A 56,747-nucleotide genomic window follows, 5' to 3' on the forward strand; every position below is an offset into this window, starting at 1 on the left:
ACCCGGATCGCGCTTCCCTCCGGCGTAAAATCAAGCGCGCTGGCTGGGACAACGCATTCCTCTTGGCCACCCTCAGCCATATGCGATAGCCCTGCGCTTGCGGGGGAGGGTTGGGGAGGGGGTGTCTCCACAATCGAGGACTCCCAAGAGGAGAGAGCCCCCACCCGGCACTTGGTGCCGACCTCCCCCGCAAGCGGGAGAGGTTGCACCGAGCTTGGTGCTTGATCATTCAACTCAAGCGACGCCACCTCACTCCACCGCCGCGTAAACCAGATCCCGCACCAGCGTTCGCGTGTAGTCGCGCTGTCCCGGCCCCTGGCTCATGAACACCGCGAACAGATCCTCCTTCGGATCGATCCAGAAGAACGTCCCCGCGATGCCGCTCCAGAAATATTGGCCGACGCTGCCGGGGAACGGCGCGATGCCGGCCTCGCGGCGCACGGCGAAGCCGAGGCCGAAACCGTGGCCGGGCGAGAGCAGGGTTCCGTTGGTCTGAACCTGCGGCCCGAGATGATCGGACGCCATCAGCTCCAGCGTCTTGCGGCCGATGATCCTGGCGCCGTCGAGCGTGCCGCCGTTGCGCAGCATCAGGCAGAAGCGAGCATAGTCCATCGTGGTCGAGACCAGGCCGCCGCCGCCGGACTCCATCGCCGGTGCTTCGTGCATGTTGAACAGCGCGACCTTGTCGCCGGTCCACGGATCGGCCGCGAATGGCTCGGCGAGCCTGCCCGCATTGGCCTCCGAGGTCGAGAAGCCGGTCTCGGCCATCTGCAGCGGGGCGAGCACGCGTTCGGTGAGGAACGTGCCGAGCGACTTGCCGCTGACGACCTCGATGATGCGGCCGAGGATGTCGGTGGAGCGGCTGTAGTTGAATTCCGCGCCGGGCTGGCAGACCAGCGGGAAGCTCGCCACCAGGGCGGCGTGCTCGGCGTTGGTGATCTTGCGGCTGCGGACGCGGGACTCCTGGTAGAGCCTGTGCACGGGGCCGGCGCCCTGGTGCTCGTAGGTCAGGCCCGAGGTGTGGCGAAGCAGGTCCTGCACGGTCATCGGCCGCGCCGGCGGCACCAGCTCCAGCTTGCCGTCCTTGACGATGCCGACCTGCTGGCTAGCAAATTCCGGGATGAACTTTGCGACGGCGTCGCTGAGCAGGAGGTGGCCGTCCTCGACCAGGGCCATGATGGCGACCGAGACGATCGGCTTGGTCATCGAGAAGATCCGGAAGATCGAATCCCGCGTCATCGGCGCCGCGGCCGCCGGGCTCTGCCGGCCGAGCGCCTCGAACCAGCCAACCTGGCCGCCCCTCGCCACCAGCACGGTGATCCCGGGAACGGTTCCCTTGTCGATCTCGCGCTTGAAGGCGTCCGACATGGCCTGCAGGCGCAGCCGCGACAGCCCGAGCGTCTCCGGCCTTGCCTCGGGCAAAGGCGGGGTGGAGGCTGCGATCGTGGCCTGTGAGGCGGCTGGAGCGGTCGCTGTGGCGGTCATGGGCACTCCCAGTTTGTTTTTGATTATCGGCAACGGACTGTGGCCCAGAAACCCCGGTACAAACAAGCGAAGCGGGCGCGGTTCACCCTTGCAAACCGGCCGTCGCCTGTGCTTGAAAGCGGCCCTGATCCTGGGGCGACCCGAGGTCTGTAGGAGTGTAGCTCAATTGGTAGAGCACCGGTCTCCAAAACCGGGGGTCGCAGGTTCGAGCCCTGCCACTCCTGCCAGTCAAATCAATCACTTAAGTCAGGTACTGGCAGGATAGGGACAAGGCGTCCCGCGGGCGAATCGCCACGCGCGAGTCCATCTCACCAGGCCTGAGCCCATCCGCTTGATGTCCGGGGTTGGCAGGCCAGGCGGCGCCTAGCGCGCCGGGGCCCGCTCCGCGTCGTCAGGAATCTGGCTGAGATCGACGTCCCGGATGGGAACGCGGCGCAGCAGCGAGACGATGGTGCCGCCGAGCTCGAAATAGGTACGCAGGCGCAGCGCACGGGACGAGCCCTTCAGCTCTGCGTTCAGGCTCACGGGCACCTGGACGTAGGTGAGGCCGAGCTGGAGCAGCGAGATCAACGCGCAGATCTGATAGCCGTAGCCGTCGGCCTTGACCGCGATCTGGCGCAGCCATTTCACGGGGTAGACGATCATGCTGTGATAGTCGGACAGCCAGAAGCCGAACAGGCAGTTCAGGATGAACCGAAGCGAATGCGACTGCAGCGAGCGGTTGACGGAGCGGTCCGACTGGTTGTCGCGATAGGTGATGACGAGGTCGGCGGCGCCCGCCGCCTTGAACATCCGGGCAACACCCTCGTTCTGAAAGGCGTGATCGCCGGGAATGAGCGTAATGGCATCGAATTTCGCGCGTGACAGGGCGTATTCGAAGCCGGCACCGACGCCTCGCGGCTGGGCGTTATGTTGCACGATGATGCGCGGCTCGCCGGCTGCGAACTCGTCCATGATCGCGCCGGTGGCGTCGGTGCTGCCGTCGTCGATCAGGAAGATCTCGAAATCGTCGAGCAGCTCGCGGGCGAGCGGCAGCACGCCGTCAATGGTGTCGGCGATCTTGTCCTGCTCGTTCAGTGCAGGGATGACGATCGTAAGCCGTTTTGCCGCCCTGGAAGGTGTCATCTCATGCCGCCCGTTGCCGGCCACTCATTACTGGTGGAACCCTGGCGCAACTCTAGGTCATCTGAACCAGGCGAACAATAAGGGGCCCGCAGATATGCCCTGCACAATCGGCACGAAACCGGCGATGTGTGTGATCCCGGCAACTATTCGGAAAAATCATAGAGGCTGGTATCGCCGATACCGAAGGCGCGGCGCAGCTGTCCGACGCGGCCTGCCATAGTCCGGCCCGCCGCCGTCGCTGCAAAATGTGAATCCACCGGTTCGACCAGGCCGCCGTCGACCAAGTTCCCAATTCGTCCCTGGAACAAATCTGGAACCTGCCGTTCGATGATCTCCGAAAGTGGAGCCCTCCGCCCGGGCCGGTCCAGGAGGCTGAGCAGAATGTCCAGGGAAACCGATTTGTACACTGCGCCAAACGCGAAGACGTAACCCATCACGCAAAAACCGAAAATCGACGCGGCGTCCCAATACTGAAATTGCGGGACGACGAGGATTCCAAGCATCACGCCGAGACCATGGGTGAGGATCGCGGCGATCGCAAGCAGGGTCACGGCGCCAAGCGACCATCCGCGAGCGCGGGCCATGAGCTGCAAGGCAGGCGCCAACAAGGCGAAGGTCACTGCGGCGAGAAATCCGACAACGAAGGACATCGTGGCCGCTCACCCAAGGCCCGTCGACAGACGAACGAGTTTGACGAGACGCGCGACCGCCACCCCCTTGGCCGTCGGAGCCAGCCTGCCGTCGGCCGTGATCACCATCCCCGCGCCGACCAGGAGCTTCAGGCGGTTGTGCGTGAAGGTGCCGAGATCTCCGCCCTGCATGTAGGCTACGGCCCATTGCTCCAGGGTGAGGGGACGCCCGGCTTTAACGAGTGCCGTGAGCAGCGTCAGCGTAAAGCCCCAGGCCAGCAGGCTGAACAGGATGTAGAAAAACATCATCGCGGTCGCGAGCAGGAACAGGCCGCCAAGCACGTCGTCATAACGGCGCTGACCGGGAAGCGCGAGACAGGCGATCGCGTAAAGGGCCAAGACGGTGATGCAGCCTAGCCGGAAGCGGCGGCCGGATCCGCCGGTGGCGGCGATGCGCGCGTAGCACAGCAACAGCAGCGGCAGCGCGACACTGAGACCAATCGCAGCGGCTTGCGCCGGGCCCGGGAGCATGTTCATTGCGGAAAATCGTCCCGGACGCCTCTCAGGCCCAGCCAGAGCGAAAGTCTATAAAAGGTCGCATTTTGCCGGTCAAGGGAGCCCATCATCCCGCCTTGCGGACGTCACGTGGGCGTGCGAATCCTGCCGGCGATGCCGTTCCTCCGTCCGAGATGTCCCCATTGCTGCGTGCGATAGTCGTCCTCCTCGTCGTGCTATTGGCTGCGCATGCGCCGATGCTCCTCAACGACGGTCTCTTCATGGACGACTGGCTGGTGCTCAAGCCGCGTCCCGACTATTTCATCAACATCGATTTCCTGCTGAACGGCGCCGGTCATCCGATCTTTTACAGCTACGACACGTTCGCGAACTGGACGGGCGCCCCCGTTGTCGTGATGGTCTCGCTGGCGATTGCTGGAATTGTCTTCGGCGCAATATCGCTCGCCCTGACCGCAACGCGTCTCGGTCTGCTCGACCGCTCCGAGGCGGTTGGGTTCGCGCTGATCGTCTGGACATATCCCGGCTATCAGCTGTGGGCGGGCAAGGCGAACGCGGTCTACGTCTTCAGCTTCGGACTGCTGTTCATCGGCGCATGGCTGTTGACGCTGGCCTTCAGCGCCCGCGGCCTGCGGCGCGTGCTGCTTCGCGTGGCCTGTGCGCTCGTGTTCCTGCTGGGCTTCGCACTCAACTCGACGATCGTGCTCTATGCCTTCGTGATGCTTGGTCTGTTCGTTGCAATATGGCGGGGCGGGAAGCCGACGGGCGGCTTGGTTCGCCGCACATGGCTCGCATCCTGGCGCTGCGCCCTGGGTTATCCGGAATTGATCCTGCTTCCTTTGATCTACTGGGGCACGCTCAATATCTGGTTCAAGCGGATCGGCGTGTACGCGCAGCACTATGATGCCCATTTCCCGACGCTCGGCGAGTTGGTGAAGGGATGGTTGGCATTCTTCATCACCGGCTACAGGGACGTCCTGGCCCACACGTTGCGCGCGGCGATCGCCGTCCCGGGGCTGTTCATTTTGGCGGCGGTGCTCGTCGGCATCGTCTTGCTGCTGCTGCGCGCCGACACGAAGCCGACCACGTCCAGACTTGCGATCGCCTTGCCGCTCGTGCTCGCCGTGGTCTTGTTCCTCGCATTGTCGTCGCCCTATCTGATCGCCGGCCTGCGGCCGTCGTCCACGCATTTCTACGAGAGCCGACATCTGCTGATGTTCGGTGTGCCTGCGGCGCTGGGGTTTCTCGCATTCAAGCGGCTGGCCGAACGTTGGACCAGTCCCAGCACCGCCTTTGCAGCCATATTTGGATCGGGCCTGATCATGTCGATCGGCATGCTGTGGAGCGACTACGTCTTCATGCAGGCGAGAACGCTGAAGCAGGAGGCCCTGACGCGCAACCTTGCCGGCCGCGACCAGCCCGCGGCGACGGTCTATGCGCTCGATGACGGCTTTTTCGACTACCCCTCACGGCATGTGCCGTTCGGCCTCGCCGAGGTCACCGGCATGCTGCGCCTTGCCTGGGGCAATCAGCCGTTCTTCGGATTTGCACTGCGGGCCGAACGACCCGACATCCTGCGGGGAATGGACGAGGCGCGGACGGCTCCCGGAAGCGCATTCCATCATTTCGATCCGACGGGGCCGCAGGCGACGATCTCGTTCCAGCCGGGCCCGGGGGCCGCACCGAACCAGACTTTGGTGCGGAAGTACTATGCGTGCCGGTTCCTTGCGCGCTGCGATGTTGGGGAGTTCCTGGCTCAACTTGCGCAGGTGACGATCAAGCTCGGGCCCATCGCGGGTGTCCTGCCGCTCGAGGGCGCAAGCAAGGATGCCGCGCCTAACCGCTAGCCCGCTGTTTCCAAACCGTCTCCGCAAGCGCGATGTCGGTCACTGAGTCCGCGCCGGAGGCCAAGGGGACGCCTCGCGCGGCGACGTCGGAAACGAAGGCGTCCGCCTGGCGCCGAAATGCCCAGCTCTTGTCGCCCGTCAGCCGCGTGCTCTGACCATCGTGATCGACGATGACCTCCGCCTCTTGCTCGGCGAAAGGTGGCGGCAATTCCAGGGTCACTGCGCCGCGCTCGAAATCGATCGTCAGCCCCTCGCGCCAGCTGCCCTCGGAGCCGTTCACGAGATCCAGCGTGCAGGCGATGCCGTCGAAGTCGAGCGTGATGCGCGCGGCACCCGAAATCTCGATCGCGCTTTCGGCGACCGTCGGCGACGATCCGAGCAGGTAGCGCGCAAGATTGATGATATGGCTGAAGACGTTCAGAAAATTATCGTAGCCGGGACGCATCGCGCGCGGCATCCAGTCGGGACCATCCTGCCAGAGTTCGATCCCGTCCGGTCGCGCTTCGCCGGTCATCACGAAATTGTCGTGCGACCGGCCCGTGTCGCCGCCGAAGCACCAGCCTTTTGCCAGGACGATGCGTCCGAGCGAGCGGTCTTCGCGCAAGCGCGTCAGCACCCGCAGCGCCCGTGCCACACCGGCATCGTGACGTTTCATGTAGCCGACGCTGTAGACGAGGTTTTGCTGCCGCGCGGCTTCGACCAGCGAAATGGCCTGGGCCGTCGTGTAGGCCATCGGCTTTTCCGACAGTACGTGCCGCCCGCTGTTCAACGCGTCCAGGACGATCGGGCCGGTGGCACGACGCTTCGTCACGACGACGACGGCGGACACCGCACTGTCCGCGAGCAGCTCCCGGTGCGTGCCGTAAACTTGGGGGATGCCAAACTTCTGCGCCGCGGCGGCAGCGAGGTCCGGCCGGAGATCGGCGATCGCGACGACGCGGCAGGCAGGATTGGCAGCGAAATTGGCGAGGTGGCACATCTGGCCGACCATGCCCGTTCCGATGATGCCAATGCCTGGCTTCACTGGCTAAGATCCTTTAGCGCTTCCGGATCACGAGGAAATGCGCCGGCTGTCCCCACGTGTTGATGAAGGCCGGATCCGCCTGGGTGAGGGCGGTAACTGCGGACACGTCCCGTCGCCCGATCGCGCCAAAGATGCGATGGAAGCTGTCGAGCGTCGCGATGATGGCTTCGATGTCGGCGGCATCGTCGGCGAGAACGTCTGTAGTCCGGATTGTCTCGCGCAGCGACGCAAGGCCCGCGATCACGCGCGGCAGGCTCGCGCCGAAGGGATCGTCGATCATGCGATCGACGTCGAGAACCAGCGCCTCGATCGATGCCGAGATCGCCTGCACGGCATCGGCCTTGCCGACCAGATAGAGCTTTCGTCCGCCGAGGAAGCTCAGGCGGCTGCGGTCGAGATGGCGCGTCGCGCGGTGCAGCTTCTCATCGCCGGACAGGACTTTCTTGTGCCAGTAGATGTCGAGGCTGTCGCGGTAGGCCGGCCATGCCGAATGAACGTCGAACCCCTGTTGATGCGCCGCCGCGCACAAGGTGGCCGCGTCGAGAAAGTAGCGATGCCGGACGAACGGATTTTCCAGCACGTCCATCAGCCAGGATTCGAAGCTGCGGGTGTGCGGAATGCTGTCCCACTTCGCCTCGAACAGCAGCTTCGCGGTTTCGAGCGGGGCGCGACCGGTCAATGCCTTGCCGGCCGCATGGATCGCCTTGAGCGCGAGCTCGAAGAAGCCGCCATAGCGCTCGTAATAGGATACGACGGCATAACCGTCCGGATTGAGCAGCCGATGGAAGATGCCGAGCCATTTTTCGCTCGGCTGCACCGTGTAGATGAAGCCCTCGGCATCGATCATGTCGAAGCGGCGATCGCTGCTGAAGCCCTCGACGTCGGCCAGTGCGAGCTCGCGGAGACGCTGGGTCAGGCCGAAATGTGCGAAGTAGGCCTGGATTTTCGGGTGTGCATGCCGGTTCGGCTCGGCGAGCGTCATGTTCGCGCCCCAACCGGCAAACACCAGCGCGTTCTCGCCGGAATCGGGACCGAATTCGAGCACATCGGCATCGCGGAACAGCCGCGGCGGCAGCACCAGCTTGTCCGAAAACAGCTCGCGCCGCTGGCTGGCGTAGGCCTCGAGCTCGGTGGACGACTTGAAATTCCCGAACGTCGGCAGAACATCCTGACGTTCGTAATAGTTGAAGAGCTTGTCCTCAGCCATGCCGCGACCCTGCGGCCGCCTCGAAACGGTCGAGCTCGCTCCAGATGTCGTTCGGCGCGAAGATCGAAACCATCTGCAGCGGACGCTTCACGCTCTCGCGCAGCCGGCTGCTGACCTTGGCCTCGTTCTCCTCGTTCACGGCCAGGAGACAGACGAGCGGACCCGGCTTGCCGGCGAGATCCTCGGGCGAGCGGATCGGAATGCCGGTGCCGGGCAGGAACAGCCCCTGACGCTCCTTCTGGTCGTCGACCGAGAGATCGACGAGATCCGCCAGCTCGTGGGCGTTGGTGAAGGTGCAGGCGCGGCAGCCAGCGCCGTAGATGGCAATCTCGGCGCCGTTGGCGCGGGCCTTCGCGAGAATCGGGCGGAGACGCGCGCCATACTCGCGTGCGCGCTGACCGAATTTCTCGCCGACGCCGGACGGCGCGGGCGGCGGCGTCACGGTGCCCTTGGCACGGCGGGCCGCGATCGCGAGGCTGCCGCCGCTGAAATTGTATTTCTTGACGGACACCGCCTCGAAGCCGTGACGCGCCAGCAGCGCGAGCAGGGTCGGTTCGGTGAAATAGCTGACATGCTCCTCCCAGAGAACGGAGAGGTCGCCCACTGCCGAGCCGGGTGCGAAATCCGGCACGTCGATGAACAGCAGGCCGTCGTCGCTGAGCGCGATCTTGACGCAGTCGAAGAAGTTCTCGAAATCGACCATGTGCTCCAGCACCTGGCGCGATATGACGAGGTCGAACTTGCCGGACTGAGCGACAGCATCGTGGGCCATCTCCGGGCTGAGCATGTCGGCATAGACCTTGATGCCGCGCTCGCGGGCGATCTTGCCCGACACCGGATTGGGCTCGACGCCGACCATGACCTTGGTGCCGCGCTCGCGCAGCTTGTCCATGAACAGGCCGTCGTTGCATCCGATCTCGAACACGGACTGGTGCTTGGAGAATTTCGCGATGGTGTCGAGCTCGTCCGCCTGATGCGGCTCCGGCTTCCAGCTGCTGAAATTGTAGTTGAACTGGCGGTACAGAATGTCGGGATCGATCGGCTTGACGATCTGGGGCAGGCCGCAATCGCCGCAAGCCAGCACCTCGAACGGATATCGTTCATCTTGCTCGTTTCGGCTATGCCGAAGCCGATGCGCAATCGGCATCAGTCCGAGGTCGATGACCGGACGCAGGTTGGTCGAATGGCAAAGGCGGCAATGGTCGGTCACGGGCTGTTCTCGCGTGTGGACAGATCTGACGAGGCGATTTTCACTGAAACCGAGGCGGCCGGCAATGACCTGTTCCAGCGCCGGATACGTTTGATAACCGGTGGGCCCCCTCCGGCCGCCGCCTCCTTAGTCGGGAGGTACCAGCCGGCGGGTGGTCTTGCAAGACATGCCGGCCCCGCTCCAAGGCGATCTCTGTGGGCCCATGTGCGGTTAGCTAGGCCAGAGCAGCGTGCAGTCAATGCCGCCTCTCGTACAGGGTCAAATTGCCCTTGGTCTCGACAGCCACATAATCTCGCTTGATGCGTTCCAGGGTTTCGCGGACGCGTGGAAGCGTGGCCCGAGTCTCTACGATATTGTCGTAGAACACCCGGTTTGCCGTGTTCATTGAGCGATCGACGTAATGTTCGTCAAAGGCCACCATGAGCGGCATGAAATAGGCCTCTGGAGCTCGATGAGCCTGTGCAAGATATGCCCAATCCATCATGGCGATCACCAGCACCCGTTCGCCGGGCTTCGAGTTGTCTTGGATGAACTTCGTCTCGGTCTCCGTGATCCGGCTAAAGTCCTCCTGCCACGTTTCGACAGAGGGAGACACGAACGGCCGCATCAGCAAGCTGGGATAATACACGTATGATCTCAGGCCGTAGGGGTGTGGATTGATTTTGTCCTGTACGAAGAGCAGTGCCGCAATCGTTGCAACGGCCACGCCAGCGCCGACGGCCTTCTTGAACGAGGGGCGCCAGGCCGCAGCGAATTGATGGGCCCACCAGGCCGCGACGATCACCAGCGGTAATGCGTTCTGGTGCCAGACTGCGTCCAACGTTCGGTTGACCCACTTGATCATCAGGGCGATGCCGATCATCGACAGCGCCAGGAGCACTCCTGCTACGAACCGATCCCGCGGAGAGTCAGACGACCGTGACAGCCGCATCGAGGCCCATCCGATGGTGATACATCCGATGACCTGAAGCGGAAGATCGTAGATCACGCTCCAGCTGAGGGTCCATTTGATCGGCGAACTTCCCCATCCCGTACCGTAGAGCACGAGTGGACGAAAGCACTCGATCAGGAAGGTCAATGAGAGGACGCGTGGTCCGAACAGCAGCAGACACAACAATATTGCTGCCGCGATCGACGTGATGAAAAAAACGAATGCGTTGCGATAATTCAGAAAACCCCCGGCAATCGCTGCGACGCAAGTGCCTGTCACGAGAAAGAACAGCCCAATCTCGGTTTGCCAGAGCAGCGAGAGGGCGCACAGGATGGCCGACACGATCAACCATCCCGGATGCTTGGGATCGGCGCTGTGCAGACCGATTGCCAACACGAAGACGATCAGCAACGGAAACCGCGTGGGATAGGCCGAAGGCGAGTAGAAGTGATTGGTGGTGGAGAATGCCAACACAGCGAGGGCCGTGACGATGCCGATCGCGAGGAGTCTCGATCTAACCAAGTACGCCAGAAGGAAGTAGGCCTGAATATACACCGCAAGCGTGATCGCGATGTTCAATCCGACCGCTCGCATGGCCGCGGATTTCCAGCCATCTCCCATGATCAGGTGGAAGAACCAGCCAAGCGCTGGGCCATAATGCGAATGGTAATCCAATCCCGGAATAAGGCCCGGTGTATAGCCGTAGAGGGCAGGCCCGATGAAGTAACTGACCTTGTGGGACTCCTCTCGCACGACCGAGGTCACGCGTTCGAGGTCGGACGGTATCAGGAGCAGGGCAAGGAATGCGACCGGAAGCAGATCGATCAGCCCCACAGCGAATGGGACACCGGTCGAAGATTTTACGGGCGGAAAGTAAGTATTGGCCCGTCGATTAATTCCGACCGTGACGGCTGCGACCGCGAGAATGATCAGCGTGATCGCGAAGTTGCTACGATCATTAGCGGCATGGAGAGCAAGGTAGACCAATCCCGCCGTGATCGTGCTCAGCGCGATTGAACCGGACGATCGATGCGACGTGTACAATGCGGCCGCCGCGGCAATCGGTGCGCACAGGAAGAAGGACCCATAGAAAGCCTTCTTGCATACGTCACAGTTCTTCTGGGCCGCTGTCAGGTCGAAGGCGTCGTCGAAGTTCCATTGAAATGCCGGAAGGTGATTTTTCAACAGCAGCAGCGCCACGTAGGCTACGGCGCAACCAAGGAGAGCGGCTACAACTGCTCTCGCGGCGATCGAGTATTCCCTGGTGTACTGCACTAGAGCGTTCCGGCGCCCGCAACGGCAACTAAATCGGTAATTCTCAAGTTCTTTGAAATCACGCCTAGCCCCCAATTGCCCGCCGGGCAATAATTCACGCGTTTACCATCACAGGCTTAGCCGAGCAATCCCACCAGCTAACGGTTGAGACTGGATGTTGCATCCCTGCGTTTGCGACGGCCATGACCAATTGTCGAAGGTCATCTCAGCCGACAAATTGAATTCGCCTCGAGCGGGGCAGCTGCTCGGCCGTCCGATCGTCACGGCGCGCCTGCGGAAGACGGCTGCGAGAACGATCAGCCTCAAGCAGATCGCCGAGCAGGATCGGACAGTCGGCCCAGCCGTGCCCGAGGCGTAGGAAAAAGATGCGCTTGAGCCACGGTCAAACCGGTGCAGCGTCGGTCCGTTCGGACCAGGCTTGGTTCGTGAAGTGGGCCCGTTCCGGCGAGACCATCCACACCAACCCACCGGAAAGCCCTAAGATCAGGCCGCACAGCCCTAACAAAACTGATATCGCGAGGGCCTTGTCGGCCGCGAGCCCCGCCAAGCTGAGGGCAGCAACCATCGCGCCTTCGCGCAAGCCCCAACCTCCGATCGATATCGGGGCCGCGGACGATAGAATAACAAGCGGAATGAGAACGAACGCATCCAACGCGGACAGTTCCGCCCCCAGTCCGATGGCAAGGACATAGCAGGCCGCAACATTGATCAAGGGAATGGAGATGGCGGATCCGATCAACGCTCCGCGTCCTTCGGTCGCCAGTAGAGGAACCCTGATAAGCATTGCGGAGCGTATGAGCTTGGCCGGAAGGGCGCCGGTCACGCGCGACGGCCACCAATTCAGTGTGAGCAAGGTGATTGCACCGAGGCACGCGGCTGATAAGAAGCCCAGAACGGCGAACAGGAGCGAGCCCTCGCTGGTCCGCGAGAGCAGGAACGGCATTCCCGTCAATATGACGAGACCGAGCGCCAGCAGCGCCAGGAAACGATCGGCCACGATGCTGCCGATCGTCTGCGACCATTGCACGCCATTCCGCCGCAGCATCCAGATCCGGACCGCGTCGCCGCCTGCGGGCAGCACCTGATTGAAGAAGGTGCTGATGATGAGAATGCGCCAGCCGGCCAGCCATCCCAGGGGGACGCTCATGGCGCGGAGGATCAGGATCCAGCGGTGGCAGAGAACGAAGGTCTGGGCGAACAGCAGCAACACCGCAAGCGCGAGCATGTTCAAGTTGACCGCGAGAAGATCGGCTTTCAGGGACGACAAGTCCTGGCTGCGCAAGAGCAATACCAGGATCCCGATCGACACCGCGAACTTGACCAGGGTAACCAGTGCTTTTGCAGGCGGCTTCATCGTCTGGTTTCGTCCTCGATCATTCACGGCGGGATCGTCGAGCAGCGAGTGTGGTCGAAATCTATTGTCTCGCCAGATGCTCCGCGGCGAGTGCGCCAATCCGTGTGACGTAGCGTTGGACCTCGGCAGCGTCGCCGCCATCGGGGGCCCAGTCAGGAAATGCCGTGCGTAAGGGATCAAACGGGCCGGCGGTGGTTTCGTGGAACACCAGCCATTCCGAGGTGATCAGGATCGAGTGGAAGACTTTTTCGGGCATCCGATAATAGCAGCGCTTGCTCTGGCCGTAGGGCGCCATCTCGAGTACGTCGCGAATGCGGCCGTCATCCTCGAAGATCACGACCTGCGCAGTGCCCTCGATCACGTGAAACGATTCAGGTTTGCCAAAATGCTTATGCGGCCGGACATAGGCCTCGCGATGATGCACGATCAGCATCTCGTGCAGGCTGGACGCGGGATCGGGGTGCGTGCACAGCCGGCTGCGCAGACGCGGGTTACCGGCGGCGATGCGTTTCAGCTCCGCGATCGTGGCGTCATCCGCCGTGACGATGGCGTCGTCCGAATAATACACTTCCGGATTCTGCGCGCGCAGCGACGTCGGCCGGCGCAGGCCGGCTTCATTCGAAGAAGATGAACCCATGGTCGCCCCGATAGCCGCATTTGTCGTAGATCCACGCCCAGGTTTCCGGGCCGTGGAAGCTCAGGCAGGTGAGCTGCCAGTAGAGGAGGTTCGCCTTCTCGCGCTCGTTGCGGAATGATTCCACCATCAGATATTTCGAGGCGCCACGCCCGACGCGCTCGATCTCCGACACCGCGCGGAACACGTCCTCGAGCGGAAGGTTGTGCAGCACGCCGAGCGACACCACGAGGTCGAAGCTGTGATCGGGGTAGGGGAGCTCGACGGCGCTGCCGACCTTCAGCAGCGGCCGCACCTCCTCCTTGGCGTTGGCGATGCCGTAGTCGGAGATGTCGATGCCGGCGATCTTGAGGTCGGGGACGAGCTGAGTGAACTCGTAGAGCAAATAGCCCTTGCCGCAGCCGACGTCGAGCACGCTCATGCCGGGCTTGATGCCGTAGCGATCGATCAAGGTCTGGGCGAGCGGGCGCCAGCGTCCGTCATAACGATAGCCGCCATAGCCGTAGCGCCGGTCGCCATCCCAGTAGTCCTGTCCCCATTGCCGCGCGACGGTGGCGGATTCCGCCTTGTCGTGCTCGATCACGCGCTGAACGTAGTTCCGCCTGGTCGATGCGTGCATCGGTTGGAGCAGGTTGATCTCGCTCATGGGGCCCAACCGGTCCGCGGCATCGTCACAGGATCGTGGCGTATTTATTGACCAGCAGGATGTCCTCGACGGTCTGGATGTCCTTCTGCGACGACAGCGTAATCTCCTCGACGGCGGCGTGGAGGTCGCAGCCCTCGCGCAGCACGCGGTCGTAGATCTGCCGTCGCCGTGCCTCGTCGGGCGGCAGCATGAAGATGCTGTAGAGGATCAGGCCATTCAGGCGGGGCAACTCGTCCAGGATGTCCTCGAGCACCATGTAACTGCCGGGCATGATGTGCTCGACGGCGCTCAGCAGAAATTGCAGGTTCTTCCGCCGCGCGTAGTCGCGGATCACGATGTTCTGGACGTGCTGCGGGGTGCGGCTGCCGTTAAGCGGCCGCGCGCCGATGTAGCCGCGATGGCCGGCTCGCTCAGCCATGGAAGCCTCCCGGCAGCTTGTATTGCATGCCGACCCGCGTCGCCGGGCGCAGCAGGATCGGCTCGAAGAACTCGCCGAAGCGCTTGTCGGCGTAGGGCGACATGATGCTCTTGAACCGGCAGTTCATGCTCCAGCGCGTGCCGGGCTCTTCGTTGACGCGATTGCCGTGCATCAGGGTCTGGTTGAACAGCATCACGTGACCGTAGGGAATCTCGATGAAGGTCGCGTGCGGCTTGATCGTCTTGTACAGCTCCTCGGCGCTGCGCAGGCTTGCCATTCGGTCCTGCATGTCGCCGTTGAGCGACGGCGGCAGCAGATACATCGCCTTGGTGTGGTGGACGTCCACAAGCGGCACCCACACCACGACCTCGAACGGCGAGTCGCCCGACCAGACGTCGGAATGGGTGGCGAGCAGCGAGGAATCGTCACCGGGCATCTGGATGCTGAGATTGACGCGGCGCTGCATGCACAGCTCGTTGCCGACGATGGTCTCGATCGTCGAGCGCGCCAGGCGGAAATAGGTCGGCCGGAACCACGGCTCGGCGTTGAGGCCGTTGAAGACGTGCAGCCGCAGGCCGTTGAGATCGTCCACGCTCACCCGGGTGTGGATGCTGTCCAGCATCGCATAGGGATCATTGCTGTGCGGCAGCTTCAAATAGTCCGCCGCCAGCTCGGCGGCGCGCCGCTGGATGCGGTCGAGGCCGGCGCGATCATCGGCAGGCGTTGTGACGAAGCCGTTGTCGATGAAGCGCTGCGCCAGCGCCTGCTCATCGGCCTGAAGGAAGTCGGTATCCGTCATGCAAAATACTCCCGGGCGGTCGCGCAGATATAGCTGATATCGGCGGCCGACAGGAACTGGTTAATGGGAAGCGTGAGGATCTGGTCCGCCTGCCGCTCGGTCACCGGGAACGCGCCGCGGCCTTGCCCCAGATGCGCCGCGGCAGGCTGCAAATGGATCGGGACCGGATAGTGGATCGCGGTCTCGATGCCCTTGTCGGCCAGATATTTCTGGAAGTCGTTGCGGCGGTCGGTCTGCACCACGAATGTGTGGAAGGTGTTGAACTCGATGTTGCGGCAGGGCGGAATGAACAGAGGGAGCCCGGCAAGCTCGGCGCGGTATTGCGCGGCGTTGCGCCGCCGGCGTTCGATCACGGAGGGCAGGTGACGCAGGCGAATGCGCAGCACCTCGGCCTGCAGCGTGTCGAGCCGCGATACGATGCCCCACTCCTGGACGTCGCTGCGGTTGATGAGCCCGTGATTGCGAAGGCGGCGGATGCGTGCGGCCATCTCGGCGTCGGCCGTGACGAGGAAGCCGGCATCGCCTGCGGCATTGAGATTCTTGAGCGGATGGGCGGAGAAGCAGCCGAACGTGCCGATGGTGCCGCTCATCCGGCCGTCATAGGTCGAGCCGACCGCCTGGGCGCTGTCCTCGATCACGGCGAGCGCGTTCTTGTCCGCGATCGCCATCAGCGGGGTCATGTCGGCCATGCGCCCGGTCAGGTGCACCGGCATGATCGCCTTGGTGCGCGACGTGACGGCGGCTTCGACCGCGGCGGGATCGATGTTCTGGTCCGGCAGCACGTCCGCAAACACAGGCGTGGCGCCGACCGCGATGATCGCGGCGGTCGATGCCACGAACGAATTCGGCGGCGTGATCACCTCGTCGCCGGGGCCGATGTCGAGCGCCCGCAAGGCGAGGATCAGCGCGTCGGTGCCGGAATTCAAAGTCACGACATGGGGCGAGCCGAGATAGGCGGACAATTCCTCCTCGAGCTTTCCGACCGCTGCGCCCCCGATGAAGTCGCCGCGGGAAAACACGCCCTCGACCGCCTGCATGATCTCGGCGCGCTCTTCCTCGAACTGGGCGGGAAGATTGACGTAACCGATGCGCCGGCGGCCGGTGTCAGCGTCCATGGCAGAACTTCCTGACGGTCTCGATGACACGGTCCTGTTGTGCGCGCGTCAGATGCTGGTCGACGGGGAAGCTGATGACTTCCTTGGCGTGGCGGTCGGTGACCGGGAAGGTGCCGGGCGCGTAGCCGAGATGCTTGAGGCCTTCCTGCTGATACAGCGGGATTGGATAATGGATCTTGGCCTCGATGCCGTTGTCCAGGCAGTATTGGTAGAGCTCGTCGCGGCGTTCGGCGAACACCATGTAGAGATGGTAGACGTGCTTCACATTGGGCCGGCGCGGCGGGACGCGCAGGCCGGGCAGGCCGGCAAGGCCCGCATCGTAATAGGCCGCGTTCTCGATCCGGCGCCGCGTGATCTCGCTGGTCTGGCCGATCAGCCAGTTGCCGACGACGGCCTGCAAGGAATCGAGCCGCGAATTGCAGCCGAGGATCGCGATCTCGTCGCGGTTCTTCATGCCGTGGTTGCGGATCAGGCGGAGCTTCTCGTTCATGCCGTCGTCATTGGTGACGACGACGCCCGCATCGCCCCAGACGTTGAGGTTCTTGAGCGGATGCAGCGAGAAGCCGGCGGCGATGCCGTGGGTGCCGGAGCGCTTGCCCGCAAACTCCGACAGGATGCCCTGGCAGGCATCCTCGACGACGGGGAGATTGTGGCGCTGCGCGATCGCCATCAGCTTGCCCATGTCGGTGACCTCGCCGGTCAGCTGAACCGGCATGATCGCTTTGGTCTTTTTGGTGATCGCGGCCTCGACCTGGTCGACGTTCATGCAGAAGGAATCGTCGCAGTCGACCAGCACCGGCGTCGCGCCGGTTTCCGCGATCGCACCGACGGTAGCGATGAAGGTGTTGGCGGCGGTGATGACCTCGTCGCCATGACCAATGCCGAGCGCCTTGAGCGGCAGCTTGAGCGCGTCGGTGCCGGATCCGACGCCGATGGCGTGGCGCACGCCGATCAGCTCGGCAAAGCGCTTCTCGAATTCGGCGACGGGCTTGCCAAGGGTGAAGTCACCGGTCGCAACCAGCCGGCCGATCTCGGCCAGGATCGGAGCGGGGTCGGAGAATTGCTCGAGCAGATAGGAATATCGAACGTCGTACATGTGACCCGTCAGGTGGAATGAAGTTGAGGAGCGGAGGTGCGCGACGCCGCGAGCGCGTGCTCGATCGAGGTCGCGATGGCGTTGGGCGCGAGGCCGTGCTTCTTCAGCAGCGAGTCCTGCGAGCCGTAATTGTGCATGAAGCGGTCCGGCAGCGACAGCCGCAGCATCGCGGGCAGGCCGGAGCCGAGCTTGTCGATCAGCGTCTCCGCAACCGCGCTGCCGAGGCCGCCGGAGGGCACGTGCTCCTCCAGCGTTGCCACGAGCTTGATGCCGCGGATCGCCTGCAGCAGCGCTTCGGTGTCGAGCGGCTTCACCGTATGCATGTGCAGGATGCCGGCGCGAATGCCTTGCGCGGCTAACAGGTCGGCTGCGGCGATGGCGCGCTGGAGCATGATGCCGGTGGTCACCATGAGGACGTCGCCCGGCGGGCGCATCAGGATGGCCTTGCCGATCTCGAAGCCGTGCTCGGCCTTCGAGACGACGGCGTCGCCGCCCTTGCCGAGCCGGATGTAGATCGGTCCGGTCCAGTCGAGCGTCTTGTCCATCATCCGCGCGGCCTCGTCGGCGTCGCACGGGCAGACCACCGTCATGTTCGGCAGCGCCCGCATGATGGCGATGTCCTCGATCGCCTGGTGGGTGGGACCGAGCGGCGCGTAGACCAGCCCGCCGCCATTGGCGATCAGTCGCACCGGCAGATTGTGCAGACAGAGATCGACGGCGACCTGCTCGTAGCAGCGGCGGGTGAGGAATGTCGCGATGGTATTGACGTAAGGCACGAAGCCTTCCATCGCGAGACCGGCCGACATGCCGATGATGTGCGCTTCCGAAATGCCCTCGATCAGATGGCGCTTGGGAAACTCCTTGCTCATCGCACGCAGCGTGCCGGCGCCGGGATCGGAGCCGATGTAAAGCACACGCTCGTCGCGCGCGGCGAGCTTGTGGACCATGTTCATCGCGGTGTTGCGCATGGGGAGCCGATCAAAAATCGCCGACGGCGACGCGGATGGCGTCGAGCTCGCTGTCGGACAGCTTGTTCTTGTGATGCCAATCGGCGTTGGATTCCGCGGCCGGCAGACCCTTGCCCTTGACGGTATGGCAGATGATCGCGGTGGGCTTGCCCGGCACGGCGGGGACCTGCTTCAGGACGGTGCGCAGGGCGCCGACGTCGTGGCCGTTGAGCTCCTGCACGGCAAAGCCGAAGCTGCGCCATTTGTCCGCGAGCGGCTCCAGCGGCAGGACGTAGTCGGTGGGCCCATAGCTCTGGAGCTTGTTGTAGTCGATCATCGCGACCAGATTATCGAGCCCGTGCTTGGCCGCGCCCATGGCGGCCTCCCACACCGATCCCTCGTTGATCTCGCCGTCGCCGAGCAGGACAAAGGTCCGGTAATTGCGCTCGCGCATGCGGGCGGCGAGCGCAAGGCCGACGCCGATCGACAGGCCGTGCCCGAGCGCGCCGGTCGACGCCTCGACACCCGGCACCATGCCGTATTCGGGATGTCCGCCCAAGATACTGTCGGAGCCGCAAAAGCCGTCGAGCTCCGACAGCGGGAAGAAGCCGCGATCGGCGAGCAGCGCGTAGAGCGCGAGACAACCGTGTCCCTTGCTGAGGATGGCGCGGTCGCGTTCGGGATCGCGCGGGTTGTTCGGATCGATCCGCAGGATGTCGTCGTAAAGCACGCGGACCATTTCGATCAGCGACAGGGCCGGACCGACATGGCCGCGTCCGGCCGAACGGACAGAACCAAGGACCAGGCGGCGCAAATAGAGACTGCGCTCGTCAAGCGTGCAGGTGAGGGCGGCTTCAGCGTGGGGTGAGATCTGGATCACGTTGGCAAATCGTTTGATGAAGCCGGCGTGCTTTGTCGAGCTGACCGGCAAGGCGGACCGTCAGATCGCCACCTTGCGCAGCCAAGGCGCGCCGGGAGCGGCTTTCGGGCAAATAAGCATTCAGGACAATCAGGCACCAAATCGCCCCGAACACAGGATACAGTACGTCACGGCGGATCGCAAACGCGTCATCCCTAGCCGCGAAGGCTTGCGTGAGCCGTTCGATGAGGCGATTCGCGCCTGTTGCGGGCAGATCGCTGCCGGGGTGGATCGCGGTATCGGACAGCAGTTTGACCGGATCGTCCCAGCCGAAATATTCGAAGTCGATGAAGCGCAGGCGGCCGTCTTCGCCGCGCAGGGCGTTGTGCAGTCCGAAGTCGGACGGGCTCAATGCGCGATGCGCGGGCAAGAGGTCCGCTGCGGGATCCCACCCTAGTTCCGCATAACGCTGGCGGAGCCTTCGGATGGCGACGGCCGTGCTGGGAACCAGGCTGCCGTCGATGAACGTACGCAGCTCGGGGTGATCCTGCGACTCACGCGTCAACCCGTCGAGGCGCTGCTCGTACTGGGCGATGGCTTCCTCGGGCGAAAAGATGCTGGCTGACGCGTTCCGCAAGGTCTGCGCACCTTCGGCGTCGCGCAGCTTCTGCAATTCGATCAGGAAATCGGCCAGCTGGTCGGCGTCGCCGCCCTGGGGATGCAGCACCGCCGCGTCACCGTCGAACCATTGATACAGCGCGCAAAACGCATCGGTGTCCTTTGCAATCGGCCGTGGCGTCGACGCGATGCCGTGGCGCGACAGGAACGTGAGCGCGTCATATTCCTGTCCCAGCCGATCGCGGCCGTCCGACGGATAGTGCTTGAGGGCGAGGGGCGGTCCTTCCGCCATCTCCAGCCGAAACACCCTGTTGTTGCCGCCGGACCGCGCCGGCTGGGCTGCCGCGACCGTTGTTCCGGCAAGGCGGCTGCCGATCGAGATCGCATCCGCTGCGCTGATGTCCGGCTCGCTCATGCCGCAAACACCTCGTCGCGGATGCCGGCCCATGTCGCGATCGGCTTGCAATGTTCGGGGTGCGGGGACTGCGAACGCGTGAACAGGATCGATCGCGTGCCCTTCGGGAAATGCGGCTGCTCGAAGACCTCGACGAGATCGTCGATGAAGATGTCCAGCTCCAGGCTCGCGAGCCTGTCGACCTTGGCGGCCATCGTGTCCTCGAAATAAACATCGCCGCTGGCCACCGCCGCCGCAGCAGCGTCGATGAGACCGGCGCCACGCAGCCAGCCGCGTGCGGCTTCGCGCAGGTCGGTATGGTCGGGGTCCTGATGACCGTATCTGGTCTTGTGGCTGACGATGCACACCTTGGCGCCGGCCTGTCTGCACGCCGCGAGGAATTCCAGCACGCCCGGATAGATCTCGGCGCCGCCAATGCCCTTGCCGTAGACGAAGCCTTGCAGGCCTTGCCAGGCGAGCTCGCCACCCGTGCGGGACCGCAGATAATCCCGCACATCGTTCTTCAGCCCAACCCAGCCCTCCGGCACCAGGCCACGCTGGTGCGCGACGGCGGCAAAGACCTTATCGTAGCAGATGATCGTGTTGTCGAAATCGATGCCGATCCGCACGCCGCTCACTTCAGGCTGATGTTCTGCATCATCTTGATATTGAAATACCGGGGATCGTTGAGCGAGTTCGGCAGGCGGCCGGACCTGAAGGCGTCCACGAGGCCGGACACGGCCTGCTCGATCGTGTGCGTCGGTGCAAATCCGAGCTCGCGGCGGATCTTCTCCGAGGAGACGTGGTAGGAGCGCAGATCGTCGGTCGGCTCGACGGCCACGTCGACGTTGTTTCCGACCACCGATTTGACGATGTCGGCGATCTTCATCAGCGAGTGGTTCTCGTAGCCGATATTGTAGGTCTTGCCGTCGATCTTCGCATCATCCTGCTGCAGCAGGAACAGATAGGCCGCCGACATGTCCTCGATGTGCAGGTTGGGCCGCTTCTGCGTTCCGCCGAACACGCGGATGCGGCCGGTGTTGACCGCGAGGTTGGTCAGGATGTTGACGACGACGTCGAGGCGCTGCCGCGGTGCGTAGCCGCAGACGGTGGCAGGACGGACCGTGCAGGTGACGAAGCCGGACGCAGCCTCTTCGGCAAGATCGGTCTCGCACATCGCCTTGAACTTGGAGTAGTCCGTGAGCGGCTCGCAGGACAGTTCCTCGGTCACCTCGGCCTCGTCCTTGATGCCGTAGACGCTCGACGAGGAGGCGTAGATGAAGCGCTTGACGCCGGCCTTCTTCGCGGCGCGCACCATTGGACGGAAGCAGTCGTAGTTGATGGACTTGCCGAGCCCCGGATCGAGCTCGAACGAGGGATCGTTGGAGATGCAGGCGAGGTGGATCACCGCATTGTTGCCGCGCAGGGCCTCGTTGATCGCGGCCTCATCGCGGATGTCGCCCTTGATCAGGCGAAGGTTCGGATTGTTGCGAACCGCGTCGAAGACGGATTCGCCGTACATGAACAGGTCGAGCACCGTCACCTTGTGGCCCGCTGCCAGCAACTGGGGAACCAGCACGCTGCCGACATAGCCGGCGCCACCGGTGACCATCACGTTCCATTTCTGATCAATCACTGCCGTTCTCCAGATTTCCCGCTCGCGTTACTTCAATAGCGCGGTGACGAATTTGACCAAGGGCGCCTTTTCGACCGAGTTGCGGTGACCGACGATGCCGACCTTGATCGCGCCCGCCGCGTTGCCGATGAAGGCGACGTCCTCGATATTGCCGCCGGCCGCCACCAGCGGCGCCGTGATCGTCAGGAAAGCATCGCCGGCGCCGACTGTGTCGACGACGGTCTTGGTGAAAGCGGGCACGCGCGCGACGCCGGTCTTGGACGAGAAGGGGTAGCAGCCGAAGGAGCCGTGCGTGATGATCATGTTGTCGCAATCGATCTTGCCGTGCAGGCGGTTCTCGATCACCGACGCGATGTCGCTGAACTTGTCGGTCGCGGCCAGACGCGCTTCCGGCGCGTCGATGCAGACGTAGTCGGCGCGCGGATATTTCGTGATGAGATTATAGCCGTGGTTGCCGCTGTTGCTCTGGGCGTTGACCGCCAGGAACTTGGAGTTCGCGATGAGCGTGTCGATGGTGCTGGACGCGATCATGCCGTGACCGAAATCTGTGACGATCACCACGTCCCCGCCACGAACGCGCTCGGCGGTGATTCGGTCGATCTCCTTGCGCTCGGCCTCGTCGAGCGGCGTGTCGTCCATGGTGTAGACTTCGAAGAGCTTGTGCAGATAGCCCATCTCGACGTACCGCAATTTGCGGGTCGTCGGTCGGCCCTGAATGCGGATCGGCGTCAGCGTGACATTCGGGCGGACATGCGCGCGAATGAACTCCTCGGGGTAGTCGTTGCCACCCAGCGTCGTGACGATCTCCACCGACTTGCAGAAGCTCGCCACGTGATTGGCCGCGGCAATGACGCCGCCGGCAAATTGCTCGCCATTCTTGAGCAGGGTGGCGACGATGTTCTCCTTCGAAGCCTTCCCGAGCGCCGTGACGTACTGGTATTCGTCGATGATGGTATCGCCGACCAGCACGACGTGCATGTCCTGGATCTTGTCGATCAGCTTCAGCAGGCGTTCGGCGCCGCCGCCTTCGCGCACCTTCTGGAGGTAGTCGCGCAGGGGAGGATCGTAGATGTCGAAATAACGGTTCAGCAGCGATGACGAGCTGAACGTCACGTCGCGCGTGAAGACGATTCGTCCGCCATGACGTTCGACGGCCTCGCGCTCGGTGGCGATCTTGCCGGTGACGTCATCCTCGGGATTCTCGTAGTCCGAGCCCTTCACGTAGGTGTCGGGGCGCACGGCATCGAGGACCGGCTCGGCGCTGGAAGTGCGGTTGATGCCGACCCAGTCGACCGTGCCGAGCGCGGCCAGCATCTCGGCGCGCATGTTCTCCGGAAAGATCGGCCGTCCCGGGCCCTTGTTGACGAAACGGTCGGCGGTGATGGTCACGATGACCACGTCGGCCTCGTTGCGCGCCGCCAGGATGTGCCGGACGTGGCCGAGATGCACCAGATCGAACACGCCGTGGCAGAGCGCGACGGTCTGGCCCTTGGCCTGCGCGGCGCGCGCAATCTCGCCCAGCTCCTCGATCGTCTTGATCTTGTCGTGCGGTGCCGGATGGCCGGTCAGCTTGTCTGTCGCAGCATTACCCATGTGGATTACCCAAAGCGCCGGCAGGTCTCAGATGGCCGGCCTGAAATGATCGACTCGCAGCAACGATATCCGGCGAGCCTGTTCAAGAGCTTGCCTTCTGCGGCGAGCCGTCGTCGTCACCGAGATATTTGAACCAGTCCTTGGTGGCGTCGGCGATCTTGTCGACCGTCCACAGAGGCGCGTCCTTGTACTGATCCATCGACTTCAGCATCGTCGCGACGCCGTCCTCGAATCTCACCTTCGGCGTCCAGTTCAGGACCCGCTTGATCTCAGTGATGTCGGCGTAGGTGCAATCGGGCTCGCCCGGTCGCTTGGGAATGTGGACTTTGTCGCCGCCGAGAAGCTCGACCAGCCGGTTGACGCTGTAGGTGTTGTCGGAGCCGACGTTGAATATCTCGTGCGAGATATCGGAGCGCGCAGCGGTCACGAAGGCGTCCGCGACGTCGCTGACGAAGGTGAAGTCGCGCGTCTGCTCGCCGTCGCCGACCACGGTGAAGGGCTTGCCGGCGAGCTTCTGCGCCATGAACACACCGAACACGGCGCCGTAGGTGCCGGTGGTGCGATGGCGCGGCCCATACACGTTGAACAGGCGTAGCGCGACCGCAGGCAGCTTGTAGACCTGGCACCAGTGCATGACGCACTGCTCGCCGAGATTCTTGGTAAGCGCGTAGGGATACATCGGCCGGATCTCGGCGCTCTCCGGCGTCGGATAGACGTCGGGAATGCCGTAGCAGGACGACGAGGCGGCGTAGACGAAGCGCTTGACGCCGGCGTGCCGCGCCGCTTCGAGAACGTTGACCGTGCCGTCGACATTGGCGCGATGATAGGGGATCGGCGACTCGATCGAGGGAACGATGTCAGCCAGCGCCGCGAGATGGAAGACCCAGTCGATACCGTGAAAATACGGCTTGATCGACTCGAGGTCGGTGACGTCGGCCCGCACGACCTTCAACTTGCTCGAACCGGCGTGTGCGGCCAGATTTTCGGGGCGTCCGATGACGAAATTATCGAGCGCGATGACCTCATGGCCGTCGTCGAGGAGACGATCGACGAGGTGACTTCCAATGAAACCGGCGCCGCCAGTAACGATGCATTTCATGAGGAACATCCGTGACGCGAATGCCCAGCGAAACAGGCCCGCCAATGTTGAGTGAAACCCGAAAGCCGACTACCAGCCGCTCGCTGACTTTGCAAGTATTATACCTTTGCAATCCTTGGTAATAGCCGGTATCACCCGGTCATGTTGCAATCGAGCCGCCAGCCCATGCCTGCCGAGTCCGTCGATCCCGATCACAAGGCTTTCCTCGACGATTACGTGGGACGCCTCCATCGCGCGACGGCAGTCGACGTCGGCGTTTTCGCCGCAATCTCCGCGACCCGTGCCACCTGGTTGCGCGCGCGCGAGCAGGGCGGTCGCGTCATCTTCATCGGTAATGGCGGCTCGGCCGGCATCGCCTCGCACCTGGCGATCGATCTGGCGAAGAACGCGTCGGTGCCTGCGCTCTGCTTCAGCGACGCGAGCATGATGTCGTGCCTCGCCAACGATTACGGCTTCGAGGACTGGATCGCGCACGCCGTGCGGCTGAGCGCACGCGCCGGCGACTGCCTCGTTGCGATCAGCTCGTCGGGGCGCTCGAAGAACATCCTCAACGCGGTTGCGCAGGCGCGGACGATGAAGCTCGACGTGGTCACGCTGTCGGGCATGAATGCGGACAATCCGCTGCGCAATCTCGGCGACGTCAATTTCTTCGTCGACAGCCGCAGCTACAACATCGTCGAGACCACGCACCAGTTCTGGATGATGGCCGCGATCGACCTCGTGATCGGTCGCGCGGAATATCCGGCATCCTGAGGCGGGCATCCGATGCAGTCGCGGTTCAAACAGGCGGCCCTGTTTTCGGTAAAGCTGCTGCTGTCGATTGCCGTGCTGGTCTACATCGCGCGCGGTCTCGATCTGCAGCGGTTGCGCAGCCATCTTGTCTCGGTCGATCCTTTGCTGTTCGTCCTGGCGCTGACGTTGATTTTCTTCCAGACCTTCGTGCTCAACGGCCGGTGGGAACTGATCATGCGCGCGCTCGGCGTGTCGCTGGACTGGCTCGCGGGCTGGCGGATCCTCATGATCAGCCTCTGGTTCAATCAGGTGTTGCCGTCCTCGGTCGGTGGTGATGCGGTGCGGATGTGGCTGCTGCGCCAGCGCGGCGTGCAGTGGCCGGAGGCGGTCAAGGGCGTTGCGGCCGACCGTTTCACGGCGTTGATCGGGCTGATCGCGCTGATGGTGGCCGGATTGCCGTTCCTGTTGTCTCGCGTGTCCGATCAGGCCGCGATCCTGGCTATCGGCGGGCTGACGCTGGCCGGCGTCGCCGGCACCGTGGTTCTGTTGACGCTCGACCGTCTGCCCAAGCGCCTCATCGCCCATCCGGCAATCGCAAGCCTCGTCCGGTTCGGAGCGCTGGTCAGGTTTCTCCTCCTGCAGTCCGAACGCCGTGCTTTGCTGTTCGGATCGGCGCTGCTCATCCATCTCGTGACCGCGGCGGCCTGCTTCGCCCTGGCGCGCGGTGTCGGAGCAAAGCTCTCTGTGGTGGACGCCGGTATCCTGATTCCGCCCGTGGTGCTGTTGACGGCGGTCCCGATCTCGATCAGCGGCTGGGGTGTTCGCGAGGGGGCGATGGTCGCCTGCCTCGGTCTGGCGGGTGTCCCTTCCGAGGAAGCACTGTCGGTTTCGCTGCTGCTGGGCGCCATCAGCGTGATCATCGGGCTCGTCGGAGGCGCGATCTGGTTGGCAAGTCCGGAGCGCGGGTCGTATTCAGCGGACAAGGCCGCCAAGGCGGCGGAGGAAGCCCCCAGCTACGACGGGCTGGGCAAGGAAGTCTCGAGCCACCCATGACTCGCTTGAGCCCGTTGCTGGCGGTCTGGTCTTCACGGGGTGGGATTGCCTCACCCGATCACGTATCTCATTTTTCGGTTCCACGATGAAAAACCTGTTCTACGTCCGCCATACCTGCCGCCTCTGCCATTCGGACAAGCAGGAGCTTGTCGTCCCGATGGCAGGCATGCCGATCGGCACGCCCAACTTCCAGGTCCCGGACGCCAGCGTCGACGATCCCGTGTTCCGCGCTGCGGTGCCGATGGCGCTGCATCTGTGCAGGGATTGCGGCCATCTCCAGATTCTCCATGTCGGTAATCCCGAGATCCAGTACCGCAACTACGTCTACACCACCTCGCTCTCGCTCGGCCTGCGCGAGCACTTCGCGGGCTATGCCAACGACGTCGTCAGCCGCTTCGGTGTCGCGCCGGGCTCGCTGGTCGTCGAGCTCGGCAGCAACGATGGATCGCTGCTCGGCTTCTTCAAAGAGCGCGGCATGCGGGTGCTGGGTGTCGATCCCGCTGTGGACATCGCGAAGCGCGCGACCGAGGCGGGGATCGAGACCATCGGCGATTTCTTCACCGATGCCATCGGTCACCGCATCCTGCAGAGCCACGGCGCGGCGAGCGTCGTGATCGCCAACAACATGATCGCCAATGTCGACAATCTCGATCCGCTGGTGATCGGGGTTCGCGACGTGCTCGCGCCGGACGGATTGTTCGTGTTCGAAACGCAATATGGCGTCGACGTCACCGAGAAGAACCTGCTCGACACCGTCTATCACGAGCATCTGTCGTATTTTAACATCAAGCCGCTGATCCGTTTCTTTGCCCGGCTCGGCATGGAACTGATCGACGTCCAGCACATCTGGACCAAGGGTGGCTCGATCCGCGTGACCGTGCAGCGTGCCGGTGGCGCCAAGAAGCCGTCGGCTGAGGTCGCGCGCTTCGTCGCCGAGGAAGAACGGCTGGGCGTTGATCAGCCGGCCTATTATGCGCCCTATGTGAAGCGGATCGCCGCGATCCGCGACGAGCTGGTCGCGATGGCTGATGCCGCTCATGCGCGCGGGCAGCTCGTCGCCGGCTACGGCGTCTCGGTCGGCACCACGACGCTGCTGCCGCAGTTCGGCCTGGAGAACAAGATCGACTTCCTGGTCGACGACGATCCCAAGAAGGGGAACGTGATGGCCGGCCCGGGTTACGATATCCCGATCCTGCCGCCTGCCGCCCTTTATGAGCGCAAGCCGGCGTTCGTCGTCGTCTTCGCCTGGCGCTATGTCGACCCGATCCGGGCCAAGCACGCCCGCTACTTCGCCGAAGGCGGAAAGTTCGTGGTGCCGCTGCCGGGCATTTCCATGGTCGACCGGGCCGACTGACCGCGCAATAGGGCCGAGGCGGACGCTCCGGGGGAGTGTCTGGAAGGAACCGGACGGGCGCTGCGATTGCGCCCTGAAGGGTGGGTGGATAAGCCTTTGATCCGGCTGGGCTCTGCTCTAGCGCCCGGGAAGGTCGGCCGGTCCAGTCGGGCCCTCTATATCTTGACCTTTGGTCCTATCCGCAGTAGATACCCCGCACTCGCAGCCGGCCCGTTAGACGCGGATCTCCGGCGCGGCTTTGAAATCCCCGAACAATCGAGCCCGGTTTCCGGCTCATCCTTCGAGACAGAGGGCTGGGCCAACGGCGGCTGTTCGGATCCCTGAAATTCATTCGCGTCTGTCGACGGACGTTGGACATCAAAACGATGGCAGTCAGCCCGTTCAAGTTCTTGCAGGAAGTGCGCTCGGAGACCGCCAAGGTCACCTGGCCGACCCGCCGCGAAACCACGATCACCACCATCATGGTGTTCGTCATGGTCGCCGTGGCCTCGATCTTCTTCTTCGCCGCCGACCAGATCATCCGTGTCCTCATCACTTACCTTCTGGGCATTCACTGATGGCAACCGCAACCGCTCAACTGTCCGACAAGCGCTGGTACATCGTCCACGCCTACTCGAACTTCGAGAAGAAGGTCGCCGAATCGATCCGCGAGCAGGCCAAGCAGCGCGGGCTCGAGGAGCTATTCGAGCTGGTGCTGGTTCCGACCGAGAAGGTCACGGAAGTGCGCCGCGGCCGCAAGATCGACGCCGAGCGCAAGTTCTTCCCCGGCTACGTGCTGGTGAAGATGAAGCTGACCGACGAAGCGTTTCACCTGATCAAGAACACGCCGAAGGTCACAGGCTTCCTCGGCGCTGAAAACAAGCCGATGCCGATCTCGGAATCCGAGGCCATGCGCATCCTGCACCAGGTGCAGGAGGGCGTGGAACGGCCGAAGGCGTCGGTGTCGTTCGAGATCGGCGAGAACGTGCGCGTGGCCGACGGCCCGTTCGCCTCGTTCTCGGGTGTCGTCGAGGAAATCGACGAGGCGCGCTCGCGCGTGAAGGTCGCGGTGTCGATCTTCGGCCGTGCCACGCCGGTCGAATTGGAATTCGGTCAGGTCGAGAAGGTCTGACCGGGTCACGCGTGAAGTCGAAAAGCTTCGCGCAAAGAGAGGCCGTGGGAGGGAGAGGGCGGTTGCCAGCCGCATCCGACCCAGACCACGAACCTGAAACCGCCGGCGACAGCCGGCACAACAGGAGTGATACATGGCAAAGAAAGTGACCGGATACCTGAAGCTTCAGGTCCCGGCCGGTGCGGCGAATCCTTCGCCCCCGATCGGTCCCGCGCTCGGTCAGCGCGGTCTCAACATCATGGAGTTCTGCAAGGCGTTCAACGCGCAGACCCAGAAGGAAGAGAAGAACACCCCGATTCCCGTCGTGATCACGATCTACGCCGATCGTTCGTTCACGTTCGAGATGAAGACCCCCCCGATGTCCTTCTTCCTCAAGCAGGCCGCCAAGATCCAGTCCGGCTCGAAGGCGCCGGGCCGTGACAAGGCCGGCAAGGTGACCAAGGCGCAGGTGCGCGAGATCGCCGAGAAGAAGATGAAGGATCTCAATTGCGATTCCATCGAGTCGGCCATGAAGATGGTCGAGGGCTCTGCCCGTTCGATGGGCCTGGAAGTGGCGGGGTAAGCGGTCATGGCAATCGGAAAGCGTTTGAACAAAGCCCGCGAAGGTGTTGACCGCGAGAAGCTTTACCCGCTCGCGGACGCCATCAAGATGGTCAAGGAACGCGCGAAAGCGAAGTTCGACGAGACCATCGAGGTCGCGATCAATCTCGGCGTCGATCCGCGTCACGCCGACCAGATGGTCCGCGGCGTCGTGACCCTGCCGAACGGCACTGGCCGTACGCTCCGCGTCGGCGTGTTCGCCCGCGGCGCCAAGGCCGATGAGGCCAAGGCTGCGGGTGCCGACGTCGTCGGCGCCGAGGACCTGGTCGAGAAGGTGCAGAACGGCTCGATCGATTTCGACCGCTGCATCGCCACCCCCGACATGATGCCGCTGGTCGGCCGTCTCGGTAAGGTGCTCGGCCCGCGCGGCCTGATGCCGAACCCGAAGATCGGCACCGTGACCATGGACGTCACCGGTGCGGTGAAGGGTGCCAAGGGTGGCTCGGTCGAGTTCCGTGTCGAAAAGGCCGGCATCCTGCAGGCCGGCGTCGGCAAGGCCTCGTTCACCGAGGAGAAGCTGGTCGAGAACATCAAGGCCCTGGCTGACGCTGTCACCAAGGCGAAGCCAGCCGGTTCCAAGGGCACCTACATCCAGCGCGTTGCGGTGTCCTCGACGATGGGCCCGGGCGTGAAGGTCGAGCCGGGCACCATTCTCGGCTAAGTCTGGAAATTGCATGAGGCGAGGGGCGGAATTGGGCAACCGATTCCGCCCCTCGTCGTTTGTGGCACGGCTCACCGGAAACAAGAACAATGGCTGACAAGGTCCTGATCTATTCGCGCTTTCCCAAGTCGATGATGGCGCGTTTCGCCGAGCGCTTCGAATTGCTCGACACCGGCGGCAAGCCCGCGGGGGAGGTGCTGTCGGCCGACGAACTCGGCAGCGTCCGCGCGATGCTGACGGCGGGCGGCTCGCCGCTCGGTGCGGAGGCGATGGATCTGTTTCCAAAACTCGGCGCCATCGTCTGCTACGGCACCGGCTATGACGGCGTCGACCTGAAGGCGGCAGCCAGCCGCAATATCGCGGTCGCCCACAGTCCCGGCGCCAATGCGGCCTCGGTTGCCGATATCGCGATGACCCTGATGCTGGCGACGACGCGGCGGATCCTGGTGGCCGACCAATATGTCCGCAGCGGCGATTGGGCGGGCTCAAAGCAGTCACCGATGATGCGCCCGCAGGCCGGCATGCCCGGCCGCCGCATCGGCGTCTACGGCATGGGCGAGATCGGCCGCAAGATCGCAGGCCGCTGCGCGGCCTTCGAGAGCGAAATCGGCTATTTCAGCCGCAGCAAATACGATCTGCCCTATCAATATTTCCCGACCCTGGAGGCGCTGGCCGATTGGTGCAGCGTGTTGATGATCGCGGTCCGGGCAGGGGCCGAGACTCAGCACGTCGTCAATGCCGACATCCTGGGGCGCCTCGGCGCCGACGGCTACGTCGTCAACATCTCCCGCGGCTCGGTGATCGACGAGAAGGCGCTCGTGGCGGCCCTGACCGACAAGACCATCGCGGGGGCCGGCCTCGACGTCTTCGAGAAGGAACCGCACGTCCCCGACGCCCTGACCGCGCTGCCGAACGTGGTGTTCGCCCCGCATATCGGCGGTCACACCCTCGACTCGCACGTCGCCATGCAGAACTGCGTGCTGGCGAACCTGACGGCGTTCTTCGAGGGCAAGCCGCTGCCTTATGCGGTCAAATCGGCCTGAATCGGTCCTTATCGGCCCGGGTCAAGCACCCGTGGCAACGGATTGGAACTGGTGTGAATTTTGCTCTTGGCAAGCAGGCTCTGAGCGGTTAAAGAACCGCTTCCGGACGTGCCGGCTTCGGCTGGCGCGTTCGTGCACGCATTCCGAAAACCGAAGACAGGAGATCATTCCTTTTCAGGACGTCCGCAAGGATTTGCCCGAAAAGGAAGAAAAACCCGTCGGCTGGTGGAGTGCGGGCAGAGGTCGGGCGGTTCGCCGGCTGACCTTGTCCTGTCCAAGACTGCAGGCGCCCGCGGGAAGTTTCGACTTCTCAAAGGCTTAATCGCATGGCCTGCATAGACGGGTGAAGACCGGATTTCACTTCGCGTCCAGCTATAAGGGCTGGTTTGCGGAACGGGTCTGGTTCGGACCTCGACACGCCGTGGGCCCAAGGGCTCCCGGAGGGCAGGCTTTGAATCGTCGTCGTGCCCGGCGTGTCCGAAGGGTTTTGCCCCGAGGTTCAGGTTTGGGTGGGACGATGGGTGCAACCCGGCGGTCCCGCTTTTCGCGATGACCGCCAACCGGAGAGAGCTTGCTGTGGAACGAGCGGCAAAAAAAGAGGCGGTCGAACAGCTCAATGAGGTCTTCAAGACCACGAGCGTCGCGGTCGTTGCTCAATATTCCGGCCTCACCGTCGCCCAGATGCAGAAGCTGCGCCAGCAGATGAAGCAGGCTGGCGCTGCGGTGAAGGTCTCGAAGAACCGTCTCGCCAAAATTGCTCTTGAAGGCACTGACGTCGTTGCCATCGGCCCCATGCTGAAGGGACCGACCGTGATCGCCACTTCGAACGATCCGGTAGCGGCGCCAAAGGTCGCCATCGAATTCGCCAAGGCGAACGAAAAGTTCGTCATCGTCGGCGGCTCGATGGGGAAGACCGTCCTGAATGTCGACGGCGTGAAGGCGCTTGCCTCGCTGCCGTCGCTTGATGAACTGCGCGGCAAGATCGTCGGCCTGCTTGTGGCCCCGGCGACCAAGCTCGCTCAGCTCGCCAATGCGCCCGCGGGCAAGCTCGCGCGCGTCATCCAGGCTCATGCCTCAAAGGGCGAAGCGGCCTGACGCCCTTCGCAAAACTCAAACCCGAACCAGACTTACACGTAAGGAAACTGAACAATGGCTGACTTGCAGAAGATCGTTGACGACCTCTCGAGCCTCACCGTGCTCGAAGCTGCTGAACTGGCGAAGCTCCTCGAAGAAAAGTGGGGCGTTTCGGCTGCCGCGGCTGTCGCCGTGGCCGGCCCGGCTGGTGGTGGCGCTGCCGCCGCTCCGGCGGAAGAGAAGACCGAGTTCACGGTCGTTCTCGCCAGCGCCGGCGACAAGAAGATCGAGGTCATCAAGGAAGTCCGCGCCATCACCGGCCTGGGCCTGAAGGAAGCAAAGGACCTCGTCGAGGGCGCGCCGAAGCCTGTCAAGGAAGGCGTGAACAAGGACGAAGCCGACAAGATCAAGGTCCAGCTCGAGAAGGCTGGCGCGAAGGTCGAGCTCAAGTAAGCACCGCTTACTGACGAGGTCTCGGGCGAGCGTAAGCAGGCCCGGGATCCTGGCTTGCCCTTCAAAAAGGGGTCGGCCTGATGCAAAAGGCGTGCGACGGAACGTCCCGACGCAGGCCGAACACGAAAAAGTGTGGGGATTTGAGGGTTCGCCCCTCGAATCTCCACTATTGTCGCCCCATATCGGTTCGGCAGCACGAAAGCGCGGTGGGCAGGGATGCCGGATTCCCTGTAAGCCGTTGGGAGAGCAGGCTATTTCGGGCTTTTGCAGTCCGTGAAGACGATCGTTGTGACGGGCGGGCGCGCACCAGCGCCCCGCGCGTCGTTTTGCGTTTTGAAGGTCTGAAGAACAGATTCAGGACATTTTCGCCTGAAGCTGAGTCTCCGGCCCCCAAAACGGGTTCGAAAAATTCAACCCGGGGAGCGGTGGCAGCCGCGTCCCGGACGGTTCGCCCAGAGCGGGCGACGAAAATGAGAGGCCACGATGGCGCAGCAGACATTCACCGGTCGCAAACGCGTTCGCAAGTTCTTCGGACACATCAAGGAAGTCGCCGAGATGCCGAACCTCATCGAGGTTCAGAAGGCGTCCTATGACCAGTTCCTGATGGTCGATGAACCCCAGGGTGGCCGTCTCGACGAGGGTCTGCAGGCGGTGTTCCGCTCGGTGTTTCCGATCTCCGATTTCTCGGGCACCTCGATGCTGGAATTCGTCCGCTACGAGTTCGAGCAGCCGAAATACGACGTCGACGAGTGCCGCCAGCGCGGCATGACCTTCGCGGCCCCCCTCAAGGTGACGCTGCGCCTCATCGTGTTCGATATCGACGAGGAAACCGGCGCGAAGTCGGTGAAGGACATCAAGGAGCAGGACGTCTACATGGGCGACATTCCGCTCATGACGATGAACGGCACCTTCATCGTCAACGGCACCGAGCGCGTCATCGTCTCGCAGATGCACCGCTCGCCCGGCGTGTTCTTCGATCACGACAAGGGCAAGACCCATTCCTCGGGCAAGCTGCTGTTCGCTGCTCGCGTGATCCCGTATCGCGGCTCCTGGCTCGACATCGAGTTCGACGCCAAGGACATCGTCTATGCGCGTATCGACCGTCGCCGCAAGATTCCGGTGACGTCGCTGATGTTCGCCCTCGGCCTCGACGGCGAGGCGATCCTGTCCACGTTCTACAAGAAGATCCTCTACAAGCGGACCAAGGAAGGCTGGCGCGTTCCGTTCGACGCCAACCGTTTCCGCGGCTACTCGACCATCAACGACCTGATCGATGCCGACACCGGCAAGGTCGTGCTCGAGGCCGGCAAGAAGCTCACCGTCCGCGCCGCCCGCCAGCTCCAGGAGAAGGGGCTGAAGGCGCTGCGCATGGCCGATGAGGAGCTGGTCGGCAACTACATCGCCGAGGACCTCGTCAACCCGAAGACCGGTGAGATCCACGCCGAAGCCGGTGAGGAAATCACCGACAAGTCGATGAAGGTGCTCAACGAGCACGGCTACAAGGAATTGCCGCTGCTCGACATCGACCACGTCAATGTCGGCGCCTACATCCGCAACACGCTCTCGGCCGACAAGAACATGACGCGTGAAGACGCGCTGTTCGACATCTACCGCGTGATGCGTCCGGGCGAGCCGCCGACGCTGGATTCGGCGCAGGCCATGTTCCAGTCGCTGTTCTTCGACGCCGAGCGCTACGACCTCTCCGCGGTCGGCCGCGTCAAGATGAACATGCGCCTCGATCTCGATGCGCCCGACACCCAGCGCACGCTGCGCAAGGAAGACATCCTCTCCGTCATCAAGACGCTGGTGGACCTGCGCGACGGCAAGGGCGAGATCGACGACATCGACCATCTCGGCAACCGCCGCGTGCGCTCGGTCGGCGAGCTCATGGAGAACCAGTACCGCATCGGCCTCCTGCGCATGGAGCGCGCGATCAAGGAGCGCATGTCCTCGGTCGACATCGACACGGTCATGCCGCAGGACCTGATCAACGCGAAGCCGGCGGCTGCCGCCGTGCGCGAGTTCTTCGGCTCCTCGCAGCTCTCGCAGTTCATGGACCAGACCAATCCGCTGTCGGAGATCACCCACAAGCGTCGCCTGTCGGCGCTTGGACCGGGCGGTCTGACCCGCGAGCGCGCCGGCTTCGAGGTGCGCGACGTGCATCCGACGCATTACGGCCGCATCTGCCCGATCGAGACGCCGGAAGGTCCGAACATCGGCCTGATCAACTCGCTCGCGACCTTCGCGCGCGTGAACAAGTACGGCTTCGTCGAGACGCCGTATCGCAAGGTCAAGGACGGCCGCGTCACCGACGAGGTCGTGTACCTCTCGGCGATGGAAGAGGGCCGCTATACGGTCGCGCAGGCCAACGTGCCGCTCGACCCGAAGGGCCGCTTCACCGAAGACCTCGTGGTCTGCCGTCACGCCGGCGAAGTCTTGCCGGTGACGCCCGACAAGGTCGACTACATGGACGTGTCGCCGAAGCAGCTCGTTTCGGTGGCCGCGGCGCTGATCCCGTTCCTCGAGAACGACGACGCCAACCGCGCGCTGATGGGCTCGAACATGCAGCGCCAGGCGGTGCCGCTGGTTCGCGCCGAGGCGCCGTTCGTCGGCACCGGCATGGAAGGCGTGGTTGCGCGTGACTCGGGTGCCGCGATCGCGGCGCGCCGTTCGGGCGTGATCGACCAGATCGACGCCACCCGCGTCGTCATCCGCGCCACGGAAGATCTCGATCCGACCAAGTCGGGCGTCGATATCTACCGCCTGATGAAGTACCAGCGCTCGAACCAGTCGACCTGCATCAACCAGCGTCCGCTGGTGAAGGTCGGCGACATCGTCAAGAAGGGCGACATCATCGCCGACGGTCCGTCGACCGATCTCGGTGAGCTCGCGCTCGGCCGGAACGTGCTCGTCGCGTTCATGCCGTGGAACGGCTACAACTTCGAAGACTCGATCCTGCTCTCCGAGCGGATCGTGAAGGAAGACGTGTTCACCTCGATTCATATCGAAGAGTTCGAGGTGATGGCTCGCGACACCAAGCTCGGACCCGAGGAAATCACCCGCGACATTCCGAACGTCTCGGAAGAAGCGCTGAAGAACCTCGACGAAGCCGGTATCGTCTACATCGGTGCGGAAGTCCGCGCCGGCGACATCCTGGTCGGCAAGATCACGCCGAAGGGCGAGAGCCCGATGACGCCGGAAGAGAAGTTGCTGCGCGCGATCTTCGGCGAGAAGGCTTCCGACGTTCGCGATACCTCGCTGCGCGTTCCCCCGGGCGTGCAGGGCACGATCGTGGAAGTGCGCGTGTTCAACCGTCACGGCGTCGACAAGGACGAGCGTGCGCTGGCGATCGAGCGGGAAGAGATCGAGCGTCTGGCCAAGGACCGCGACGACGAGCAGGCGATCCTGGACCGCAACGTCTACAACCGTCTTGCCGAGCTCCTCGAGGGGCGGCAGGGCATTGCCGGCCCGAAGGGCTTCAAGAAGGACACCAAGATCACCCGTGCGGTGCTCGAGGAGTACCCGAAGTCGCAGTGGTGGCTGTTCGCCTCGCCGAACGACAAGCTGATGGCCGAGATCGAGGCCATGCGGAAGCAGTACGACGAGTCGAAGAAGGGGCTTGAACAGCGCTTCCTCGACAAGGTCGAGAAGCTTCAGCGCGGTGACGAATTGCCGCCCGGCGTGATGAAGATGGTCAAGGTCTTCGTCGCGGTGAAGCGCAAGATCCAGCCCGGCGACAAGATGGCCGGCCGCCACGGCAACAAGGGCGTGGTGTCGAAGATCGTGCCGATCGAGGACATGCCGTTCCTCGAAGACGGTACGCACGCCGACATCGTGCTCAACCCGCTCGGCGTGCCTTCGCGCATGAACGTCGGACAGATCCTCGAGACCCATCTCGGCTGGGCCTGCGCCGGCCTCGGCAAGCGTATCGGCCAGACGGTCGATGCTTACCTGTCGAAGCAGGACATCAAGCCGCTGAAGGAAACCTTGAAGAAGGTCTACGGCGAGGACGAGACGATCAAGTCGCTCAACGACAACGAACTGATCGAGCTCGGCCACAATCTCAGCCGCGGCGTGCCGATCGCGACGCCGGTGTTCGACGGCGCCAAGGAAGCCGACATCGAGGAGATGCTGAAGCTTGCCGGCCTGGACGCGTCGGGTCAGTCGACCGTTTATGACGGCCGCACCGGCGATGCCTTCGATCGCAAGGTGACGGTGGGCTACATCTACATGCTCAAGCTGCACCATCTGGTCGACGACAAGATCCATGCGCGTTCGATCGGTCCGTACTCGCTCGTCACCCAGCAGCCGCTGGGCGGCAAGGCGCAGTTCGGCGGCCAGCGCTTCGGCGAAATGGAGGTGTGGGCGCTCGAGGCTTACGGCGCGGCGTACACGCTCCAGGAGATGCTGACGGTGAAGTCGGACGACGTCGCCGGCCGTACCAAGGTGTACGAGGCGATCGTGCGCGGCGACGACACGTTCGAGGCCGGTATTCCGGAATCGTTCAACGTGCTGGTCAAGGAAATGCGCTCGCTCGGCCTCAACGTCGACCTGCACAACTCCAAGATGGGACCGGCACCGACGTCGGAAGCGGCCGAGTAATTCGACCTGTCATGCCCGGCCTTCGCGGCCGGGCACCGGCGCCCCGTCCGAGGCCTTGAGGGCAGGGCGCCCTGCTTGAGTGATTTTCGAATTTGCGGCCGGAGGCGACCGGCACGCGAGGAGAAGACGATGAACCAAGAAATTATGAATCTCTTCAACCCGACGACGCCGGCTCAGGTCTTCGACCAGATCCGGATCTCGATCGCGTCTCCAGAGAAGATTCTGTCCTGGTCCTACGGCGAGATCAAGAAGCCGGAGACCATCAACTACCGCACCTTCAAGCCCGAGCGCGACGGCCTGTTCTGCGCCCGCATCTTCGGGCCGATCAAGGATTACGAGTGCTTGTGCGGCAAGTACAAGCGCATGAAGTACAAGGGCATCATCTGCGAGAAGTGCTCGGTCGAGGTCACGCTGTCGCGCGTCCGGCGCGAGCGCATGGGCCATATCGAGCTCGCAGCGCCCGTCGCCCACATCTGGTTCCTGAAGTCGCTGCCCTCGCGCATCGGCCTCCTGCTGGACATGACGCTGAAGGATCTCGAGCGGATCCTCTACTTCGAATACTACGTCGTGCTCGAGCCGGGCCTCACCGCGCTGAAGGACCGCCAGCTGCTGTCGGAAGACGAGTATCTGAAGGCGCAGGACGAGTACGGCCAGGACAGCTTCACCGCCATGATCGGCGCGGAAGCGATCCGCGAGCTGCTCAAGGGCATGGACCTCGAGAAGCTCGAGGCGACCTTGCGCCTCGAGATGCAGGAGACCGACTCCGACATCAAGCACAAGAAGCTCGCCAAGCGCCTGAAGATCGTGGAAGCGTTCCGCCACTCCGGCAACAAGCCGGAATGGATGATCATGACCGTGGTCCCGGTGATCCCGCCGGACTTGCGTCCGCTGGTGCCGCTCGACGGCGGCCGCTTCGCGACCTCGGACCTCAACGACCTCTACCGCCGCGTCATCAACCGCAACAACCGCTTGAAGCGGCTGATGGAGCTGCGCGCGCCCGACATCATCATCCGCAACGAGAAGCGCATGCTTCAGGAAGCGGTCGATGCGCTGTTCGACAACGGCCGCCGCGGCCGCGTCATCACGGGCGCCAACAAGCGCCCGCTGAAGTCGCTCGCCGACATGCTCAAGGGCAAGCAGGGCCGCTTCCGCCAGAACCTGCTCGGCAAGCGCGTCGACTATTCGGGCCGTTCGGTGATCGTGGTCGGTCCCGAGCTGCGCCTGCATCAGTGCGGCCTGCCGAAGAAGATGGCGCTCGAGCTGTTCAAGCCGTTCATCTATTCGCGGCTCGACGCCAAGGGCCTGTCCACAACGGTGAAGCAGGCCAAGAAGCTGGTCGAGAAGGAGCGGCCCGAGGTCTGGGACATCCTGGATGAGGTCATTCGCGAGCATCCGGTGCTGCTCAACCGCGCACCGACGCTGCATCGTCTCGGCATCCAGGCGTTCGAGCCCGTGCTGATCGAGGGCAAGGCGATCCAGCTTCACCCGCTGGTCTGCTCCGCGTTCAACGCCGACTTCGACGGCGACCAGATGGCCGTGCACGTCCCGCTGTCGCTCGAAGCGCAGCTGGAAGCGCGCGTCCTGATGATGTCGACCAACAACATCCTGCATCCGGCGAACGGACAGCCGATCATCGTGCCGTCGCAGGACATCGTGCTCGGCCTCTACTACGTCTCGATCATGCGCGAAGGCCTGCCCGGCGAGGGCAAGGTGTTCGGCGAGATGGCCGAGCTCGAGCACGCGTTGCATGCGAAGGTCATCCACCTCCACACCAAGATCAAGTACCGGTGGGAAGGCGTCGACGAGACCGGCAAGATCTCGAAGCGCTGGATCGAGACCACCGCCGGCCGCGTCATGCTCGGCAATTTGCTGCCGAAGAACCCGCGCGTCCCCTACGAGATCATCAACAAGCTGATGACCAAGCGCGAGATCTCGGGCGTCATCGACCAGGTCTACCGCCACTGCGGCCAGAAGGAGACGGTGATCTTCTGCGACCGCATCATGGCGCTCGGCTTCTATAACGCGTTCAAGGCCGGCATCTCGTTCGGCAAGGACGACATGGTCGTGCCAAACTCCAAGTGGAAGATCGTCGACACCACCCGTACGCTGGCGAAGGATTTCGAGCAGCAGTACAACGACGGTCTGATCACCCACGGCGAGAAGTACAACAAGGTCGTCGACGCCTGGTCGAAGGCCACGGAAGAAATCGCCAAGGCGATGATGAAGGAGATCTCCGCCACCAAGAAGACGGCGGCCGGAGCCGATGCCGACATCAACTCGATCTACATGATGGCTCACTCCGGTGCCCGTGGTTCGCCGGCCCAGATGCGCCAGCTCGCCGGCATGCGCGGCCTGATGGCCAAGCCGTCGGGCGAGATCATCGAGACGCCGATCATCTCGAACTTCAAGGAAGGCCTCTCGGTGCTCGAGTACTTCAACTCGACCCACGGCGCCCGCAAGGGTCTCGCGGACACCGCGTTGAAGACCGCGAACTCGGGCTACCTGACCCGTCGTCTCGTCGACGTCGCGCAGGACTGCATCATCACGCAGAGCGACTGCGGCACCAAGCTCGGCATCAAGATGCGCGCCATCGTCGATGCCGGCACCGTGGTTGCTTCGCTCGGTTCGCGCATCCTCGGACGCACGGCCTGCGAAGACATCCGTGACAGCTCGGGCAAGGTGATCATCAAGCGCGATACGCTGATGGAAGAAAGCCATCTGGACGCCATCCAGCAGGGTGGTGTGCAGGAGGTGAAGATCCGCTCGGCACTGACCTGCGAACTCGTCAACGGCATCTGCGGCAAGTGCTACGGCCGCGACCTCGCCCGCGGCACGCCGGTCAACCACGGCGAAGCGGTCGGCGTCATCGCGGCGCAGTCGATCGGCGAGCCGGGCACCCAGCTCACGATGCGTACGTTCCACATCGGTGGTGCGGCGCAGCTCAACGAGCAGTCGTTCGTCGAAGCCAATTTCGACGGCAAGATCGTGATCCGGAACAAGGCCATCGCCCGCAACAGCGAAGGTCACCTGGTCGCGATGGTGCGCAACATGGTGGTGGCGATCGTCGATGCCGACGGCACCGAGCGTGCGACGCACCGTGTCCAGTACGGCTCGCGCCTGCATGTCGACGAAGGTGACATGGTCAAGCGCGGCCAGCGCGTCGTCGAGTGGGATCCCTACACCCGTCCGCTACTCACCGAGGTCGAAGGTACCATCGGCTTCGAGGATCTGGTCGAGGGGCAGTCGATCTCGGAAACGCTCGACGAAGCCACCGGTATCGCCAAGCGCGTGGTCATCGACTGGCGCTCGACCCGCGGCGGTGCGGACCTGCGTCCGGCGATCGTGGTCAAGGGCAAGGACGGCAAGGTGCTCAAGCTCGCCCGTGGCGGCGATGCCCGCTACATGCTGTCGGTCGACGCCATTCTCTCGGTCGACGTCGGCGCCAAGGTCAATCCTGGCGACATCCTCGCCCGTGTCTCGACCGAAAGCGCCAAGACGCGTGACATCACCGGCGGTCTGCCGCGGGTGGCGGAACTGTTCGAGGCACGGCGTCCGAAGGATGCGGCGATCATCGCCGAAATCGCGGGCACCATCCGGTTCGGGCGCGACTACAAGAACAAGCGTCGCATCTCGATCGAGCCGATGGACAAGACCGACGAGCCGCGCGAGTACCTGATCCCGAAGGGCAAGCACATCCACCTTCAGGACGGCGACGTCGTCGAAAAGGGCGACTTCATCGTGGAAGGCAACCCGGCGCCGCACGACATCCTGGCGGTCAAGGGCATCGAGGAACTCGCGGCCTATCTGGTCAACGAGATCCAGGAGGTCTACCGGCTCCAGGGCGTGCTCATCAACGACAAGCACATCGAGGTGATTGTCCGTCAGATGCTCCAGAAGGTGGAAGTCACCGACCAGGGCGATACGGACATGATCTCGGGCGAGCAGGTCGACAAGATCGAGTTCGACGCGCTGAACGAGAAGGCCAAGGAAGAGGGCAAGAAGCCCGCCACGGGGACGCCGGTTCTGCTCGGCATCACCAAGGCGAGCCTCCAGACCCGTTCGTTCTTCTCGGCGGCCTCGTTCCAGGAGACCACCCGCGTCCTCACGGAAGCGGCGGTCAACGGCAAGGTCGATCCGCTCGAAGGCCTCAAGGAGAACGTCATCGTCGGCCGGCTGATTCCGGCAGGCACCGGCGCCTCCATGGCCAAGATTCGCGAAGTCGCCATGAAGCGCGACAAGCTGATCCTGGACGAGCGCGAGAAGCAGGCGGCGGTCGTGTCGCCCGCGCCGGAAGCGGAGCTTCCTGCGCTGCCGCCCGCGGAATGATCGTTCATCCGTAGGACTACCGAGGACAATGAAAAGGCCGGCGAAAGCCGGCCTTTTTGTTGCTTTGCTTGTCTGTTGCGATGCGGGATCAACCTTTGTTCATCTTTCCTTCAGCCGCAAAAGCGCTTCTGCTAGGAGAGTTTAGACCGGTGGTCCCGTGAAGGGGGCGGGCCGGAGACCACGGAACTCACATGCTTGATCTCGCAATCGTAGGCGGCGGCCCCGGCGGGCTGATGAGCGCTTGGTATCTGAAGCGCAAGCTTGGCGATCTCTGTCGCGTCACCATCTACGAGGCCTCCGATCGGCTCGGCGGCAAGATCGTCACCCGCAAGTTCGATTCCGCACCTGCGATGTACGAGGCCGGCGTTGCCGAGATCTACGACTACTCGATGACCGGGCCGGATCCGCTGCGCGAGCTGATCCAGCATTTCGGGCTGCAGACGATCCCGATGGATGCCGAGCAGGTGCAGTTCGGCGGCGAGCTTCTCGACGACGTGCCGGGCATGCGCCGCAAGTATGGCGCCAAGACCGCCGCAGCGATCGAGGCGTTCCGCAAGCGCTGTGCCGAGGCGATGTCGCCGATCGAATATTACGAGGGCGTCGGCGCGCACGACAACGAGAACCCCTGGGCCTACAAGACCGCCGAGCAGGTGCTCGACGAGGAGGTCGAGGACGAAACCGCAAAGCGCTTCTTCAAGGTGATGGCGCGCTCCGACATCGCCACCGAGAGCCACAACACCAACGGCCTCAACGCGCTCAAGAACTATCTGATGGATGTCGACGGCTATATCGGCCTTTATTCCATCCAGAACGGCAACGAGCAGCTGATCGAGTGCCTGCAGTCGGAGGTGAACGCCGACATCCAGCTCAATCACCGCGTGCTCACAGTCGGCAAGGCGCCGACCGGGCGCTACCAGCTCAAGATGATGAACGGCAAGGGACCGGAGACGCGCGACTTCGATCTCGTGCTGGTCTGCCTGCCGCATTCCTGGCTCGCCACCATGGGGTGGGAAGGCGAACAGCTCCGCAAGTCGATGGTCAAGCACGTCTCTTACTTCGACCGTCCCGCGCACTATTTGCGCGTCTCGATCCTGTTCGACACGCCGTTCTGGGGCGAGAAGATTCCAGGCGCCTGGTTCATGTCGGAAGCGTTCGGCGGCTGCTGCGTCTACAACGAGGGTGCGCGCCACGACGTCGGCAAGCACGGCGTGCTGAACTGGCTGATCCCCGGCTCCGACGCGCTGGCCTTCGCCAATCTGTCCGACCAGGAGCTGATCGATGCCGCGCTGAAATCGCTGCCGGCCTCGCTCGGCGATGCGCGCCTGCATTTCATGGAAGGCAAGATCCACCGCTGGTTGTCGTCGGTGAACGCGATTCCCGGCGGCCTGCCGGTGCGCGACGTCATGACCAATCACCGGCCCGAGCCGAAGGAGCATCCCGGCATCGTGGTGGTCGGCGACTATCTGTTCGACTCGACCCTGAACGGCCTGCTCGACTCCTCGGATGCGGCGACCGACATCATCCTGACCGAGATGATGCGCCTGCGCCGCGAGCGCGCGCAGGACGACAAGCCGCTCTCCGACAAGATCGACCGCGACTATTTCGAGAATTATCGCGGCCTCGGCCCGTATCACGAGGCGTGGCGCCACTTCACCGATCCCGATTACCTCACACGGCTGCTCGGCATCGTCTGGGGCAAGACCAAGGGTGCCAAGCTGCTCGTCGCGGGCTCGGCCAGCGGCGAATTGGTCGGCGCGCTACGCGAGCGCGGCATCGATGCCTTCGGCATCGAGAGCAACCGCGCCATCCACGCCAGGACGCCGAAGGCGCTGAAGAAGTACAACAAGCTCGGCTCGATCACCGACATGCCGTTCAAGGACGGCGCGTTCGACTTCGTGTTCGAGACCAGCCTCTGCCACGTTTCCCCGAAGCAGGTGGTCCGCGCGATCAAGGAACTGAACCGCGTGGTCAAGACCGGCCTCGTGTTCGGCTCGATTACCTCGGACATGGCGCCGGCGCTGATCGACCGCTACGACCTCCTGCGCGGGGTCAAGAAACTCGGCACGTGGTGGGAATGGTCCGAACTGTTCTTCGGCAATGGTTTCGACCTCTCGATGCACCGCAAGGACTGCACCGATGCGCTCTGGGAGGCCACGCTCGCCGCCAACAAGGGGCCGGGGCAGTGGTACGCCGACGCCGACAGTCTGCGCTACTCCTTCTTCGACAAGGACGAGGACGAGGACGAGGACGAGGACTAGCCGCGGGGCGCGCGTCGAATTCGCCAATTGTTTTGCCGAATTCATCCTGATCGCATAGAATCGGTTCAATAGCGGCTTTCCGCTATGTTCTGCTTTCTCTGCGGTCATGCCGGCCGTCAGCATCGGTTGGTTTCATGGCGTCCAAGCCTCTTTCGCCCGACAAACAGAAGCTCGCCGCCGAAGAGGCGGCCGAGCTCGACGACAAGCTCGCCTCGGCTGCCAAGCCGGACCTCGAAGACGACGAGGACGCCGAAGACGAGGCGGACGACGAGCTGGAGCTCGACGACGACGATGAGGACGAGGACCTCGTCGTCTTCACCGCGCGCGAGGCCGCTGGCGCGCTCGCGACCATCGTCGGGTTCGTCAAGCCGTTCCTGGCGAACTACAAGCGGATGCTGTCCTTCGTGGCGTTCGGCGTCTGCGTCGAGACGCTGTTCAACGTCATCATGCCGCTCAGCCTGAAGTTCCTGATCGACGACGCGCTCGGCGAGGAGGATTTCCAGGCGCTGTACAAGATCCTCGGCGTGCTCGCCGTCGCCGGCATCTTCACCTCGATCGTCGCGGTCTGGTACGAGCGCTGGGACGCGCGATTGGCGGCCTGCATCATCTCCGACGTCCGCAAGCGCCTGTTCGAGCACGTTCAGGATCTGCCGGCGGCCTATTTCGGCCGCACCAAGCGCGGCGAGATCCTGTCGCGCTTCTCCGTCGACCTCTCGGCCTTCGAAGGCTCGGTCAAGACGTTTGCCAACAGTGCCGCGCTGCCCTTTCTGGAATTGGTTGCCGGCATCATCCTAATGGTGTTCCTGAACTGGCAGCTCGCGGCGGTCGCGCTGCTCGTGTTCCCGATCACACTGATCGGTCCGCGGATCCTGACGCCGAAGGCGGTGCAGGCCAATTACGAGCAGAAGCTCAACGAAAGCGCGCTGCTCGGCATGGTGCAGGAGAACGTGGCGGCGCAGGCCGTGATCAAGGCGTTCAGCCTGCAGCGCAAGATGTTCGGCTTCTTCACCTTCCGCAACGACGAGACGCGCAACAAGATCGCCTCGGCCGCGTTCCTGTCGACCATGGTGGAGCGGACGGTCACCATCTCGGTGCTGATGCTGCACCTCGTGGTGCTCGCGATCGGCGCCTATCTCGCCACCAAGGGCCAGATCACCATCGGCACCTTCGTCACCTTCGAGAGCGCGTTCTGGGAGGTCTCCTACAACATCGCTCATGTCATGCATTTCATCCCGGTGTCGATCTCCTCGGCCGCGGCGATCCGGCACATGCAGGAGCTGCTGGACGAGCCGACTCGCGCTGCCGACCGCCCCGGCGCACCCGACCTGCCGCGCATCACCAACGACATCACCTTCGATCACGTCACCTTCCAGTACGAGGGCAGCCAGACGCCGGTGCTGGACAATCTCAGCCTCAAGCTCAATGCGGGCAAGCGCATCGCGATCGTCGGCCCGAGCGGCTCCGGCAAGAGCACGTTGCTCAATTTGATCCTGCGGCTTTACGTGCCCGACGAGGGCCGCGTCACCATCGACGGTGTCGACGTCCGCAAGGTGACGCTGGATTCGCTGCGCCGGAGCATGGCGGTGGTGTTCCAGGAGAACATGCTGTTCAACATGTCGATCCGCGAGAACATCCGGCTCGGCAAGGAGGGCGCGACCGACGAGGAGGTGGAGGAGGCGGCCAAGAAGGCCGAGATCCACCGCTATATCATGAGCCTGCCGCAGCGATACGACACGCCGGTCGGTGAGCGCGGCGACACCCTGTCGGGCGGCCAGCGCCAGCGCATCGCGATCGCGCGCGCGGTCATCCGCAACCCCTCGGTGCTGCTGCTGGACGAAGCCACCTCGGCGCTGGACCAGACCACGGAAGCCGCGATCAACCGCACGCTGCTCAAGGTCGCCAAGGGACGCACCATGATCTGGTCGACCCACCGCCTGACCTCGGTGGTGGAGATGGACGAGATCATCGTGATCTCGGGGGGCAGGGCGATCGAGCGCGGCTCGCATGCCCAGTTGCTCGCCAAGAACGGGACCTATCGCAAGCTCTGGAACGACCAGATCCACCAGCCGCACGGCGCGGCGGCTCACGCCGACGATGGCAGCGACGATGAGGACGAAGACGACCTCGAGGATGCCGAGGACGAGGACGACGAGGAGGAATGACCGAGCTCGCACCGATTCTATGCGGCCATCGGTGTGCGCTTGATTCCCGACGTGACGATGCGCTCTTCGGTCAGAAAAAGCCCGGTCGGATAGCTCGCATGCGGATAGGTCAGGACCGTCGGAAGCCTCGCGACCGATATCCCGGGCGTTGGTCGCGCCGGGCAACCTCCGCCGATTTTGGTGACGTCCCCGCCGCCGATTGCTGCTGAAGCGGGTCGATTTACCGCTCCCGCGTAAAAAAGGCCGTGCTCCGCGACACAAAAGTACTTTTTGCCCGGATATAAATAGCCGCGAGGCTGGCGAAATGAAGGCTGCGGTCCCATATCGGAGTGGTGCGGCGAGGGCGGCAAACAGCGATTTTGACAGGCTCCTGAAGCGGTTCGTGGCTGTCGTTTCGCCTTGACTTGATCGATTCTCACTTATAGAAAGCGCCTCACTTAACGACAGGCGGTGAGCATCGCCAGCGTCGGAACGGGCCACCCGTTAGATCCCCAAGGACTAGAGCCACAAGGGATCGCTCAAGGCGGGCACCAACCTCGACGAATGCCGCTCAAACGCTGTCGCTCATAGCTAGGCAATGCCAGTGCGATTCTAGTTCTCTTGAGCTTATTCTCTTGAGATCGAATTCGGATGCATGACCTCAGTGCGCGGGCCGCGGCTTTATGCTGACCGGCCTCAATACTGCGGTCCTCTGTGGCGTCGAAGCGCTTTCCGCCCGTTGATGGGGCGGTTGGCGCGATTTCGCTTTGTGCGGATTGTTCCGCGGAAGGTGACCTCGTCGGGCAGGTAGCTCGAAAGAATTTGCAGTCCCGGCGACGGGCTGCGGCAAGACAGCGGATCCGAAAAGGGTCTGCGACAGAACAAAGGGTAAGGCCAGGATGCCGACGATCAACCAGCTGATCGCTCAACCGCGTGAAGTGCAGAAGTCGCGCAAGAAGGTGCCGGCGCTGCAGCAGTCGCCGCAGAAGCGTGGTGTTTGCACCCGCGTCTACACCACGACCCCGAAGAAGCCGAACTCGGCGCTTCGTAAGGTCGCCAAGGTGCGCCTGACCAACGGCTTCGAGGTGATCGGTTACATCCCCGGTGAGGGCCATAACCTCCAGGAGCACTCGGTGGTCATGATCCGCGGCGGTCGCGTCAAGGACTTGCCCGGCGTGCGCTACCACATCCTCCGCGGCGTTCTGGATACCCAGGGCGTCAAGAACCGTAAGCAGCGTCGTTCGAAGTACGGCGCGAAGCGTCCGAAGTAAGCGGGAACCAGGTCCATGTCTCGTCGCCACTCAGCGGAAAAGCGCGAAGTCCTTCCCGATCCGAAGTTCGGGAACATCATCGTCACGAAGTTCATGAACTCTGTGATGTACGCCGGCAAGAAGTCGGTCGCCGAAGGCATCGTCTACGGTGCGTTCGGTATCATCGAAACCAAGACCAAGCAGAACCCGCTCGGCGTGTTCGAGCAGGCGCTCGAGAACGTCATGCCGACGATCGAAGTGCGCTCCCGCCGCGTCGGCGGCGCGACCTACCAGGTTCCGGTCGAAGTTCGTTCGACCCGCCGTCAGGCGCTGGGCATCCGCTGGCTGATCTCCGCTGCGCGTGATCGCAACGAGAAGACCATGACCGAGCGGCTCTCGGCCGAGCTTCTGGACGCCTCGAACAACCGCGGGAATGCCGTCAAGAAGCGCGAAGACGTGCACCGGATGGCGGAAGCCAACCGCGCCTTCTCGCACTATCGCTGGTAACGGCGACACACGGAATCTAAGGAACACCCTATGCCCCGCGTTCATGCCATAGAGAATTACCGCAACTTCGGTATCATGGCGCATATCGATGCCGGCAAGACCACGACCACCGAGCGCATCCTCTATTACACCGGCAAGAGCCACAAGATCGGCGAAGTGCACGAAGGTGCCGCGACGATGGACTGGATGGAGCAGGAGCAGGAGCGTGGCATCACGATCACCTCGGCTGCGACCACTGCATTCTGGGCCGGCAAGCGCCTGAACATCATCGACACCCCCGGCCACGTCGACTTCACCATCGAAGTCGAGCGTTCGCTGCGCGTGCTCGACGGCGCCGTCTGCGTGCTCGACTCGAACCAGGGCGTTGAGCCCCAGACCGAGACCGTCTGGCGCCAGGGCGACAAGTACAAGGTTCCGCGCATCGTCTTCGCCAATAAGATGGACAAGACCGGCGCCGACTTCTTCAAGTGCCTGGCCGACATCGTCGACCGCCTCGGCGCCAAGCCGATCGCGATCCAGCTTCCGATCGGCGCCGAGAACAACTTCAAGGGTCTCGTCGACCTCGTGAAGATGCAGGGCATCATCTGGAACGATGAATCGCTCGGCGCGAAGTTCGATTATGTCGACATCCCGGAAGATCTGGTCGAGCAGGCCAAGGAATACCGCGAGAAGATGGTGGAAGCCGCCGTCGAGCTCGACGACGACGCGATGGCCGCCTATCTCGACGGCAAGGAGCCGGACGAAGAGACGCTGAAGCGGCTGATCCGCAAGGCGGTTCTGACCGGTGCGTTCTATCCGGTGCTGTGCGGCTCGGCCTTCAAGAACAAGGGCGTGCAGCCGCTGCTCGACGCCGTCGTCGACTATCTGCCGTCGCCGATCGACGTGCCCGCGATCAAGGGCACCGACGATCGCGGCAACGAAGTCGTGCGCAAGGCGGACGACAAGGAGCCGCTCGCGCTGCTCGCGTTCAAGATCATGGACGACCCGTTCGTCGGCACCATCACCTTCTGCCGCATCTACTCCGGCGTTCTGCAGAGCGGCACCGGCGTCGTGAACTCGACCCGCGAGAAGAAGGAGCGTATCGGGCGCATGCTCTTGATGCATGCGAACAACCGCGAAGACATCAAGGAAGCCTATGCCGGCGACATCGTCGCGCTGGCCGGCCTGAAGGAAGCGCGCACCGGTGACACGCTGTGCGATCCCGACAAGCAGGTGATCCTCGAGAAGATGGAATTCCCCGAGCCGGTCATCGAGATCGCGATCGAGCCGAAGTCCAAGGCCGACCAGGAAAAGCTGGGCGTGGCGCTGGCCAAGCTCGCTGCGGAGGATCCGTCCTTCCGCGTGTCGACCGACCAGGAGTCCGGCCAGACCATCCTCAAGGGCATGGGCGAACTCCATCTCGACATCAAGGTCGACATCCTCAAGCGCACCTACAAGGTCGACGCCAACATCGGCGCGCCCCAGGTTGCGTTCCGTGAGCGCGTCACCAAGAAGGCCGAGGTCAAGTACACCCACAAGAAGCAGACCGGCGGTACCGGTCAGTTCGCGGAAGTGTCGATCGTGGTCGAGCCGAACGAGCCCGGCAAGGGCTACGAGTTCGAGTCCAAGATCGTCGGTGGTGCGGTTCCGAAGGAATACATCCCCGGCGTCGAAAAGGGCCTCAACAGCGTGATGAGCTCTGGTGTCGTCGCGGGCTTCCCCGTGGTCGACGTCAAGGTTCAGCTCGTCGACGGCAAGTATCACGACGTCGACTCGTCGGCGCTCGCCTTCGAAATCGCATCGCGCGCGGCATTCCGCGAAGCCTTGCAGAAGGGCAAGTCCGTCCTGCTCGAGCCGATCATGAAGGTCGAAGTGGTGACCCCGGAAGACTACACCGGCTCGGTCATCGGCGACCTGAATTCGCGGCGCGGTCAGATCCAGGGTCAGGACATGCGCGGCAACGCCAACGTCATCAATGCGATGGTGCCGCTCATGAACATGTTCGGTTACGTGAATAACCTGCGCTCGATGAGCCAGGGTCGCGCAACCTTCACCATGCAGTTCGACCACTACGCAGAAGCGCCGGCCAACGTGTCGGCAGAAGTCCAGAAGAAGTTTGCCTGATTGTCGTCGGTCACGAACTGACGATTGAACGGAGAGTCAAATGGCCAAAGCAAAGTTTGAACGTAACAAGCCGCACTGCAACATCGGCACCATCGGTCACGTCGACCATGGCAAGACGTCGCTGACCGCGGCGATCACCAAGGTTCTCGCCGAAGCCGGCGGTGCGACGTTCACCGCGTACGACCAGATCGACAAGGCGCCGGAAGAGAAGGCGCGCGGCATCACCATCTCGACTGCGCACGTCGAGTACGAGACGCCGAACCGCCACTACGCCCACGTCGACTGCCCCGGCCACGCCGACTACGTCAAGAACATGATCACCGGCGCCGCCCAGATGGACGGTGCGATCCTGGTCGTGTCCGCCGCTGACGGCCCGATGCCGCAGACCCGCGAGCACATCCTGCTCGCCCGCCAGGTCGGCGTGCCCGCGCTCGTCGTGTTCCTCAACAAGTGCGACATGGTCGACGATCCGGAACTGCTCGAGCTCGTCGAGCTCGAAGTCCGCGAGTTGCTCTCGAAGTACGACTTCCCGGGCGACAAGATCCCGATCATCAAGGGTTCGGCGCTCGCCGCTCTCGAAGATTCCGACAAGAAGCTCGGCCACGACGCCATCCTCGAGCTGATGAAGAACGTCGACGAGTACATCCCGCAGCCGGAGCGTCCGATCGACCAGCCGTTCCTGATGCCGGTTGAAGACGTGTTCTCGATCTCGGGCCGCGGCACCGTCGTGACCGGCCGTGTCGAGCGCGGCATCGTCAAGGTCGGCGAGGAAATCGAGATCGTCGGTCTCCGTGCGACCCAGAAGACGACCGTCACCGGCGTCGAAATGTTCCGCAAGCTGCTCGATCAGGGCCAGGCCGGCGACAACATCGGTGCGCTGCTCCGCGGCACCAAGCGCGAAGACGTCGAGCGCGGCCAGGTGCTGTGCAAGCCGGGTTCGGTCAAGCCGCACACCAAGTTCAAGGCTGAGGCTTACATCCTCACCAAGGAAGAGGGCGGTCGCCACACCCCGTTCTTCACCAACTACCGTCCGCAGTTCTACTTCCGCACCACCGACGTGACCGGTGTCGTGCACCTGCCGGAAGGCACCGAGATGGTGATGCCGGGCGACAACATCGCGATGGAAGTGCACCTGATCGTGCCGATCGCGATGGAAGAGAAGCTCCGCTTCGCGATCCGCGAAGGTGGCCGCACCGTCGGCGCCGGCGTCGTCGCCTCGATCATCGAGTAACAAGCGAATAGGGAATGGTGAGTGGCGAATAGGGATTTCTATTCGCTACTCGCTACTCGCCACTCACTAAAGAAAGCACGGCAATGAACGGCCAAAACATTCGTATCCGTCTCAAGGCGTTCGACCATCGTATCCTCGATACGTCGACCCGCGAGATCGTGAACACGGCGAAGCGCACCGGCGCGCAGGTCCGCGGACCCATTCCGCTGCCCACCCGCATCGAGAAGTTCACCGTCAACCGTTCGCCCCACGTCGACAAGAAGAGCCGCGAGCAGTTCGAGATGCGCACTCACAAGCGCCTGCTCGACATCGTCGATCCGACCCCGCAGACCGTCGATGCTTTGATGAAGCTCGATCTGGCCGCCGGTGTCGACGTCGAGATCAAGCTCTAAGATTTTTGGATCCCGTTCGCTTAAAGCGGACAGAAAGAACAGGAAGCAAGCCGATGCGCTCCGGAGTGATCGCACAAAAGGTCGGGATGACGCGGGTCTTTACTGAGGCCGGCGAACATATCCCCGTGACCGTGCTGAAGCTCGGCAATTGCCAGGTCGTGGGCCACCGTACCGAAGAGAAGAACGGTTACGTGGCGCTCCAGCTTGGTTCTGGTGCCCGCAAGACCGTTTACATGCCCAAGGCGGAGCGCGGCCAGTTCGCGGTCGCCAAGGTCGAGCCGAAGCGCCGGGTCGAGGAATTCCGCGTCACCGCGGATGCCATGATCCCGGTCGGCGCCGAGATCCTTGCCGACCACTTCGTCGTCGGCCAGTTCGTCGACGTCACCGGCACCTCGGTCGGTAAGGGCTTTGCCGGCGGCATGAAGCGCTGGAACTTCGGCGGTCTGCGCGCCACGCACGGCGTCTCGGTCTCGCACCGCTCGATCGGTTCGACCGGTGGCCGTCAGGACCCCGGCAAGACCTGGAAGAACAAGAAGATGCCCGGCCACATGGGTGTCGACCGCATCACCACGCTCAACCTTCGCGTCGTTCAGCTCGATGTCGAGCGCGGCCTGATCCTCGTCGAAGGCGCCGTTCCCGGCTCCAAGGGCGGCTGGATCCGCGTGCGCGACGCCGTCAAGAAGCCGCTGCCGAAGGAAGCTCCGAAGCCCGGCAAGTTCAAGGTTGCCGGTGGCGAAGCCGAGGCTGCGGCCCAGCAGGAGGGTGCGTGAGATGGAATTGAAGGTCACCACCCTCGAAGGTAAGGAAGCCGGCTCGGTCCAGCTGTCCGACACCATTTTCGGCCTCGAGCCGCGCCAGGACATCATTGCGCGTTGCGTGCAGTGGCAGCTCAACAAGCGTCAGGCCGGCACGCACAAGGCGAAGGGCCGCGCCGAGATCTGGCGCACCGGCAAGAAGATGTACAAGCAGAAGGGCACCGGCGGTGCTCGTCACGGCTCGGCCCGCGTGCCGCAGTTCCGCGGCGGTGGCCGTGCCTTCGGTCCGGTGGTGCGTTCGCACGCCACCGATCTGCCGAAGAAGGTCCGTGCGCTGGCGCTGAAGCATGCGCTCTCGGCCAAGGCCAAGGACGGCGATCTCGTCGTGATCGAGAAGGCCGCGCTGGAAGCCGCCAAGACCAAGGCGCTGCTCGGTCACTTCTCGGGCCTGGGTCTGACCAACGCGCTGATCATCGACGGCGCCGAGCTCAACAACGGCTTCGCCGCTGCGGCCCGCAACATCCCGAACATGGACGTGCTGCCGATCCAGGGCATCAACGTCTACGACATCCTGCGCCGTCAGAAGCTCGTTCTGACCAAGGCCGCCATCGATGCGCTGGAGGCGCGCTTCAAATGACGAAGAACATCGAGGCTCGCCACTACGACGTGATCCTGTCGCCGGTCGTGACCGAAAAGGCAACGATCGCCTCGGAGCACAACAAGGTGCTGTTCAAGGTGGCCGCCAAGGCGACCAAGCCGCAGATCAAGGAAGCGATCGAGAAGCTGTTCGACGTCAAGGTCAAGAGCGTCAACACGCTGGTCCGCAAGGGCAAGACCAAGATCTTCCGCGGCAATCTCGGCTCGCAGTCGAACACCAAGCGCGCGATCGTGACCCTCGAAGAGGGCCACCGGATCGACGTCACCACCGGTCTGTAAGGTCGTACGACGATGGCACTGAAGACATTCAATCCTACGACGCCGGGCCAGCGCCAGCTGGTCATGGTCGATCGTTCGGCCCTCTACAAGGGCAAGCCGGTCAAGGCGCTCACCGAGGGCAAGCACTCCTCGGGCGGCCGCAACAACACCGGTCGCATCACCGTGCGTTTCCGTGGCGGTGGCCATAAGAAGACGCTGCGCACCGTGGATTTCAAGCGCGAGAAGATCGACGTCCCCGCGACGGTCGAGCGTCTCGAGTACGATCCGAACCGCACCGGCTTCATCGCGCTGATCAAGTATCAGGACGGCGAGCAGGCCTACATCCTGGCGCCGCAGCGCTTGGCCGTCGGTGACACCATTATCGCGGGCAACTACGTCGACGTGAAGCCGGGCAATGTCATGCCGCTCGGCAACATGCCGGTCGGCACGATCATCCACAACATCGAGGTCAAGATCGGGAAGGGCGGCCAGCTCGCCCGTTCGGCTGGCACCTACGCCCAGCTCGTCGGCCGCGACCAGGACTACGTGATCATCCGCCTGAACTCGGGCGAGCAGCGCCTGGTGCACGGCCGTTGCCGCGGCACGATCGGCGCGGTGTCGAACCCGGATCACATGAACACCTCGATCGGCAAGGCCGGCCGCAACCGTTGGCTGGGCCGCAAGCCGCATAACCGCGGTGTTTCGATGAACCCGATCGACCATCCGCACGGCGGTGGTGAAGGTCGTACCTCGGGCGGTCGCCACCCGGTCACCCCGTGGGGCAAGCCGACCAAGGGCAAGAAGACCCGCACCAACAAGTCGACCAACAAATTCATTCTCCTAAGCCGCCACAAGCGGAAGAAGTAAGGAACGCCGGACATGGTTCGTTCAGTCTGGAAAGGCCCGTTCGTCGAGGGTTCTCTGCTCAAGAAGGCAGATGCCGCCCGCGCGTCCGGCCGTCACGACGTCATCAAGATCTGGAGCCGTCGCTCGACGATCCTGCCGCAGTTCGTCGGCCTGACCTTCGGCGTCTACAACGGTCAGAAGCACGTGCCGGTGGCCGTCAACGAGGAAATGGTCGGTCACAAGTTCGGCGAGTTCTCGCCGACCCGGACCTTCCATGGCCACTCCGGCGACAAGAAAGCCAAGAAGGCTTGAGGATTAAACGATGAGCAAACCTAAGCGCGAACGGAGCCTCGCCGAAAACGAGGCCAAGGCGGTCGCCCGGATGCTGCGGGTGAGCCCGCAGAAGCTCAACCTGGTCGCCCAGCTCATTCGCGGCCGGAAGGCAGCTGCTGCGCTCGCCGATCTGCAGTTTTCGCGCAAGCGGATCGCGGTCGACGTGAAGAAGTGCCTGGAATCGGCTATCGCCAATGCCGAGAACAATCACGATCTCGACGTGGACGATCTCGTCGTGGCGCAGGCCTTCGTCGGCAATGGCCTCGTGATGAAGCGCTTCGCCGCCCGTGGCCGTGGCCGCTCGGGCCGTGTCTACAAACCATTTTCGCAGCTGACGATCATCGTTCGTCAGGTCGAAGCCGAAGCAGCCGCTTAAGGGCGCAGGAGAACACGATGGGTCAAAAGATCAATCCGATCGGTCTGCGTCTCGGCATCAACCGCACCTGGGATTCCCGCTGGTTCGCCGGCAAGCAGGAATACGGCAAGCTGCTGCACGAAGACGTCAAGATCCGTGAGATCCTGCACAAGGAGCTCAAGCAGGCGGCCGTCGCCCGCATCGTGATCGAGCGTCCGCACAAGAAGTGCCGCGTCACCATCCACTCGGCTCGTCCGGGCGTGGTGATCGGCAAGAAGGGCGCGGACATCGACAAGCTGCGCAAGAAGGTCGCGGACATCACTTCGTCCGACGTCGTCATCAACATCGTCGAGATCCGCAAGCCGGAGCTCGATGCGACGCTGGTGGCCGAGTCGATCGCGCAGCAGCTCGAGCGCCGCGTGGCGTTCCGCCGTGCCATGAAGCGCGCCGTTCAGTCGGCGATGCGTCTCGGCGCGGAAGGCATCCGCATCAACTGCTCGGGTCGTCTGGGCGGTGCGGAAATCGCGCGCATGGAGTGGTACCGCGAAGGTCGCGTGCCGCTGCACACGCTGCGCGCCGACATCGACTACGGCGTTGCGACCGCGTTCACGACCTTCGGCACCTGCGGCGTCAAGGTCTGGATCTTCAAGGGCGAGATCCTCGAGCACGATCCGATGGCCCAGGACAAGAGAATGGCCGAAGGCGAGACGGGTGGCAGTGGTGATCGTGGTGGCCGTCAGCGCCGCGATACGGCTGCAGCCTAAAGCCGCACAGGAATTTGAGGGCTTAAAGCCATGATGCAACCTAAGAAAACGAAGTTCCGGAAGGCGCATAAGGGCCGCATCCACGGCGTTGCGTCTTCGGGCGCGACGTTGGCGTTCGGCCAGTTCGGCCTGAAGGCGACCGAGCCTGAGCGCGTCACCGCGCGCCAGATCGAAGCCGCTCGCCGCGCGCTGACCCGCCACATGAAGCGCGCCGGCCGCGTCTGGATCCGCGTGTTCCCCGACGTTCCGGTGTCGAAGAAGCCGGCCGAAGTCCGCATGGGCTCCGGCAAGGGTTCGCCGGAATTGTGGGTCGCGCGCGTCAAGCCGGGCCGGGTGCTGTTCGAGATCGACGGCGTCAACACCCAGACGGCGCGTGAGGCGCTGACCCTGGCGGCCGCCAAGCTGCCGATCAAGACGCGCTTCGTCGAGCGCATTGCGGAGTAATGGCCATGGCCCAGATGAAGATCGAAGACATCCGCGCGATGAGCCCCGACCAGCAGGACGACGCCGTCCTGAACCTGAAGAAGGAGCGCTTCAACCTGCGCTTCCAGCGCGCCACCGGGCAGCTCGAGAACACCTCGCGCCTGCGCGAGGCCCGCCGTGACATCGCCCGGATCAAGACCGTCGCCGCGCAGACGCGCGCGAAGAAGAAGTAAGAGGCTTACGAAGATGCCGAAACGTACTTTGCAGGGCGTGGTCGTCAGCGACAAGCAAGCCAAGACCATCGTGGTGCGCGTTGATCGCCGCTTCACGCACCCGATCTACAAGAAGACGATCCGCCGTTCGAAGAACTACCACGCGCACGACGAGAGCAACGAGTTCAAGCCGGGCGACATGGTGTGGATCGAGGAATCGAAGCCGATTTCGAAGTTGAAGCGCTGGGTCGTGATCCGGGGCGAACACAAGAAAAGCGCCTGATCTGTTGGCTTTAGCCGACTGACTTCAGGGAAATGTTGAGCGCCGGCTGGGCTGGCGCAAATAGAAGAGGACGAGGTGCATCAATGATTCAGATGCAGACCAACCTCGACGTGGCCGACAATTCTGGCGCACGCCGTGTCATGTGTATCAAGGTGCTCGGGGGCTCCAAGCGCCGCTACGCCACGATCGGCGACATCATCGTCGTTTCGATCAAGGAAGCAATTCCGCGTGGCAAGGTGAAGAAGGGCGACGTGATGAAGGCCGTCGTGGTGCGCGTCCGCAAGGACATCCGCCGCGCCGACGGTTCGGTCATCCGCTTCGACCGTAACGCCGCCGTTCTGATCAACAACCAGTCCGAGCCGGTCGGCACCCGTATCTTCGGGCCCGTGCCGCGCGAGCTGCGCGCGAAGAACCACATGAAGATCATCTCGCTCGCGCCGGAGGTGCTGTGATGGCTGCCAAGATCCGCAAGGGCGACAAAGTCGTCGTGCTGACCGGCCGCGACAAGGGCCGCAC

54 protein-coding genes and 1 tRNA gene (1 of these 55 running past the window's edge) are annotated in these 56,747 nt (G+C 63.4%); 33 read left to right on the forward strand and 22 right to left on the reverse strand.

Features of this window, described 5'->3' with window-relative positions; genetic code table 11:
• Positions 1-249 precede the first annotated feature (249 nt).
• On the reverse strand, positions 250-1,485 hold the full coding sequence (locus tag GGD67_RS36885; protein WP_179739808.1) for a serine hydrolase: 1,236 nt from the start codon (positions 1,483-1,485) through the stop codon (positions 250-252).
• A 151-nt stretch (positions 1,486-1,636) separates the two neighbouring features.
• On the opposite strand from GGD67_RS36885, the gene GGD67_RS36890 reads away from it, so the two are divergent.
• A tRNA-Trp gene (locus GGD67_RS36890) sits at positions 1,637-1,712 on the forward strand.
• Between the two features lie 136 nt (positions 1,713-1,848).
• Here the strand turns inward: GGD67_RS36890 and GGD67_RS36895 are convergent.
• From GGD67_RS36895 to GGD67_RS36905, 3 genes are all read right to left on the reverse strand, one after another.
• Positions 1,849-2,610, reverse strand: a complete 762-nt coding sequence (locus GGD67_RS36895; protein WP_179739810.1) for a glycosyltransferase family 2 protein — start codon at positions 2,608-2,610, stop codon at positions 1,849-1,851.
• Between the two features lie 143 nt (positions 2,611-2,753).
• On the reverse strand, positions 2,754-3,260 hold the full coding sequence (locus tag GGD67_RS36900; protein WP_179739812.1) for a hypothetical protein: 507 nt from the start codon (positions 3,258-3,260) through the stop codon (positions 2,754-2,756).
• Positions 3,261-3,269: 9 nt separating this feature from the next.
• Positions 3,270-3,776, reverse strand: a complete 507-nt coding sequence (locus GGD67_RS36905; protein WP_179739815.1) for a hypothetical protein — start codon at positions 3,774-3,776, stop codon at positions 3,270-3,272.
• Positions 3,777-3,928: 152 nt separating this feature from the next.
• Between GGD67_RS36905 and GGD67_RS36910 the strand changes: the two genes are divergently transcribed.
• Entirely contained in the window at positions 3,929-5,599 is a 1,671-nt protein-coding gene (locus tag GGD67_RS36910) for a hypothetical protein (protein WP_179739817.1), read from the forward strand.
• Here GGD67_RS36910 and GGD67_RS36915 read toward each other — a convergent pair.
• The 18 genes from GGD67_RS36915 to GGD67_RS37000 form a co-directional block, all read right to left on the reverse strand.
• Positions 5,589-6,623, reverse strand: a complete 1,035-nt coding sequence (locus tag GGD67_RS36915) for a Gfo/Idh/MocA family protein (RefSeq protein ID WP_179739819.1) — start codon at positions 6,621-6,623, stop codon at positions 5,589-5,591. The two genes, GGD67_RS36910 and GGD67_RS36915, sit on opposite strands and share 11 nt — an antisense overlap.
• A gap of 13 nt (positions 6,624-6,636) precedes the next feature.
• Positions 6,637-7,830 (reverse strand): class I SAM-dependent methyltransferase, encoded by a 1,194-nt coding sequence (locus GGD67_RS36920; RefSeq protein ID WP_179739821.1) that lies wholly within the window; start codon positions 7,828-7,830, stop codon positions 6,637-6,639.
• Complete coding sequence (locus tag GGD67_RS36925; protein WP_179739823.1) at positions 7,823-9,040, reverse strand: class I SAM-dependent methyltransferase; 1,218 nt, start codon at positions 9,038-9,040, stop codon at positions 7,823-7,825. Before GGD67_RS36925 ends, GGD67_RS36920 begins: the two co-directional genes overlap by 8 nt.
• A gap of 235 nt (positions 9,041-9,275) precedes the next feature.
• Positions 9,276-11,246 (reverse strand): hypothetical protein, encoded by a 1,971-nt coding sequence (locus GGD67_RS36930; protein WP_179739825.1) that lies wholly within the window; start codon positions 11,244-11,246, stop codon positions 9,276-9,278.
• 382 nt (positions 11,247-11,628) lie between these two features.
• The gene (locus GGD67_RS36935; RefSeq protein ID WP_179739827.1) at positions 11,629-12,600 is read right to left on the reverse strand and encodes a lysylphosphatidylglycerol synthase transmembrane domain-containing protein; all 972 of its coding nucleotides are present in this window, start codon (positions 12,598-12,600) and stop codon (positions 11,629-11,631) included.
• A gap of 61 nt (positions 12,601-12,661) precedes the next feature.
• Positions 12,662-13,237, reverse strand: a complete 576-nt coding sequence (locus tag GGD67_RS36940) for a WbuC family cupin fold metalloprotein (protein WP_179739829.1) — start codon at positions 13,235-13,237, stop codon at positions 12,662-12,664.
• Positions 13,215-13,880: a class I SAM-dependent methyltransferase gene (locus GGD67_RS36945; protein WP_179739831.1), complete on the reverse strand. Its 666-nt coding sequence runs from the start codon at positions 13,878-13,880 to the stop codon at positions 13,215-13,217. The genes GGD67_RS36940 and GGD67_RS36945 overlap by 23 nt, the downstream gene beginning before the upstream one ends.
• A gap of 25 nt (positions 13,881-13,905) precedes the next feature.
• The gene (locus GGD67_RS36950; RefSeq protein WP_179739833.1) at positions 13,906-14,298 is read right to left on the reverse strand and encodes an LIC12192 family sporadic carbohydrate cluster protein; all 393 of its coding nucleotides are present in this window, start codon (positions 14,296-14,298) and stop codon (positions 13,906-13,908) included.
• A complete protein-coding gene (locus GGD67_RS36955) occupies positions 14,291-15,097 on the reverse strand; it encodes a sporadic carbohydrate cluster 2OG-Fe(II) oxygenase (RefSeq protein ID WP_018322239.1) in 807 nt (268 codons plus the stop codon). Before GGD67_RS36955 ends, GGD67_RS36950 begins: the two co-directional genes overlap by 8 nt.
• Positions 15,094-16,212: a DegT/DnrJ/EryC1/StrS aminotransferase family protein gene (locus GGD67_RS36960; protein WP_179739835.1), complete on the reverse strand. Its 1,119-nt coding sequence runs from the start codon at positions 16,210-16,212 to the stop codon at positions 15,094-15,096. Before GGD67_RS36960 ends, GGD67_RS36955 begins: the two co-directional genes overlap by 4 nt.
• Entirely contained in the window at positions 16,202-17,308 is a 1,107-nt protein-coding gene (locus tag GGD67_RS36965; RefSeq protein WP_028141025.1) for a DegT/DnrJ/EryC1/StrS aminotransferase family protein, read from the reverse strand. The genes GGD67_RS36960 and GGD67_RS36965 overlap by 11 nt, the downstream gene beginning before the upstream one ends.
• Positions 17,309-17,316: 8 nt before the next feature.
• On the reverse strand, positions 17,317-18,276 hold the full coding sequence (locus GGD67_RS36970) for a transketolase family protein (RefSeq protein ID WP_179739837.1): 960 nt from the start codon (positions 18,274-18,276) through the stop codon (positions 17,317-17,319).
• A 10-nt stretch (positions 18,277-18,286) separates the two neighbouring features.
• Positions 18,287-19,135: a transketolase gene (locus GGD67_RS36975; protein WP_018322243.1), complete on the reverse strand. Its 849-nt coding sequence runs from the start codon at positions 19,133-19,135 to the stop codon at positions 18,287-18,289.
• The gene (locus tag GGD67_RS36980) at positions 19,110-20,147 is read right to left on the reverse strand and encodes an aminoglycoside phosphotransferase family protein (protein WP_246784516.1); all 1,038 of its coding nucleotides are present in this window, start codon (positions 20,145-20,147) and stop codon (positions 19,110-19,112) included. The genes GGD67_RS36975 and GGD67_RS36980 overlap by 26 nt, the downstream gene beginning before the upstream one ends.
• Complete coding sequence (locus tag GGD67_RS36985; RefSeq protein ID WP_246784515.1) at positions 20,144-20,755, reverse strand: hypothetical protein; 612 nt, start codon at positions 20,753-20,755, stop codon at positions 20,144-20,146. Before GGD67_RS36985 ends, GGD67_RS36980 begins: the two co-directional genes overlap by 4 nt.
• 5 nt (positions 20,756-20,760) lie before the next feature.
• A complete protein-coding gene (locus tag GGD67_RS36990; protein WP_092260233.1) occupies positions 20,761-21,762 on the reverse strand; it encodes an NAD-dependent epimerase/dehydratase family protein in 1,002 nt (333 codons plus the stop codon).
• Between the two features lie 27 nt (positions 21,763-21,789).
• Positions 21,790-23,355 carry a PfkB family carbohydrate kinase gene (locus tag GGD67_RS36995; protein ID WP_018322247.1) on the reverse strand — a complete coding sequence of 522 codons (1,566 nt, stop codon included), beginning with the start codon at positions 23,353-23,355 and terminating at the stop codon, positions 21,790-21,792.
• Between the two features lie 82 nt (positions 23,356-23,437).
• Positions 23,438-24,454, reverse strand: a complete 1,017-nt coding sequence (locus GGD67_RS37000) for an SDR family oxidoreductase (RefSeq protein ID WP_179739843.1) — start codon at positions 24,452-24,454, stop codon at positions 23,438-23,440.
• A gap of 165 nt (positions 24,455-24,619) precedes the next feature.
• On the opposite strand from GGD67_RS37000, the gene GGD67_RS37005 reads away from it, so the two are divergent.
• The 31 genes from GGD67_RS37005 to rplX form a co-directional block, all read left to right on the forward strand.
• Complete coding sequence (locus tag GGD67_RS37005; protein WP_244550731.1) at positions 24,620-25,207, forward strand: SIS domain-containing protein; 588 nt, start codon at positions 24,620-24,622, stop codon at positions 25,205-25,207.
• A gap of 12 nt (positions 25,208-25,219) precedes the next feature.
• Complete coding sequence (locus GGD67_RS37010) at positions 25,220-26,239, forward strand: lysylphosphatidylglycerol synthase transmembrane domain-containing protein (protein WP_179739846.1); 1,020 nt, start codon at positions 25,220-25,222, stop codon at positions 26,237-26,239.
• An 85-nt stretch (positions 26,240-26,324) separates the two neighbouring features.
• The gene (locus GGD67_RS37015) at positions 26,325-27,593 is read left to right on the forward strand and encodes a class I SAM-dependent methyltransferase (RefSeq protein ID WP_179739848.1); all 1,269 of its coding nucleotides are present in this window, start codon (positions 26,325-26,327) and stop codon (positions 27,591-27,593) included.
• A gap of 365 nt (positions 27,594-27,958) precedes the next feature.
• Positions 27,959-28,150, forward strand: coding sequence for a preprotein translocase subunit SecE (secE, locus tag GGD67_RS37020; protein WP_026202711.1), 192 nt, complete (start codon positions 27,959-27,961; stop codon positions 28,148-28,150).
• Complete coding sequence (gene nusG, locus GGD67_RS37025) at positions 28,150-28,704, forward strand: transcription termination/antitermination protein NusG (protein WP_008136441.1); 555 nt, start codon at positions 28,150-28,152, stop codon at positions 28,702-28,704. The genes secE and nusG overlap by 1 nt, the downstream gene beginning before the upstream one ends.
• Before the next feature lie 133 nt (positions 28,705-28,837).
• A complete protein-coding gene (gene rplK, locus GGD67_RS37030) occupies positions 28,838-29,266 on the forward strand; it encodes a 50S ribosomal protein L11 (RefSeq protein WP_006611824.1) in 429 nt (142 codons plus the stop codon).
• Between the two features lie 6 nt (positions 29,267-29,272).
• A complete protein-coding gene (gene rplA, locus GGD67_RS37035; RefSeq protein ID WP_018322253.1) occupies positions 29,273-29,965 on the forward strand; it encodes a 50S ribosomal protein L1 in 693 nt (230 codons plus the stop codon).
• 89 nt (positions 29,966-30,054) lie between these two features.
• Positions 30,055-31,008, forward strand: a complete 954-nt coding sequence (locus GGD67_RS37040) for a 2-hydroxyacid dehydrogenase (protein WP_179739850.1) — start codon at positions 30,055-30,057, stop codon at positions 31,006-31,008.
• Positions 31,009-31,584: 576 nt separating this feature from the next.
• Positions 31,585-32,103 (forward strand): 50S ribosomal protein L10, encoded by a 519-nt coding sequence (gene rplJ / locus GGD67_RS37045; RefSeq protein WP_018322254.1) that lies wholly within the window; start codon positions 31,585-31,587, stop codon positions 32,101-32,103.
• Positions 32,104-32,157: 54 nt separating this feature from the next.
• A complete protein-coding gene (rplL, locus tag GGD67_RS37050) occupies positions 32,158-32,535 on the forward strand; it encodes a 50S ribosomal protein L7/L12 (RefSeq protein ID WP_018322255.1) in 378 nt (125 codons plus the stop codon).
• 483 nt (positions 32,536-33,018) lie between these two features.
• A complete protein-coding gene (gene rpoB / locus GGD67_RS37055) occupies positions 33,019-37,137 on the forward strand; it encodes a DNA-directed RNA polymerase subunit beta (RefSeq protein WP_018322256.1) in 4,119 nt (1,372 codons plus the stop codon).
• A gap of 129 nt (positions 37,138-37,266) precedes the next feature.
• Positions 37,267-41,463, forward strand: a complete 4,197-nt coding sequence (rpoC, locus tag GGD67_RS37060) for a DNA-directed RNA polymerase subunit beta' (protein WP_018322257.1) — start codon at positions 37,267-37,269, stop codon at positions 41,461-41,463.
• A 191-nt stretch (positions 41,464-41,654) separates the two neighbouring features.
• Positions 41,655-43,721, forward strand: a complete 2,067-nt coding sequence (locus GGD67_RS37065) for an FAD-dependent oxidoreductase (protein ID WP_179739853.1) — start codon at positions 41,655-41,657, stop codon at positions 43,719-43,721.
• A 134-nt stretch (positions 43,722-43,855) separates the two neighbouring features.
• A complete protein-coding gene (locus GGD67_RS37070; protein WP_179739855.1) occupies positions 43,856-45,883 on the forward strand; it encodes an ABC transporter ATP-binding protein in 2,028 nt (675 codons plus the stop codon).
• Positions 45,884-46,761: 878 nt separating this feature from the next.
• The gene (gene rpsL, locus GGD67_RS37075) at positions 46,762-47,133 is read left to right on the forward strand and encodes a 30S ribosomal protein S12 (RefSeq protein ID WP_007603006.1); all 372 of its coding nucleotides are present in this window, start codon (positions 46,762-46,764) and stop codon (positions 47,131-47,133) included.
• A 15-nt stretch (positions 47,134-47,148) separates the two neighbouring features.
• Positions 47,149-47,619 carry a 30S ribosomal protein S7 gene (gene rpsG, locus GGD67_RS37080; protein ID WP_018322260.1) on the forward strand — a complete coding sequence of 157 codons (471 nt, stop codon included), beginning with the start codon at positions 47,149-47,151 and terminating at the stop codon, positions 47,617-47,619.
• Positions 47,620-47,649: 30 nt separating this feature from the next.
• Positions 47,650-49,722: an elongation factor G gene (fusA, locus tag GGD67_RS37085; RefSeq protein ID WP_018322261.1), complete on the forward strand. Its 2,073-nt coding sequence runs from the start codon at positions 47,650-47,652 to the stop codon at positions 49,720-49,722.
• A gap of 40 nt (positions 49,723-49,762) precedes the next feature.
• Entirely contained in the window at positions 49,763-50,953 is a 1,191-nt protein-coding gene (gene tuf / locus GGD67_RS37090) for an elongation factor Tu (protein ID WP_008136415.1), read from the forward strand.
• Positions 50,954-51,036: 83 nt separating this feature from the next.
• Positions 51,037-51,345 carry a 30S ribosomal protein S10 gene (rpsJ, locus tag GGD67_RS37095; RefSeq protein WP_002712302.1) on the forward strand — a complete coding sequence of 103 codons (309 nt, stop codon included), beginning with the start codon at positions 51,037-51,039 and terminating at the stop codon, positions 51,343-51,345.
• A 53-nt stretch (positions 51,346-51,398) separates the two neighbouring features.
• Positions 51,399-52,115 (forward strand): 50S ribosomal protein L3, encoded by a 717-nt coding sequence (gene rplC / locus GGD67_RS37100; RefSeq protein WP_018322262.1) that lies wholly within the window; start codon positions 51,399-51,401, stop codon positions 52,113-52,115.
• A 1-nt stretch (position 52,116) separates the two neighbouring features.
• On the forward strand, positions 52,117-52,737 hold the full coding sequence (gene rplD / locus GGD67_RS37105; RefSeq protein WP_020508797.1) for a 50S ribosomal protein L4: 621 nt from the start codon (positions 52,117-52,119) through the stop codon (positions 52,735-52,737).
• Entirely contained in the window at positions 52,734-53,036 is a 303-nt protein-coding gene (locus GGD67_RS37110; RefSeq protein WP_018322264.1) for a 50S ribosomal protein L23, read from the forward strand. Before rplD ends, GGD67_RS37110 begins: the two co-directional genes overlap by 4 nt.
• A gap of 12 nt (positions 53,037-53,048) precedes the next feature.
• The gene (rplB, locus tag GGD67_RS37115) at positions 53,049-53,882 is read left to right on the forward strand and encodes a 50S ribosomal protein L2 (protein ID WP_018322265.1); all 834 of its coding nucleotides are present in this window, start codon (positions 53,049-53,051) and stop codon (positions 53,880-53,882) included.
• 12 nt (positions 53,883-53,894) lie between these two features.
• A complete protein-coding gene (gene rpsS / locus GGD67_RS37120) occupies positions 53,895-54,173 on the forward strand; it encodes a 30S ribosomal protein S19 (protein ID WP_008136357.1) in 279 nt (92 codons plus the stop codon).
• Positions 54,174-54,183: 10 nt separating this feature from the next.
• Positions 54,184-54,570, forward strand: a complete 387-nt coding sequence (gene rplV, locus GGD67_RS37125) for a 50S ribosomal protein L22 (protein ID WP_008136353.1) — start codon at positions 54,184-54,186, stop codon at positions 54,568-54,570.
• Positions 54,571-54,587: 17 nt separating this feature from the next.
• On the forward strand, positions 54,588-55,313 hold the full coding sequence (rpsC, locus tag GGD67_RS37130; protein ID WP_014494500.1) for a 30S ribosomal protein S3: 726 nt from the start codon (positions 54,588-54,590) through the stop codon (positions 55,311-55,313).
• Positions 55,314-55,343: 30 nt separating this feature from the next.
• Positions 55,344-55,757 (forward strand): 50S ribosomal protein L16, encoded by a 414-nt coding sequence (gene rplP / locus GGD67_RS37135; RefSeq protein ID WP_008136349.1) that lies wholly within the window; start codon positions 55,344-55,346, stop codon positions 55,755-55,757.
• 5 nt (positions 55,758-55,762) lie between these two features.
• Entirely contained in the window at positions 55,763-55,969 is a 207-nt protein-coding gene (rpmC, locus tag GGD67_RS37140) for a 50S ribosomal protein L29 (RefSeq protein WP_026202715.1), read from the forward strand.
• Between the two features lie 13 nt (positions 55,970-55,982).
• Positions 55,983-56,231 carry a 30S ribosomal protein S17 gene (gene rpsQ / locus GGD67_RS37145; protein WP_007603028.1) on the forward strand — a complete coding sequence of 83 codons (249 nt, stop codon included), beginning with the start codon at positions 55,983-55,985 and terminating at the stop codon, positions 56,229-56,231.
• Between the two features lie 83 nt (positions 56,232-56,314).
• Positions 56,315-56,683, forward strand: coding sequence for a 50S ribosomal protein L14 (gene rplN, locus GGD67_RS37150; protein WP_007603030.1), 369 nt, complete (start codon positions 56,315-56,317; stop codon positions 56,681-56,683).
• On the forward strand, positions 56,683-56,747 hold the beginning of the coding sequence (gene rplX / locus GGD67_RS37155) for a 50S ribosomal protein L24 (protein WP_007603031.1). Its footprint extends 250 nt past the window's final position; the window shows 65 of its 315 coding nt (coding positions 1-65); its start codon is at positions 56,683-56,685; the stop codon falls past the right edge of the window. Before rplN ends, rplX begins: the two co-directional genes overlap by 1 nt.

The organism is Bradyrhizobium sp. IAR9 (assembly GCF_013408065.1).
GTDB lineage: Bacteria > Pseudomonadota > Alphaproteobacteria > Rhizobiales > Xanthobacteraceae > Bradyrhizobium.

What these genes read in the sequence shown, in the direction of transcription:
- GGD67_RS36885 (WP_179739808.1), bottom strand. Translation starts at nt 1,485, where the DNA reads ATGACCGCCACAGCGACCGCTCCAGCCGCCTCACAGGCCACGATCGCA.
- GGD67_RS36895 (WP_179739810.1), bottom strand. Translation starts at nt 2,610, where the DNA reads ATGACACCTTCCAGGGCGGCAAAACGGCTTACGATCGTCATCCCTGCA.
- GGD67_RS36900 (WP_179739812.1), bottom strand. Translation starts at nt 3,260, where the DNA reads ATGTCCTTCGTTGTCGGATTTCTCGCCGCAGTGACCTTCGCCTTGTTG.
- GGD67_RS36905 (WP_179739815.1), bottom strand. Translation starts at nt 3,776, where the DNA reads ATGAACATGCTCCCGGGCCCGGCGCAAGCCGCTGCGATTGGTCTCAGT.
- GGD67_RS36910 (WP_179739817.1), top strand. Translation starts at nt 3,929, where the DNA reads ATGTCCCCATTGCTGCGTGCGATAGTCGTCCTCCTCGTCGTGCTATTG.
- GGD67_RS36920 (WP_179739821.1), bottom strand. Translation starts at nt 7,830, where the DNA reads ATGGCTGAGGACAAGCTCTTCAACTATTACGAACGTCAGGATGTTCTG.
- GGD67_RS36935 (WP_179739827.1), bottom strand. Translation starts at nt 12,600, where the DNA reads ATGAAGCCGCCTGCAAAAGCACTGGTTACCCTGGTCAAGTTCGCGGTG.
- GGD67_RS36940 (WP_179739829.1), bottom strand. Translation starts at nt 13,237, where the DNA reads ATGGGTTCATCTTCTTCGAATGAAGCCGGCCTGCGCCGGCCGACGTCG.
- GGD67_RS36945 (WP_179739831.1), bottom strand. Translation starts at nt 13,880, where the DNA reads ATGAGCGAGATCAACCTGCTCCAACCGATGCACGCATCGACCAGGCGG.
- GGD67_RS36950 (WP_179739833.1), bottom strand. Translation starts at nt 14,298, where the DNA reads ATGGCTGAGCGAGCCGGCCATCGCGGCTACATCGGCGCGCGGCCGCTT.
- GGD67_RS36955 (WP_018322239.1), bottom strand. Translation starts at nt 15,097, where the DNA reads ATGACGGATACCGACTTCCTTCAGGCCGATGAGCAGGCGCTGGCGCAG.
- GGD67_RS36960 (WP_179739835.1), bottom strand. Translation starts at nt 16,212, where the DNA reads ATGGACGCTGACACCGGCCGCCGGCGCATCGGTTACGTCAATCTTCCC.
- GGD67_RS36965 (WP_028141025.1), bottom strand. Translation starts at nt 17,308, where the DNA reads ATGTACGACGTTCGATATTCCTATCTGCTCGAGCAATTCTCCGACCCC.
- GGD67_RS36970 (WP_179739837.1), bottom strand. Translation starts at nt 18,276, where the DNA reads ATGCGCAACACCGCGATGAACATGGTCCACAAGCTCGCCGCGCGCGAC.
- GGD67_RS36980 (WP_246784516.1), bottom strand. Translation starts at nt 20,147, where the DNA reads ATGAGCGAGCCGGACATCAGCGCAGCGGATGCGATCTCGATCGGCAGC.
- GGD67_RS36995 (WP_018322247.1), bottom strand. Translation starts at nt 23,355, where the DNA reads ATGGGTAATGCTGCGACAGACAAGCTGACCGGCCATCCGGCACCGCAC.
- GGD67_RS37000 (WP_179739843.1), bottom strand. Translation starts at nt 24,454, where the DNA reads ATGAAATGCATCGTTACTGGCGGCGCCGGTTTCATTGGAAGTCACCTC.
- GGD67_RS37005 (WP_244550731.1), top strand. Translation starts at nt 24,620, where the DNA reads ATGCCTGCCGAGTCCGTCGATCCCGATCACAAGGCTTTCCTCGACGAT.
- GGD67_RS37010 (WP_179739846.1), top strand. Translation starts at nt 25,220, where the DNA reads ATGCAGTCGCGGTTCAAACAGGCGGCCCTGTTTTCGGTAAAGCTGCTG.
- GGD67_RS37015 (WP_179739848.1), top strand. Translation starts at nt 26,325, where the DNA reads ATGAAAAACCTGTTCTACGTCCGCCATACCTGCCGCCTCTGCCATTCG.
- secE (WP_026202711.1), top strand. Translation starts at nt 27,959, where the DNA reads ATGGCAGTCAGCCCGTTCAAGTTCTTGCAGGAAGTGCGCTCGGAGACC.
- nusG (WP_008136441.1), top strand. Translation starts at nt 28,150, where the DNA reads ATGGCAACCGCAACCGCTCAACTGTCCGACAAGCGCTGGTACATCGTC.
- rplK (WP_006611824.1), top strand. Translation starts at nt 28,838, where the DNA reads ATGGCAAAGAAAGTGACCGGATACCTGAAGCTTCAGGTCCCGGCCGGT.
- rplA (WP_018322253.1), top strand. Translation starts at nt 29,273, where the DNA reads ATGGCAATCGGAAAGCGTTTGAACAAAGCCCGCGAAGGTGTTGACCGC.
- GGD67_RS37040 (WP_179739850.1), top strand. Translation starts at nt 30,055, where the DNA reads ATGGCTGACAAGGTCCTGATCTATTCGCGCTTTCCCAAGTCGATGATG.
- rplL (WP_018322255.1), top strand. Translation starts at nt 32,158, where the DNA reads ATGGCTGACTTGCAGAAGATCGTTGACGACCTCTCGAGCCTCACCGTG.
- rpoB (WP_018322256.1), top strand. Translation starts at nt 33,019, where the DNA reads ATGGCGCAGCAGACATTCACCGGTCGCAAACGCGTTCGCAAGTTCTTC.
- rpoC (WP_018322257.1), top strand. Translation starts at nt 37,267, where the DNA reads ATGAACCAAGAAATTATGAATCTCTTCAACCCGACGACGCCGGCTCAG.
- GGD67_RS37065 (WP_179739853.1), top strand. Translation starts at nt 41,655, where the DNA reads ATGCTTGATCTCGCAATCGTAGGCGGCGGCCCCGGCGGGCTGATGAGC.
- GGD67_RS37070 (WP_179739855.1), top strand. Translation starts at nt 43,856, where the DNA reads ATGGCGTCCAAGCCTCTTTCGCCCGACAAACAGAAGCTCGCCGCCGAA.
- rpsL (WP_007603006.1), top strand. Translation starts at nt 46,762, where the DNA reads ATGCCGACGATCAACCAGCTGATCGCTCAACCGCGTGAAGTGCAGAAG.
- rpsG (WP_018322260.1), top strand. Translation starts at nt 47,149, where the DNA reads ATGTCTCGTCGCCACTCAGCGGAAAAGCGCGAAGTCCTTCCCGATCCG.
- fusA (WP_018322261.1), top strand. Translation starts at nt 47,650, where the DNA reads ATGCCCCGCGTTCATGCCATAGAGAATTACCGCAACTTCGGTATCATG.
- tuf (WP_008136415.1), top strand. Translation starts at nt 49,763, where the DNA reads ATGGCCAAAGCAAAGTTTGAACGTAACAAGCCGCACTGCAACATCGGC.
- rpsJ (WP_002712302.1), top strand. Translation starts at nt 51,037, where the DNA reads ATGAACGGCCAAAACATTCGTATCCGTCTCAAGGCGTTCGACCATCGT.
- rplC (WP_018322262.1), top strand. Translation starts at nt 51,399, where the DNA reads ATGCGCTCCGGAGTGATCGCACAAAAGGTCGGGATGACGCGGGTCTTT.
- rplD (WP_020508797.1), top strand. Translation starts at nt 52,117, where the DNA reads ATGGAATTGAAGGTCACCACCCTCGAAGGTAAGGAAGCCGGCTCGGTC.
- GGD67_RS37110 (WP_018322264.1), top strand. Translation starts at nt 52,734, where the DNA reads ATGACGAAGAACATCGAGGCTCGCCACTACGACGTGATCCTGTCGCCG.
- rplB (WP_018322265.1), top strand. Translation starts at nt 53,049, where the DNA reads ATGGCACTGAAGACATTCAATCCTACGACGCCGGGCCAGCGCCAGCTG.
- rpsS (WP_008136357.1), top strand. Translation starts at nt 53,895, where the DNA reads ATGGTTCGTTCAGTCTGGAAAGGCCCGTTCGTCGAGGGTTCTCTGCTC.
- rplV (WP_008136353.1), top strand. Translation starts at nt 54,184, where the DNA reads ATGAGCAAACCTAAGCGCGAACGGAGCCTCGCCGAAAACGAGGCCAAG.
- rpsC (WP_014494500.1), top strand. Translation starts at nt 54,588, where the DNA reads ATGGGTCAAAAGATCAATCCGATCGGTCTGCGTCTCGGCATCAACCGC.
- rplP (WP_008136349.1), top strand. Translation starts at nt 55,344, where the DNA reads ATGATGCAACCTAAGAAAACGAAGTTCCGGAAGGCGCATAAGGGCCGC.
- rpmC (WP_026202715.1), top strand. Translation starts at nt 55,763, where the DNA reads ATGGCCCAGATGAAGATCGAAGACATCCGCGCGATGAGCCCCGACCAG.
- rpsQ (WP_007603028.1), top strand. Translation starts at nt 55,983, where the DNA reads ATGCCGAAACGTACTTTGCAGGGCGTGGTCGTCAGCGACAAGCAAGCC.
- rplN (WP_007603030.1), top strand. Translation starts at nt 56,315, where the DNA reads ATGATTCAGATGCAGACCAACCTCGACGTGGCCGACAATTCTGGCGCA.